The sequence below is a fragment of the Selenomonas sp. FC4001 genome (genome assembly GCF_000701565.1).
GTDB classification, from domain to species: Bacteria; Bacillota; Negativicutes; order Selenomonadales; family Selenomonadaceae; genus Selenomonas_A; species Selenomonas_A ruminantium_B.
Map to the genome: position 1 here is coordinate 1 of NZ_JNJF01000011.1, position 57,671 is coordinate 57,671.

Annotated in this window: 50 protein-coding genes and 1 pseudogene (1 of these 51 running past the window's edge); 8 read left to right on the top strand and 43 right to left on the bottom strand. The window is 48.4% G+C overall.

Annotation, left to right across the window (positions count from 1 at the left end; all coding sequences use genetic code 11):
• Both T320_RS05115 and T320_RS05120 read right to left on the bottom strand, forming a co-directional pair.
• Window positions 1-212, bottom strand: a pseudogene (locus T320_RS05115) (IS256 family transposase); the annotation flags it as partial.
• A gap of 159 nt (window positions 213-371) precedes the next feature.
• On the bottom strand, window positions 372-1,358 hold the full coding sequence (locus T320_RS05120; protein WP_037353653.1) for a helix-turn-helix transcriptional regulator: 987 nt from the start codon (window positions 1,356-1,358) through the stop codon (window positions 372-374).
• Between the two features lie 158 nt (window positions 1,359-1,516).
• On the opposite strand from T320_RS05120, the gene T320_RS13890 reads away from it, so the two are divergent.
• Window positions 1,517-3,577: an AAA family ATPase gene (locus T320_RS13890; protein ID WP_051608605.1), complete on the top strand. Its 2,061-nt coding sequence runs from the start codon at window positions 1,517-1,519 to the stop codon at window positions 3,575-3,577.
• 33 nt (window positions 3,578-3,610) lie between these two features.
• Entirely contained in the window at window positions 3,611-4,081 is a 471-nt protein-coding gene (locus tag T320_RS05130) for a hypothetical protein (protein ID WP_037353654.1), read from the top strand.
• A 122-nt stretch (window positions 4,082-4,203) separates the two neighbouring features.
• On the opposite strand, the gene T320_RS05135 is transcribed toward T320_RS05130, so the two are convergent.
• The 4 genes from T320_RS05135 to T320_RS05150 all read right to left on the bottom strand — a co-directional run bounded on the left by T320_RS05135 (window position 4,204) and on the right by T320_RS05150 (window position 7,513).
• Complete coding sequence (locus tag T320_RS05135; protein ID WP_037353655.1) at window positions 4,204-4,881, bottom strand: hypothetical protein; 678 nt, start codon at window positions 4,879-4,881, stop codon at window positions 4,204-4,206.
• A gap of 320 nt (window positions 4,882-5,201) precedes the next feature.
• Entirely contained in the window at window positions 5,202-5,894 is a 693-nt protein-coding gene (locus T320_RS05140) for a hypothetical protein (RefSeq protein WP_037353656.1), read from the bottom strand.
• A gap of 43 nt (window positions 5,895-5,937) precedes the next feature.
• Complete coding sequence (locus T320_RS05145) at window positions 5,938-6,507, bottom strand: HD domain-containing protein (RefSeq protein ID WP_037353657.1); 570 nt, start codon at window positions 6,505-6,507, stop codon at window positions 5,938-5,940.
• A 19-nt stretch (window positions 6,508-6,526) separates the two neighbouring features.
• Window positions 6,527-7,513 carry a cell division protein FtsZ gene (locus T320_RS05150; protein WP_051608606.1) on the bottom strand — a complete coding sequence of 329 codons (987 nt, stop codon included), beginning with the start codon at window positions 7,511-7,513 and terminating at the stop codon, window positions 6,527-6,529.
• Between the two features lie 598 nt (window positions 7,514-8,111).
• On the opposite strand from T320_RS05150, the gene T320_RS05160 reads away from it, so the two are divergent.
• Complete coding sequence (locus T320_RS05160; protein ID WP_037353664.1) at window positions 8,112-9,371, top strand: hypothetical protein; 1,260 nt, start codon at window positions 8,112-8,114, stop codon at window positions 9,369-9,371.
• A gap of 65 nt (window positions 9,372-9,436) precedes the next feature.
• On the opposite strand, the gene T320_RS13895 is transcribed toward T320_RS05160, so the two are convergent.
• The 3 genes from T320_RS13895 to T320_RS05175 all read right to left on the bottom strand — a co-directional run bounded on the left by T320_RS13895 (window position 9,437) and on the right by T320_RS05175 (window position 12,239).
• A complete protein-coding gene (locus tag T320_RS13895; protein WP_051608607.1) occupies window positions 9,437-10,657 on the bottom strand; it encodes an RsiV family protein in 1,221 nt (406 codons plus the stop codon).
• 14 nt (window positions 10,658-10,671) lie between these two features.
• Window positions 10,672-11,862 (bottom strand): phosphotransferase, encoded by a 1,191-nt coding sequence (locus T320_RS05170; protein ID WP_037353666.1) that lies wholly within the window; start codon window positions 11,860-11,862, stop codon window positions 10,672-10,674.
• A gap of 134 nt (window positions 11,863-11,996) precedes the next feature.
• Complete coding sequence (locus tag T320_RS05175; protein ID WP_037353668.1) at window positions 11,997-12,239, bottom strand: hypothetical protein; 243 nt, start codon at window positions 12,237-12,239, stop codon at window positions 11,997-11,999.
• Window positions 12,240-12,417: 178 nt separating this feature from the next.
• Here T320_RS05175 and crcB point away from each other — a divergent pair, with 178 nt between their 5' ends.
• Complete coding sequence (crcB, locus tag T320_RS05180) at window positions 12,418-12,816, top strand: fluoride efflux transporter CrcB (RefSeq protein WP_037353669.1); 399 nt, start codon at window positions 12,418-12,420, stop codon at window positions 12,814-12,816.
• A gap of 48 nt (window positions 12,817-12,864) precedes the next feature.
• Here the strand turns inward: crcB and yjfF are convergent, their stop codons facing one another.
• From yjfF to trkA, 11 genes are all read right to left on the bottom strand, one after another.
• Complete coding sequence (yjfF, locus tag T320_RS05185) at window positions 12,865-13,902, bottom strand: galactofuranose ABC transporter, permease protein YjfF (RefSeq protein WP_037353670.1); 1,038 nt, start codon at window positions 13,900-13,902, stop codon at window positions 12,865-12,867.
• Window positions 13,899-14,972, bottom strand: a complete 1,074-nt coding sequence (locus tag T320_RS05190; RefSeq protein ID WP_037353672.1) for an ABC transporter permease — start codon at window positions 14,970-14,972, stop codon at window positions 13,899-13,901. The genes yjfF and T320_RS05190 overlap by 4 nt, the downstream gene beginning before the upstream one ends.
• Complete coding sequence (locus tag T320_RS05195) at window positions 14,972-16,480, bottom strand: sugar ABC transporter ATP-binding protein (protein ID WP_026759674.1); 1,509 nt, start codon at window positions 16,478-16,480, stop codon at window positions 14,972-14,974. Before T320_RS05195 ends, T320_RS05190 begins: the two co-directional genes overlap by 1 nt.
• 90 nt (window positions 16,481-16,570) lie before the next feature.
• On the bottom strand, window positions 16,571-17,341 hold the full coding sequence (locus T320_RS05200) for an ABC transporter substrate-binding protein (RefSeq protein ID WP_369793430.1): 771 nt from the start codon (window positions 17,339-17,341) through the stop codon (window positions 16,571-16,573).
• Window positions 17,278-17,595, bottom strand: coding sequence for a hypothetical protein (locus T320_RS14930; RefSeq protein WP_231465851.1), 318 nt, complete (start codon window positions 17,593-17,595; stop codon window positions 17,278-17,280). Before T320_RS14930 ends, T320_RS05200 begins: the two co-directional genes overlap by 64 nt.
• A gap of 515 nt (window positions 17,596-18,110) precedes the next feature.
• On the bottom strand, window positions 18,111-18,605 hold the full coding sequence (locus T320_RS05205) for a hypothetical protein (RefSeq protein ID WP_037353673.1): 495 nt from the start codon (window positions 18,603-18,605) through the stop codon (window positions 18,111-18,113).
• Between the two features lie 141 nt (window positions 18,606-18,746).
• On the bottom strand, window positions 18,747-19,280 hold the full coding sequence (locus T320_RS05210; RefSeq protein WP_156032750.1) for a PBECR4 domain-containing protein: 534 nt from the start codon (window positions 19,278-19,280) through the stop codon (window positions 18,747-18,749).
• A gap of 240 nt (window positions 19,281-19,520) precedes the next feature.
• Window positions 19,521-20,462, bottom strand: a complete 942-nt coding sequence (locus tag T320_RS05215) for an AEC family transporter (protein ID WP_026759670.1) — start codon at window positions 20,460-20,462, stop codon at window positions 19,521-19,523.
• 10 nt (window positions 20,463-20,472) lie between these two features.
• Window positions 20,473-21,924: a TrkH family potassium uptake protein gene (locus T320_RS05220; protein ID WP_037353677.1), complete on the bottom strand. Its 1,452-nt coding sequence runs from the start codon at window positions 21,922-21,924 to the stop codon at window positions 20,473-20,475.
• Between the two features lie 3 nt (window positions 21,925-21,927).
• Window positions 21,928-23,400: a TrkH family potassium uptake protein gene (locus tag T320_RS05225; RefSeq protein ID WP_037353679.1), complete on the bottom strand. Its 1,473-nt coding sequence runs from the start codon at window positions 23,398-23,400 to the stop codon at window positions 21,928-21,930.
• Between the two features lie 32 nt (window positions 23,401-23,432).
• Window positions 23,433-24,785, bottom strand: coding sequence for a Trk system potassium transporter TrkA (gene trkA / locus T320_RS05230; RefSeq protein ID WP_026759668.1), 1,353 nt, complete (start codon window positions 24,783-24,785; stop codon window positions 23,433-23,435).
• A 456-nt stretch (window positions 24,786-25,241) separates the two neighbouring features.
• On the opposite strand from trkA, the gene T320_RS05235 reads away from it, so the two are divergent.
• Entirely contained in the window at window positions 25,242-25,478 is a 237-nt protein-coding gene (locus T320_RS05235) for a hypothetical protein (RefSeq protein WP_026759667.1), read from the top strand.
• Window positions 25,479-25,559: 81 nt separating this feature from the next.
• Here the strand turns inward: T320_RS05235 and T320_RS05240 are convergent, their stop codons facing one another.
• From T320_RS05240 to T320_RS14815, 22 genes are all read right to left on the bottom strand, one after another.
• Window positions 25,560-27,005, bottom strand: a complete 1,446-nt coding sequence (locus T320_RS05240) for a glycoside hydrolase family 32 protein (protein WP_037353681.1) — start codon at window positions 27,003-27,005, stop codon at window positions 25,560-25,562.
• A gap of 57 nt (window positions 27,006-27,062) precedes the next feature.
• Window positions 27,063-28,904 carry a glucose PTS transporter subunit IIA gene (locus T320_RS05245; RefSeq protein WP_026759665.1) on the bottom strand — a complete coding sequence of 614 codons (1,842 nt, stop codon included), beginning with the start codon at window positions 28,902-28,904 and terminating at the stop codon, window positions 27,063-27,065.
• A 429-nt stretch (window positions 28,905-29,333) separates the two neighbouring features.
• On the bottom strand, window positions 29,334-30,809 hold the full coding sequence (locus T320_RS05250) for an ATP-binding protein (RefSeq protein ID WP_230578429.1): 1,476 nt from the start codon (window positions 30,807-30,809) through the stop codon (window positions 29,334-29,336).
• A 141-nt stretch (window positions 30,810-30,950) separates the two neighbouring features.
• The gene (locus T320_RS05255) at window positions 30,951-31,634 is read right to left on the bottom strand and encodes a hypothetical protein (RefSeq protein WP_143142237.1); all 684 of its coding nucleotides are present in this window, start codon (window positions 31,632-31,634) and stop codon (window positions 30,951-30,953) included.
• 12 nt (window positions 31,635-31,646) lie between these two features.
• Window positions 31,647-34,175, bottom strand: a complete 2,529-nt coding sequence (locus tag T320_RS05260; RefSeq protein ID WP_081824778.1) for a DEAD/DEAH box helicase family protein — start codon at window positions 34,173-34,175, stop codon at window positions 31,647-31,649.
• A 317-nt stretch (window positions 34,176-34,492) separates the two neighbouring features.
• Window positions 34,493-35,821: a replicative DNA helicase gene (dnaB, locus tag T320_RS05265; protein ID WP_197019378.1), complete on the bottom strand. Its 1,329-nt coding sequence runs from the start codon at window positions 35,819-35,821 to the stop codon at window positions 34,493-34,495.
• Between the two features lie 4 nt (window positions 35,822-35,825).
• Window positions 35,826-37,814 carry a Lon family ATP-dependent protease gene (lonC, locus tag T320_RS05270; protein ID WP_037353688.1) on the bottom strand — a complete coding sequence of 663 codons (1,989 nt, stop codon included), beginning with the start codon at window positions 37,812-37,814 and terminating at the stop codon, window positions 35,826-35,828.
• Between the two features lies 1 nt (window position 37,815).
• Window positions 37,816-38,259: a 50S ribosomal protein L9 gene (gene rplI, locus T320_RS05275; RefSeq protein ID WP_026759660.1), complete on the bottom strand. Its 444-nt coding sequence runs from the start codon at window positions 38,257-38,259 to the stop codon at window positions 37,816-37,818.
• Window positions 38,231-40,240 (bottom strand): DHH family phosphoesterase, encoded by a 2,010-nt coding sequence (locus T320_RS05280; protein ID WP_037353691.1) that lies wholly within the window; start codon window positions 40,238-40,240, stop codon window positions 38,231-38,233. Before T320_RS05280 ends, rplI begins: the two co-directional genes overlap by 29 nt.
• Window positions 40,241-40,250: 10 nt before the next feature.
• Complete coding sequence (locus T320_RS05285) at window positions 40,251-41,213, bottom strand: YybS family protein (RefSeq protein WP_037353693.1); 963 nt, start codon at window positions 41,211-41,213, stop codon at window positions 40,251-40,253.
• A gap of 167 nt (window positions 41,214-41,380) precedes the next feature.
• A complete protein-coding gene (locus T320_RS05290; RefSeq protein ID WP_037353695.1) occupies window positions 41,381-41,899 on the bottom strand; it encodes a tetratricopeptide repeat protein in 519 nt (172 codons plus the stop codon).
• 8 nt (window positions 41,900-41,907) lie between these two features.
• The gene (locus T320_RS05295) at window positions 41,908-43,626 is read right to left on the bottom strand and encodes a M48 family metallopeptidase (RefSeq protein ID WP_037353697.1); all 1,719 of its coding nucleotides are present in this window, start codon (window positions 43,624-43,626) and stop codon (window positions 41,908-41,910) included.
• A gap of 192 nt (window positions 43,627-43,818) precedes the next feature.
• On the bottom strand, window positions 43,819-45,999 hold the full coding sequence (gene ldhH, locus T320_RS05300; RefSeq protein WP_037353699.1) for an L-lactate dehydrogenase (quinone) large subunit LdhH: 2,181 nt from the start codon (window positions 45,997-45,999) through the stop codon (window positions 43,819-43,821).
• A 2-nt stretch (window positions 46,000-46,001) separates the two neighbouring features.
• Window positions 46,002-46,619, bottom strand: a complete 618-nt coding sequence (locus T320_RS05305; RefSeq protein WP_037353701.1) for a LutC/YkgG family protein — start codon at window positions 46,617-46,619, stop codon at window positions 46,002-46,004.
• A gap of 159 nt (window positions 46,620-46,778) precedes the next feature.
• Window positions 46,779-47,456: a FadR/GntR family transcriptional regulator gene (locus tag T320_RS05310; protein WP_026759653.1), complete on the bottom strand. Its 678-nt coding sequence runs from the start codon at window positions 47,454-47,456 to the stop codon at window positions 46,779-46,781.
• Window positions 47,456-48,964, bottom strand: coding sequence for a phosphohexomutase domain-containing protein (locus tag T320_RS05315; protein ID WP_037353704.1), 1,509 nt, complete (start codon window positions 48,962-48,964; stop codon window positions 47,456-47,458). The genes T320_RS05310 and T320_RS05315 overlap by 1 nt, the downstream gene beginning before the upstream one ends.
• 249 nt (window positions 48,965-49,213) lie before the next feature.
• Window positions 49,214-49,870 (bottom strand): D-sedoheptulose-7-phosphate isomerase, encoded by a 657-nt coding sequence (locus T320_RS05320; RefSeq protein ID WP_037353707.1) that lies wholly within the window; start codon window positions 49,868-49,870, stop codon window positions 49,214-49,216.
• A gap of 70 nt (window positions 49,871-49,940) precedes the next feature.
• Window positions 49,941-50,609, bottom strand: a complete 669-nt coding sequence (locus T320_RS05325) for a hypothetical protein (protein WP_037353709.1) — start codon at window positions 50,607-50,609, stop codon at window positions 49,941-49,943.
• Window positions 50,610-50,635: 26 nt separating this feature from the next.
• Window positions 50,636-50,911: a hypothetical protein gene (locus T320_RS05330; RefSeq protein ID WP_026759649.1), complete on the bottom strand. Its 276-nt coding sequence runs from the start codon at window positions 50,909-50,911 to the stop codon at window positions 50,636-50,638.
• A gap of 75 nt (window positions 50,912-50,986) precedes the next feature.
• Window positions 50,987-51,154: a hypothetical protein gene (locus T320_RS05335; RefSeq protein WP_037353711.1), complete on the bottom strand. Its 168-nt coding sequence runs from the start codon at window positions 51,152-51,154 to the stop codon at window positions 50,987-50,989.
• A gap of 85 nt (window positions 51,155-51,239) precedes the next feature.
• Window positions 51,240-53,438, bottom strand: a complete 2,199-nt coding sequence (locus T320_RS13900) for a SpoIIE family protein phosphatase (protein WP_051608610.1) — start codon at window positions 53,436-53,438, stop codon at window positions 51,240-51,242.
• On the bottom strand, window positions 53,432-53,587 hold the full coding sequence (locus tag T320_RS14815) for a hypothetical protein (protein WP_197019379.1): 156 nt from the start codon (window positions 53,585-53,587) through the stop codon (window positions 53,432-53,434). Before T320_RS14815 ends, T320_RS13900 begins: the two co-directional genes overlap by 7 nt.
• On the opposite strand from T320_RS14815, the gene T320_RS05345 reads away from it, so the two are divergent.
• Both T320_RS05345 and T320_RS05350 read left to right on the top strand, forming a co-directional pair.
• A complete protein-coding gene (locus tag T320_RS05345; RefSeq protein ID WP_037353713.1) occupies window positions 53,586-55,355 on the top strand; it encodes a MutS-related protein in 1,770 nt (589 codons plus the stop codon). The genes T320_RS14815 and T320_RS05345 overlap by 2 nt on opposite strands.
• A gap of 110 nt (window positions 55,356-55,465) precedes the next feature.
• Window positions 55,466-56,848 carry an alanine/glycine:cation symporter family protein gene (locus T320_RS05350; RefSeq protein WP_037353715.1) on the top strand — a complete coding sequence of 461 codons (1,383 nt, stop codon included), beginning with the start codon at window positions 55,466-55,468 and terminating at the stop codon, window positions 56,846-56,848.
• Window positions 56,849-56,912: 64 nt separating this feature from the next.
• On the opposite strand, the gene T320_RS05355 is transcribed toward T320_RS05350, so the two are convergent.
• On the bottom strand, window positions 56,913-57,326 hold the full coding sequence (locus T320_RS05355; protein ID WP_037353717.1) for a peptide deformylase: 414 nt from the start codon (window positions 57,324-57,326) through the stop codon (window positions 56,913-56,915).
• 150 nt (window positions 57,327-57,476) lie between these two features.
• Between T320_RS05355 and T320_RS05360 the strand changes: the two genes are divergently transcribed.
• Window positions 57,477-57,671, top strand: partial view of a threonine/serine exporter family protein gene (locus T320_RS05360; RefSeq protein ID WP_037353719.1) — the beginning only. It continues 1,134 nt past the right edge of the window; the window shows 195 of its 1,329 coding nt (coding positions 1-195); it begins with the start codon at window positions 57,477-57,479; its stop codon lies off the right edge, out of view.

Sequence of the window (57,671 nt, forward strand, 5' to 3'; positions counted from 1 at the left end):
TCACTATCGGAGCGTTCAGACTTACTGTAGCCCAGATGCTCATCCATTTCCGTTTCCATCATTTGCTTGATGGTGCCGCCCAGCAAGTCTTTCAAGGCATCTTGGATATCAGTAGCGCTCTCGATGTTGTACTCTTGGAACAGTTGCTGGATGATGGCTCGCTTGCCATCGGTCATTTCTACTTTGTGAATCTCTTTTTTCTGTCTTGCCATGATAAAAGGCCTCCTATGATTTGATTATAGTTTATCATAGAAGACCTTATATTTTCGGGGAAAGTTAATTTACAGAGATTTTTTCATACTCTCTGTATACCTGCAAAAACATAAAAAATCCGGAAGTTTTACGGTTATATCCACAAAACTTCCGGATTTTTACTTTTCATATGACTGCAAACTATCTTTTAATACTTTGGCTATCTCCTGTCTCAACCCTGCCGGTGCTAAAATTTCAACATGCTCCATATACTGTAATGCCCAATATTTTATCGCATATTCATTGCATTTGACCGTCACCAGTATCTCCCCATTACTCAACGGCTTTACCGAAAAATCCTTGCCAAACCAGTCAACCAGCTGATCCATAAGATATTTTCCCGTCTGAAATTGTACCTCGATGGTGTCACCGCCAAACATATAGATATGCTCCGCCATGTGTCTGGGCAGGTTATAACCATGGGCAAACTCCGCCACCAATGACTTATCCTTAGCTGGCTTATCTACTATAGTCACCTTTTTCATCTTATCAATGCGGTAATGAGATACATTGTCGTAAGGCTCCGTATTGCCAATCAGATAATACCAGCCATTACATACCACCATTTGATAAGGATTGACAACATATGGCTCATCCCGCTTAGGCACCAGCTTAAACGAAGTGTTGTAACGGTTGTAGATAAATTTCACCTGCCGCTTTTTTTCAATAGCATCATTTAATACTTCGACATTCTTCATAACCACGGTATTATCTGAATGCCGCATTTCCGGCAGATTCGCAATGTGTTTGACTTTTGCCTGAAAATAACGGTTTCCCTGCTTAACCAGTTTTTTGATTAACCGCTTCGCCTGACTCTGCGATACTCCCTTCGCAGATAATACACTGTCAATCAGCAAACGTAATTCTGCATCGTCAAAATCCCGTTCCAGCAAATAATAGCCCTTATCCGCAGCAATTTCATAGCCCAATTCCTTCAAAGAGTCAATATTCGCTCGCACGGACCGCCTGTCACAAGTCATGCCATAATTCTTTTCCAGTAACTGAATCATCTCCATTTGCGTCAAACGATGATTCTCATCCGTATATTCTTTCAGAATCTCCAATATCAGCATATTGAGCATTTTCTTATTGCCTGTCGCGTACATCATATCACTTCCTCTTTGCCTTTGTTCTAGGCAAAATCCTCCAATCCTTCATGTTTTCTGATTTTATTTTAGCACGGACAATGTACAAAAAAATGTACCTTGTGCCTGCTAAAATAAGCATAAGATGAATCACCACAACAGAAAAGGAGGCGTTTGCCATGTTATTTTATCAGGTAAAAGTTGCTTGTTCACTCGTTGATAATGGCAAAATGCAAAAAACCTATGAAGAATCACAGAACTCTTGGCATCGGCTAATAGAAGATATAAATGATACGCTCGAAACGGACGCCACCGAATCAAAAACATTTATGACCGTTTACAAGGCTTCTCTGGAGGAACTGTTCTTTATTGCCGTTATTGATTCGCTTGAATCCCCCTCATCTAAAACTCTACTTACATTTTTGGCTGACTGTGTCAGTGAAAAATATGGACTTTCCCTGCAAAGAAAAGCACAGATGAAGGAAATCTCACCGAAAGAAGCAAGAAAGCTTTTGGAAAACAGTTCTCATTTTATTAGCCGCAATCGCTATTGGGATAACGACAATTATAGTCTTGATTATTATAACAACAGAGATTTTCAAATCGCAGAACAGATTTTTGATAAATTTCCCACCAACTTAAACGCTGCCCTTGAAGATGCCCATACATTTATACCGGATAAAACCTTGTTGGAGGAAATCAAGCGTATCTATACCCCCACTCATCCACACAAGTATCAAGGTCATCCTGTACACTATAAACTCTCTGCTGATAATAAAAATTCCGCCTTGCAGCTTGCCACCTGCTTATGCCGCAACCTTTACGCCAATCAACGTCTTGTAAGCCGTTGCATCAGTTATATTTCCGATATTACTGAAGGCTGTTTTAACGATTCAGATATCGAGTCTATTTTCCGACAAAGTGCAGGCGGTACTATTGTCATAGAACTTACGGGAAGCAAAGAAGAACATCAAAACTACACAACTTGTTATGAGGAAGTCGTAAATTTTTTCACCAAACAAATCCGTAAGTATCAACGGAATACCCTCTTTATTCTTGTGGAAAACACACATAATCCCGGCTTTACACACAATTTAATCAGCTCACTACAAGAGGAAATGTTCTTTATTGAAATAAAAGAAGGAACGGGTAATCGGAAAACAGCAGCAAAATATCTGCAAAAATTATTAACTGATGGCAAGATTTCCTATAACACCGAGCAGATAGAATACGTTTTAGGTGATAAGACTGTATTTCGCCCCTCCGATATTTATCAGATGTATGACCGGCTCTATCGAAATAACTTACGTAACAACGCATACACAGCATATAAAGAAGTCAGCCGGGTTACACTTGCCGTCAAAAAGCATGCTGAAAAAGACGCATACAGCCGCCTGCAATCCATGATTGGCCTGCAGGAAGTCAAAAAAGTTATCGAAAATATACTGGACACCTTCCGCGCGCAAAAAATACGTTCTACTATGGGATTAAAACAGTTCCGCCCCAATATGCACATGGTCTTTACCGGCAATCCGGGGAGTGCTAAAACCACGGTAGCCAGATTACTGTCAGAAATTCTTAACAGTGAAGGTATCCTATCATCCGGTGAATTTGTGGAATGTGGCCGTGCCGATTTGGTTGGCAAATATGTAGGCTGGACAGCCCCAACGATAAAGAAAAAATTCCGACACGCCGAAGGCGGGATTTTGTTTATTGACGAAGCCTATTCGCTTGTTGATGACTGTGATGGCTCTTACGGAGACGAAGCCATCAATACCATCGTGCAGGAAATGGAAAATAACCGCGATGATACCATTGTTATATTCGCCGGCTATCCCGATAAAATGGAAAGATTTCTTGAAAAGAATGAAGGTCTGCGCAGCCGCATTGCCTTCCATATAGATTTCCCCGATTACACCCCTCAGGAACTATTGGATATCCTTCACTTGATGGCCAGTGAACAAGAATTGACGCTCGCTGCAGGGATAAATGAAAAATGCCACGAAATATTTAACAAAGCCAGCCAAACAGACAACTTCGGCAACGGCCGCTTTGTACGCAACCTGCTGGAACAAGCACAAATAAAACAGGCCAGCAGAGTTATGCAGGAATACAATGGAAAGGAAATTGACCGCCATATCCTGCTGGAACTGAAAAAAGAAGATTTTGATGTAAATGCAGTAAAGCAGTACCGCCCCCAAAGCCAGCGCATGGGCTTTATGCCCACTGATTCAATGTAATGTATGATATTCTCAAAAAAGCGAGGTAAGAACATGATTGACATGAAACTATGGGAAGAACGTATGACCGATGACATCATAGATGCAAACAGACAAAAAATTTTAGCCAATAAATTTGCTGATGAAGCAGCCCAAAAACTTAACATTTCACCCATAAAAGTTTTCATAGAAAGCCGCCCTTACATAACCATGGAACGCAAGGGAGATAATTGTCTGATACCTTGGAAAAAAGACCAAGATCTTAAAGGAAAGTATCTATGCTCTTTATGGTGGAATATGTTCGATGGCGGGACTGCATATCTCAATTATGATGGCTCGGTTAGCTATCAGGAATCCCATACCGTTTTTGAAACAGGTGCCACTACTAGTATCGATGCCTATCTATCCTATAACCATGAGGATAACACCTTCAAACTTTCAGATATTCCCGATTATGAAACCGGCGAACATTTACCATTCCGCTCGCCGGAGGAATATGATAAATGGCAAGAGGAAAATGACTAACAGAAAAGCACAGGCTCCAATGGGGGGCCTGTGCTTTTCTAGCAGGAGCTCATTGCCACAAAACGTACACATATCACAAAGGTCTCTCATCTACTTCCACAAGTAAAAATATATCTATTATCTTAAATAAACCAATATATTCTATCACGTCCAATATCCGGAAATTTTTGTAATATATCTTCCATCCTATATCCGGGATTTTGGATCATCCATTGCTTAATGGTTTTAATCAGCGTAGTTACGTTTTCTGCTGACCGTAATTTACCTGCATCAATATCCATTTCCACAACAGCATCGTATTTGGTCAAAATGTTATTTTCGCGCCCATGCCCCAGCAATAATTTCCCCTTAAAATTTGTCATGCAATTAAACATAATATTTGCGTAGTGCATTATCACTGGACTATCATGTACCTTTTTGGGTTTTACCCCCATGTAATTCGGGTAAAGCCACTCATTATCGCCTGTATGAATAAATACATCTTTCAAGCAACAGCCAATTTCATTTAACAAAAAGACTTCTGTAAGACCTTGCCAATTCCATTGGCTGATTCTCTTTGGCTGCAACGGCGTGCTATCTGCGGGGAACCAAGTGGTCAAATAGCCTTCCAGTGAATCATTCCGTGGAGTATTCTTCCAAACACTCCACGGAGTAGTAGCTCTTTTCCCCGTACAGCTATTCTGATAAAAAATTAAGTCGTACGGCTCTCCCTTTAGCAATATCACAGTTCTAAGCGGAAAATCAGGAATTTTCGCATTTCCGTCAATTCGTACATATTCGCCACTATCGATAAAGTTCATGATTTCAACCTCCTTATCATGTATATCTTCAATATACCATTAACAATGTGCAAAAAAATACACATTGTATTCCCTATAATAAAAACTTAAAATAAGGATTAAGGAGTCGATTCCATGTTCTTATTCATCATTTACATAGTTACCAAAAAAGAATTCTACGCAGCCACATTTCCTTCCATGTCGATTTTTTCAATCACCGGAGAAATATAAAAAAATAGAAACGAATAATTGCTGAATAATACCTGATAAAAATACATATATAAGAGGGTTGTAATATAGCAATCCCCCCTATATGTACCGCCATATTATTTATGTTCTTTTTATGACGTTGTCAATATCCAATCAGAAACTGCATCTACATAATCCACCTTTTTCTTTCTCTCAGGGTGCCATACTCGTAAAACATTTAACCAGGTATCACCAATTTTCACTTCAGCCTCACGCCATGGCATATCTTTTTTTCCAACTCTTTTAATAGTATTGTTTTTTTCATTAAAACAATCGAATACTTTTTCAATATAATCATCATAATATCTTCCCGTATAAAAAATAATATGTGTTGGATTGATAACCATAATCTCATTTCGCAAAATCTTCAAATTTGCTATACAATGGTCTTTCATAGATTTTGTAGTTGTATCTATATCATGTGAATTATTACATTTAATCATATTAGTAAAAGCTATATACTCAGGCGAATCTACACAAAAAACTTTTTTTACAATTGCACGGGTATAATCCCAATATGCCCACTTTTTTTCATTCCATAATTCTCGACTGTCATCGAAAACCTTTTCTCCAGTAGGTCCATCACTATAGCCACGAGCATTTTTACCTACAAACATTATCCGCTTATCTTGTTGTTGAAACTCATTGCCAACTAGCCAGCAACCCACCGGATTAGACAGCCCTTTATTTTCGTCTTTGCATTTTGAACATTCCGTGCAATTTCCCAAGTGCATCTTCTTATACATCGTAAGTAAATTTTTCTCTATATTGTTGTGTACCGCCATAAGAATTCTCCTCCTTTAATGACTTCAATTATATAAAAATATCTCATCTTTCATTCACAAAGCAACTCCAACTATCAGCATACTGAAGCAGCAATGTTAATTTTTCCTCACGAGTTGCCACGCTCCTGTTATCTTCCACATACTGCCCATCATGATAGGCAATGGCCTGCACTTCTTCCTCTGTGAGCGGGAAACGTGGCGTAATGAGATATAGACTTCTAATGGGCACGCTAAGATAGGTCAGTTCATTATTAAAACGATAAGGCGGGTTGGCTGCATAACCATAAGCCTTTTGCTTTGCTGTAGGCTCATTCTTTATATACTGCGGATTCCCCGGCATCCCGACTTTCCCCAAATCGTGCAGTAGCGCCACAATGACGCAACTCTCGTCACTTATCTCCGGAGCCAGCGTGCTTTTTAGTTTCAACAAGGTTTCAGCAACATTTACACTATGTTCTAAAAGCCCCTGTTCATGGCACAGATGAAACCTCGTCGAAGCTGGCGCTGTCAAATATTCTGTTTCGTTTTCGATATACGACATCAACGCCTGAAATTCCTCCTTCCTGTCCATAACTTTATCCTTCAATTTCTGATAGCGCTTCATCAAGACCATAAGAATGCCCCCATTCAATTTAACAGTCAATAAAATCCGTGGCAATCAGCATGACCTCCACCGTACCAGCCTTATCCGGAGTTCCCATATATCCCCAGATAATATTCGCTGCATCTGTCATTTCAGCCTTTAATTTCATAATTGCGGTATTTATATCATACATGCTCATATCATCGGCACCGATAATATACAAGATTGCCCCCTGTGCCCCTTTGACACTGCGCTTAAGTAACGGACTATTGCAGGCTTTTTCCAGAGCTTCCGCTACATCGCCTTTTTCGCTCGCGCCTACTGCAAACACCGCATCACTGGACTGGCTTTGTCTAAGTATTGTGCTTATATCGGCAAAGTCAATGTTTACATCACCAGTAGTCATGATAATTTTCGTTATCAAAGTAACCGCTCGCTCTAATACAGAATCCGTCAGCTTAAAGGCATTGCTGATTGTTAATTTCTTTGCCTCCGGCAATGTCATAAGTTTGTCATTCTGAATTACAATCAAGGCATCCACTTCTTTTTCCAATTCACGTAATGAATCCATGGCTGTACGGTTACGTTTGCCCCCCTCGAAGGAAAACGGCATGGTAACTATAGCCACCGTCAAGATAGCTTGCTCTTTAGCCAGTTTTGCTATAACCGGCGCAATCCCAGAACCTGCACCACCACCTAAGCCAGCCGTAATGAATAGCATATTCGTATCATTCAACATTTCCCGCAGAAATTTTTCGTCCTGTATCGCCGCCAATTCTCCCTTTTTTCTATCACCACCAGTACCATATCCATTAGTAATACTATTCCCCACTTGAATGCTTGAGATTCCCCATCTGCTCAATCCACATAAAGACCGTGCATCCGTGTTGACAGCTACCATTTCAATATTATCAAACATCTCATTAGCAGCCAGACTTTCCAACACGCTAGTTCCGCCACCACCTGCTCCAACAATTTTAATATTGACAATAGCTTTGCCATATTCATTTGCAATATTTTCATTTTTTATTGTCATATGTCATTCCTCCACATTCAACACACGCTTTTCCTAAAATATATGGATATTATCAGCATAACAGGAAAAATGTACAAAATAATGCACCTCTCTCCTGTTATGCTGATTGCAGAATTTTAACGGACAAAAAAGTTTTCCAATTGCAGAGAAAAAACGCTGCAATTGCAGAAAAATAACATCCACAGTTACAACATCCTTGATTTTATTGCCGTCAAACAACTTTTCCCCAGAAAATCAACAAGTTATCCACAATTTTATCCACAGCACCTCCCTATTCGCTGTTATTTTTCTGCAATAGACGTTAAAAATCTGCAATAACGCCGTTATTATTCCGCAAATACTCCGTCAAAATACTGCAAATACGTTATTCTTCTGCAAACCTGCCCCTGTTTTCACAGGATGATCAGGTTTGATTCACGCCCCTTATTTATAGATTTAGATTTTATTAAACCAAATAAAGAAATTACTCATCATTAGAAGTAAAGCACCAACACTATGAGCAGCCCCTTTGCCAGTATCATGGTGTTGATTTGCAGAGATTTAACGCGCTTGCTATCACCGTTAGATTTTGATATTGTGTTAAACACGAGGTGAAAACATGACCACTCCCCAACAGTTAGAACTGCCATTTTTCTCGTCCATACAATACGCTGCGGCCTATCCGCTCAGAGCGACCTCCAAGCTGGAGAATAATGTCTACTCCGCTGTCCGCTATACCATTCAACAGATGGTCTACTCCGGCACCGAGTTTGAGGTGGACAAAAACATCCATATCCCCATTGATGTCCGCAGTGAAGCCAAACTGCGCAATATTGACGATTGGTTCACGCTCTACCGCAATATCGAACGGGCCATGAACAAGGTTTCCAAGAACGCTTACAAGGAGCGTATTATTCTGGATAATGCAGAAGACAAGGAAAAATACATTGAAGCCGCCATTGTCACCACTACGCATTACAACGCGGAAAGCGGTGTTATCACCGTGACCGTCAATGCCGATTTCGTCAAATACTATGTCGCCATGCTGCTTTCCCGCCCGGAAATTCAGGTACCGCGGGAGTTTGATGCCTTTGCCCGTTCCAGCTACACCTATCCATTTTCCCGCTGGCTTTTCGGTCAGATTGCCATATTGCAGAAAAATAACGAGAATCCTCCCTATAAAATCTCGATTTCCCTTGAAGATTTAATGGCCTTTGTGCCGCCGTCCTCTGCATCTATCCGACCATCTTCCTATAGCCGGGATATTATATCCTCCGTCATTGAAGATATGAATGAAAACGAGTTCTGTCCCGTGACGATTATCAATCCGCACAGTATCGTGTCGCGCCGCACAGGACGCCGCATTGCTGAATTTACCTTTGAAGTGGAAATGCGGCCTTTGGGCGCCAACAAATATCCCCTGCTTACAGCTATTTCCGATAGCGGCCTGATAAACGAGAGTAGTGTGCCTTCGCTGGAATATCTGCACGAACAGTTAAAAAGGTTGGGATTTGCCCAATCCTCGTGGAGCAAGCTGGACAACCAACCTGCCATCTGTTGGAAAGTAATCCTCTACACGCTTGTAAAAATGAAAGAGCACGCCCATGATGCCACGCCGTTTAATCCCGGTGCCTACATTCAGGGCATGTTGAAGCGCCGCTCGGAACAGGCATTGTTGAAGGACAAAAACATAAAGAGCCTTGCACTGGATGTTCTCCGCAAAGCTCCGGAATACGTTGATGAAGTTATTATTGCGACAGCCGGTGTACGCACTGCCGCTGACCAGTTTCTTGCTATGGCTATTCAAAACCGCCCTGTGCCGAAGCAGACTGCGGCCAACAACCAATTCTTACGGGAATTCTTGAAAAAACATTCCTAATCTCTACGTACAAAAAGTCCGATTAAATCAGCATCGCAATGTTGATTTAATCGGACTTTTTTATTTTATCCGAAGGTCAATTCTCCTTTTTCCCCAACCGCACAGATATCCGTCTTAGTGGTCGAGGTAAATGCTCCTTTACGGTCAATATAGAAGCCGTTGGGGTTGGTCAGGAAATGCCAATACTCCTGCACCGCCGGCGCTACGGCGATGGTATGGCGGAAGGAATAGGGCAGAGTGTTGATATAGCGGGCCGATTTTGCGCCCAGATGTACCACCAGCGTCTGACGCACACTGTCCTTGCCGTTGCCGTCAATATAGAGATAGTTCCGTCCATCTTCCATATGGATTAGCACGGGCTCCAAATCCGTCAAATTAGCAGCTATTACCGTATCCTGTCCATTAAGCCGTACACGCACTGCCCCATCCATTTGCACCACTTCAATGACATCCCGCTTGCCATTGTCCTTTAGGGATGTCGTCAGGGGATAATAAGCCGAAAAGGGCTGGGCATAGGCCGCCGCTGTCTGCTGATAAGCTATGTTGAAAAGCTCCGGCTGTTCCCGGAACAGAATCGTAGCCATCAGCAGACCTTCTGCATAGGAAGCAATCTCATAGGGATTGAAGTAGAAGGTAATCCCCCGCGGGTCTAATGTCCAGTTGAGCGTATCGGTTGCGGCTTCTTTTTGCAGTTTGGCCTCCAAGCCGTCAAAACTGCTATGGGGATAATCCTGCCGCAGCTGCTTGCAGATAGCCTTGACCAAGGCTTCCTTATCCTTCACCACCGCTGACAAAGGAATCTTCGCACCGGTCAGCGGGTCGAGATTCACACCCTCCCAGGCATACATGCCGTGCACACCGCTGCTGCCTGTGTATTCCTGCTGCAAAAAACTTACCGCTACGGTATCCGCCCGCCGCATCTGTACATCAAATTCATACGACAGGGGATGATAGTACTTCAAATCATTTTGCCGGAACGCGATGGCCTCACCTTTTAGCTTTTCCTGCACCTGCTGAATTCGCCGCCATTCCCGTTGATTGATTTTTTCAATGGCCTTTGCCAGCTGCGGATAATCGCGGCGAAATTCCGCATTCACCGCCAGCCCTGCCCACTTGGAAAGCAACAGTTCATGCTCCCCGCGGGCGTCACGGCCTGTCTCACACTTTTGATGCACCTGCTTGGAAAAGCCACCCAACGCACGAGTTGCGGCATTGGCTGTGACGGACAGGGACAGCAGACCCACCAGCAAGGCCAGCAGCAAGCTGAAACGAAATGTTTTCTTCACCAATCTCCCTCCATTCACCTTAACTTCAAGGAATCCACCCGCAGCAACAGTTCCTGCAAATGCTCCCGGGTATGCTTTACGCGCAGTTCCGTAAGAGGATGTTCTTTCAGCGCGGTTGTCGTCAACAGACTTAAAAACCGAATGCTGGCCACAACTTTTATTTTGTCCTCCAAGGCGCTGAGCACCGCCTCATCCTGCGTGCCAAAGTACAGCTCCATAATCTGCTGCCAGATATAATCCGTGGTTTCCTTGTGGATGCCCAAAAATTCCATGGCATTATTCGGGTCATCCTCGGTAAAGGCCTTATAGGTCACATAAAGCCCCTGCAAATCGAAGATGGGCTGGCCTGTACACATGGTTTCCATATCAATCAGCATGGGTTCCCCATCGCAGAGCAGCACATTTTTCATCTGAAAATCACCATGAACCACATGGTTATCATCCGGCAGAGCTGTCAACAATTTCCGCAGTCGCTCAATCATTTCCGCTGGCAGATAGTCCTGTAACGCAGACAAAGATTCCAGCATATTGTCTCTGGCCATAGGCAGCACGCCGCGTTCCATTTCCGTAGCATGAACCTGCTTCAGGCAGTCCACATAGAGCTGCATAAGCTCATCGAGCTGCGCTCTATCCGTTTCATATTCCTGCGCCCAATCATTGAAACTTCTGGCCTGCAGCAGCTCAAACACCGAGCCGTACTGATTGCCTACCCGCACAATATCATAGGCTATCGCCGTGGGAATCCCTTTGACAAAGGCCTGCTTGGCCCGTGAATGCTCCCGCTTAATCAGGGGGATGCTGGCTTCGCCCTCCCCATATACCTTGACAATCGTCTCCTCGTCCAGCCGGTAAACCTTGCCAAAAAAGCCCTCCGCAATAAGCTCGCTGCCTTCCAGACTGATTTCCCGATAGGCCTTCTGTACCTCCATAAACTCCGTAAAGCCCGTCATTTCCAGAATATTGTACACTTCCTTGGAAACCTCTATCATGGAAACCGGCTCATGTTTTTGAACTTTTTCCTCCTTGACCACCTGCATGATAACCCGCAGTCCTGCCGACGAAATAAACGTCAGCTTCTTTGCATCAAAGATTACCGCCTGATGCTCCTGTGCCACCCGTTTTTTGGCAATATTACGCCCCACTTCAGCGGCATTGACCGAATCTATTTTTCCTTCCAAGGGAATGACCAATGTAAAATTATCCATGGGAAGCCCCCCTTAACGCCTGCTTTTTTGAGTAAATTCTATTTTTCCCCGAATAATTCCTGCCATTCCTTATAAATCAAAAAAGCAGGAAGTCCCAGCCCTGCTGTAAGACTTCCTGCTCTCCTTATCATCCATTACTGCATACTTACAATATGTCCGTCCTGAGCAATCGTCACCTTGCCTTGATCCAGACTGGCGGTCACATACGCCACCCGGAAATCACTGCCCTGCCGCTCCACCTCGCAGAACTCCGTGTCCGGATGCGCAGCTACTACTGCTTCTTCGGCAATCTCCTCCGTAATGGCAGGTGTGCCCTGCAAAAAGAGCAAACCGCCCCAAACCATAATACCAGCTAACATTCCCAAATAACTTTTCATACAGAACCATCCTTTCTTATCCGTAACCCAAGGTTAGTATACAACTTTACAACCGTAATGTGGATAGTTTTGCAGGAAGTATTCTGTATTCATCTTATGACTTATCCCCTCTTGTCCGTCTTATGTCTTCGTGGTAACATGAAGTCCTAAAGACTTGAATGACAAAGGAGCTTTCCACATGCAATATCTCTACGTTTTTCTGGGTGGCGGCCTAGGCGCGGTCTGCCGTTATCTGGCCACCACAGCCATTGGTGTCCGCTTCGGTATGACGTTTCCTTTTGGCACCTTGTTTGTCAACACCCTAGGCAGTTTCCTCATCGCTCTGATTATGGGCTTCCTGCTGACCATGGCCAAAGCCAATAACCTGCTAACCGAACCACTGCGCCTGCTCTTAACCGTCGGCTTCCTCGGCGGCTTCACTACGTTCTCCTCCTTCAGCATGGAAACCCTGACGCTGCTGCGCAGCGGGAGCATTGTTCTAGCTATCAGCAATATCACCGCAAATGTTGTGCTGGGCTTAATCGCCGCCATCCTTGGCCTTTACCTTGCCGCCATGATTCAAGGTGTAAAACCATGAATGAAAAAGCCACCCTTTTGGAGGGTGGCTTTTTTCGTGCTTATTTTCCTATTGTGCCGCAGGCGCTGCCTGGGGTGGATTGTTGTTGTCTTCCATGGAGCTCTTGGAGGAGAGTTTGCTCTTTTGCTCCGTGATGAAGGCCTGCATGATGATGAAGACGCAGAGCAGTGCGCCGACCACAATCTTGGTCCACCATGCGGACAGCGTTCCCTGGAAGCTGATAAAGGTCAGGATTACGCCCTGAATCAGCACACCGATAAGGGCACCGGGGATAAAGCCCACACCGCCAGTCAGCAGCGTACCGCCGATAACGGAGGAAGCAATGGCATCCATTTCCATGCCCAGACCGTGGAGGTTGTAGCCCGTCAGCATGATGAGGCTGTAGGCCAGGCCGCCCATGGAAGCGCAGAAGCCGGAAATAGCATAAACCATAACCTTGGTGCGGAACACGGGCAAGCCCATGAGGGCTGCCGAGGATTCACTGCCGCCGATAGCGAACACTGCCCGGCCAAATTTCGTAAAGCCCAGCACGATGGCCGCAATGGCAATCATAATGAGCGCCACCACCGCGCCGATGGAGATAAAGCCCACGCCCAAATCAATGCGATAGCTGGCAAGTGCCACCCAGTCAGGATTCACAATCTGAATCGTATCCTGGGAGATAACTGCCGTGAGACCGCGGCAGAAGAACATGCCTGCCAGGGTGATGATGAAGGGCTGCAAATCAAACTTCGTGATGATATAGCCCTGCACCGCGCCAAACACCGTGCCCATGACCAGCACCAGCAGCACAGCCAAGCCAAGGGGGATGCCCGTGTTGGCCAGCAGCCATGCCAGCACCATGCAGACCAGAGCCAGCACCGCACCAACAGAGAGGTCGATGCCTGCAATAATCAGCGTAAAGGTAATTCCAATGGTGACAATAATCAGCGCCGCATTATCGATAAAGAGGTTCAGGAAAACCTGGGGCCGCATAAAGCCCTTATACATGGCCATGCCAGCGCCATAGAGGATGGCAAAGAGGGCCAGAGTTACAAAGAAGGAGAAATACTTGGAAGCAATCATCTGATTGAGTTTACTGGTCATAATTGCTTCACCGCCTTTCCGAATACTGCTTTGGTATCATTTTTCTGCTGGGAATGACGGGAAGCCTTCCACTTGTCAAACATCTCCTGTGCCTTCTTGGACTGAATCAGGCAGATGATGATAACAGCAGCGGCCTTTACCACCGGCAGCTGGTCAGCCGAAACACCCAAAGCGTACATGGTCGTGGTCAACGTCTGAATGGTGATGGCACCGATTACGGAACCACCCACATAGAACTTGCCGCCCGAGAGCAGTGTACCGCCCAAAGCGACCGCAAGAATGGCATCCATTTCCATATTGAGGCCCGCATTATTGGCATCTGCGGCCCGAATCAGGGAGCTTTCAATCAAGCCGGAAACGCCAGCGCAAAGACCGGAAAAAGCATATACCAAAAAGATTACCATGGTAACATTGATGCCTGCGTATCTTGCCGCCGTCGGATTGATACCGACCGACTGCACAAAGAGGCCGATACTGGTTTTTTTCATCAGAATGGCTACGAGCAGCACCATGGCCAGCGCAATAAAGATATTCGTCGGCAGCGGCATATTGGGCAGGAAGCCGGCGATATACTCGAAGGGTTTGTAGTAAACCGTGATAATCTGTCCTTCGGTCATGAGCTGGGCCACACCACGGCCAGCGGTCATTAGAATCAGTGTTGCCACAACGGCCTGAATCTTAAACTTCGCGACCAGAAGGCCGTTCCACATACCGCAGAGAACACCGACACCTACAGCTGCCAGCATGGCAACGCTCATGGGCATTTCAGCCACGCCGTCGCCACGGCCGCCAATCATGGTGCAAACCACAGCGGCGGAAATAGCCACCACGGCACCAACGGAGATATCAATGCCGCTGGTGGCGATGACAAAGGTCATGCCCAAAGCCAGGATAATCAACGAGCAGGAACGGTTCAGAATATCTACCAAGCGGCCATATAAATGACCGTCCTCGGTCATTTGAATGGTCAAAAATCCATCAACAAACAGGGTGTTGAATATGAGCAGTACCGTCAATGCCACCACGGGCAGGAAAAGGGAACTGCCACTAAATTTTTTCAGCATTTCCATCAGGCTGCACCTCCTGCAATGGCCTTCATCACGCCATCGGAACTAATGTCAGAACCGGTAAGCTCTGCCACCTTGCGGCGGTCGCGCATAACCACCAGCTTCGTGCAGGTACGCACCATCTCATCCATTTCCGAGGAAATGAACACCACCGCCATGCCCTTCTTCTTGGCCAGCGAAATGGCCATCTTCTGAATCTCGGTCTTGGTCCCCACATCGATACCGCGGGTCGGTTCGTCCAGAATCAGCAGGTCGGGCTGGGTAGCCAGCCAGCGGGCGATAATCACCTTCTGCTGATTGCCGCCAGAGAGATTTTTCACGAGCTGTTCACGGCTCGACACCTTGATGCGTAGGAGCTTAATGCAGTCATCGGCAATCTTGACCTGTTCCTCATAGGGAATGTGGCGCAGGATGCCGTCTTTGGCCTGCATAGCGAGGATGATATTTTCCCGTACGGACAAATCACCGATAATACCGGAGAGCTTGCGGTCTTCGGGGCAGAAACCGATTTTCTGTTCCATGGCATTCATGGGGTTCTTCAAATGCAGCTTCTTGCCGTTAATGGACAGCGAGCCCTTGTTGATTTCATTGATGCCGAACAGGAGTTCTGCCGTTTCCGTACGCCCGGAACCCAAGAGTCCGGCAAAACCGATAACCTCGCCCTTGTGAATCTGTACATCCACTTCGTTGAGCTTGCCGACTGCGCCAATGCCCTTAGCTTCCAGGAACACCTCGTCACTGGGCACACTCTTTTCAGCAAAATTGTCCATATCCTTAACTTCGTTGAGGTCTTTGCCAACCATTTTGGCGATGAGTTCAAGGCGGGGCAGTTTGGCCGTTTCATAGGCGCCCACCAGTTCGCCGTTGCGCAGGACCGTGATATGGTCGCAAATTTCATAAATCTGGTCGAGGAAATGAGAGATAAAAATAATACCTAAGCCTTGCTTCTGCAGCTGCCGCATAATCTTAAAAAGATGGGCAGTTTCTTCTTCGTTCAGAGAAGATGTCGGCTCGTCCAGAATCAAAATCTTAGCATCCACATCTACAGCCCGGGCAATGGCAATCATCTGCTGCAACGCCACGGAATAGTTGTCGAGTGTCTTGGTTACATCGATATGCACATCGAGTTTGGCCAGAAGTTCCGCAGCCCTCCGGTTGATGGTCTTCCAGTCAATCATGCCGAACTTGCGCGGTTCCCGGCCGATAAAGATATTTTCCGCTACGGTGAGGTTGGAGCAGAGATTGACTTCCTGATAAACGGTGGAAATACCGCAGTCCTGTGCATCCTTCGGGGTCTTGGGATTGATGGCCTTGCCATTCAGGAACACCGTTCCTCCATCCCGAGGATATACGCCAGTCAGCACCTTTACCAAGGTGGATTTACCGGCACCATTTTCCCCCATCAGGGAGTGGATTTCGCCAGCATGCAGGGTAAAGTCCACATTGGACAGCGCCCGCACCCCGGGAAATTCCTTGGTGATATGCCGCATTTCCAGTAGTGCCTGTGCCATAGATGTCACTCCTTATGCGTGAATTAACGATAATAAAGCCGTGTCCGCACACATACGCTGTACGGGCACGGCTTGCATTAGTTTTTCATCTTAGTATTTGCGTTCCGGCAGGGTCTTAGCTGCTACATCAGCAGGGAATACACCTTCGTCAACGTAAACCAGTTTTTCAACTTTTTCACCGGCCAAAATCTTCTTAGCCGTTTCCATCAGGAGTTTGCCCTGAAGCGGGTTGCATTCTACGGTGCAGTTTGCTTTGCCATCAATCATAGCCTGGAACATACCTTTTACGCCATCGATGGAGATGATGGTGATGTCCTTGCCGGGTTTGAGGCCAGCTTTTTCGATTGCCTGAATAGCACCGAGAGCCATATCGTCGTTATGAGCAAAGAGGATGTCGATTTTCGGACCATAGGATTTCAGGAAAGATTCCATAACTTCCTGGCCTTTCTGACGGGTGAATTCACCAGTCTGGGAAGCGAGGATGTTATACTTGCCTGCATTCGGAGATTTTGCCATAGCATCTTTGAAGCCTTCCTGACGGCGGATAGCAACAGAGGAACCAACGGTACCTTCAAGAACAACTACATTGTACTGGCTGCCACCATCACGCGGGGTCTTCTTTTCTTTAGCCATGTATTCGTCAATCCATTTGAAAACGTTGTTGCCTTCTTTTACGGAGTCAGTACCGATTTTAGCAACATAGAGGCTATCATCAGCCAGCTTCACATCGCGGTCAACAACAACGACCGGGATTTTGGCATCTTTAGCTTCTTTGAGAACCGTATCCCAACCCGTTTCTACGATAGGAACGAAGGCGATAATGTCAACGCCCTGAGCGATAAAGGAACGAATAGCTTTAATCTGATTTTCCTGTTTCTGCTGAGCATCCGAGAACTGAACTGGAGGTTGATACCAGCTTCTTCAGCTGCTTTCTTAATGGATTCCGTGTTGGCCGTTCTCCATTCGGATTCCGCACCGATCTGGGAGAAGCCCATGGTAATCTTCTTGTCACCGCCACCGGACTTGCCGTTGTCCTTGGCCTGTTCACCACCGCCGCAGCCGGCAGCTACAATCATCATAACGCTTGCTAGTAATAATGCTATGAGCTTTTTCATCTCATCGTCTCCTTTGCTACATCATGATTCCGTTTGTGATTTCCGCGCCAATCTTCTGCTCCTCCCCCCTTGTGACGCTTTCAGCGCAGTTCGCTTGGTAATGTTGCATCTGTTCTCGTGCACACTTTAAGTTGCACACAATATAGTCTTTTGGCAAAAGTCAGACTATTGATGATGGATAACAACATTTCCGTGCTCAATCACAACCATCTCTGTCTTATACGATACTCTTTCGCACGGCATTTGTCAATAGATTTTTATTCTTTATTTTTGTTCGGACACAAATCTTTATTACTTTTCTTTAGTGTAAAGAAAAGTAACCAAAAGAAAACTGCGGACTGAAATCCCATCACGGGATTTACGTCCGCTGGCGCTCATCCTTGAGCGCCAAGAGCCACCACTAATTCGATGCAAAAGAAAAACCGTCCCCTTGGGGGGGGCGGCGAAGCCGCGGGAGTCCAGTGGACTCCCCGGTGGTGGCAGCCGTTAGGCTGACGGATGAGGTGTTCTTTTACTCAGGTATTCTTCGCAATCACAGCGCCAACGATGGCACCGATAGCAGCCGCCGCGATTTTTTCGTTGCGGTTTACCTTTTCATCATGCTTGCGCTGTTCTTCCAGTTCTTTTTCCCGGCGCTCAAGCGCATCCTCGCGCTCTCTGGCTTCACGATAGCGCTCATAAGCAGTCTTCTTGCGGTGTTCCCGTTCCCAATCTTCACGGCGTTCTTTTTCGTACTGCTCCCGCTCGTGTTTTTCCTTCTCGTATTTAAGCTGACGGACTTTTTCTTCATGGCGGGCCTGTTCCTCGCGGCGTTCCTGCTCAATCTTATCCCGCTTCTCCATATGACGGCGATGTTCCTTACCAACATCCTCCCGATATTCACGCTCATTCCAGGAGGATTCATAACTTGCCGCATAAGCTGGGGCGGCCAACGTACTCCCCAGAACGCTAAATGTCATTAAGCCAGCCATCACGCCGCCTACTAACTTTTGCCACCTCAAACTTTTCATCACTATCGCTCCCATCCTGTCCAAAATTCTTCTCTAATTGAATAAAGGTTGACTATGCTTATAGTATACACAGTCAACCTTTGAATGTCTTTAGAAAGCGATTAAATTTTGATTAAAAATCCGCAAGCACCTGTCATCACTTTATCTTCTTGCCGTTACGGAAAATGACTTCACACGATACTTTTTGTTATTGCGAATATATCGCTCATCACTGCGACAGAAAAAGGAACATGGCACGTAGCCATACTTCTCATCCCTGCGCAGGAAAAGATGTGCATATGACTCATCCACCAAATCATACAACAAGAAATCCGCCCTTATCCGGCTTCGATTTTTCTGCGAAAACTCTATGATGATATCCCCCGACTTCATCCGTTCAATCATCCCGTTAAGACGATGAAACATTTGCATCCGCTCATACATTTCATCAAGGAACTTACTTTCCTCTATCGAGGAATATGTTAATTTTCTGGACATCACCCGGGTATAGAGATACCTTGGACGAGCAATATGTTTTACATCCAGCAATTTATGGAAACCAATCAAATGATAAAAATGCTCCGGCAAAAAATAAAAAGACAGTTCTATGACCTCGTCCTTATAAACTGCCGTAATATGATAATCCTTATCCAACAGTTCACTATAATCTTTAGCTGCTTCGTACAATAAATCCATATCTTCCCCCACAAACACAAAGGGCAACGCCTTAACGGCGCTGCCCCCTGCAATGTGCTTTTCTCTTTAGAAGAAACATTCTCCCTATCCGTGACATGGCTCAACACTAACCTGCCGAAACCTCGCTGACTACATCCACGGCGATGAACCTCAAGCTCAAACGGTTAGAAACGGATTGGCTACCGCCTCTGTACATATAAAGTATATCATGAGCGGGCCTTAAATACAAGAATTTCCCGCTCAAAACAGCCCCAATGTTTTCAGCACAAACACCCAGCAGAATATGGTAAAGCACGACAACCCTGTGGTATACACGACGCAGTTCCCGGCCAAATCCGCATCACTTCCCATTTGCTGTGCCATGGCGAAGCTGGCCACGGCGCAGGGGGAGGCAAAGATAGCCAAAAGTGTCACGAGTTCAATATCCCGAAAACCCAAATAAATCGCCAGACTCAGTGCCACTGCCGGCACGATAACGAGCCTTGCCGTCACGCAACTGATGAGCTGGGGCAGATGATTGTGAAAACTCCCACCCTTGAAGGATGCGCCCAGGATAATCAGCGCCACTGGTGTTGTGGCCGCCGCCACCTGCCCAATCCCTTTGAGCACCGGCTTGGGCACGGGGAAGTCAATAAGCCGCAGGATAACAGCCACAATCGCCCCCATAATCATGGGATTTTTGAGAATGCCCAGCAGAATCGGCCACAGGGCAAAACGCCCCCCGCGGAAGGTTTCCAGCACGAACACTGCCAGCACGTTATAGATGGGCACAATCACCGCAATCATCATGGACGGAATGGCCAGTGCCGAATCACCGAAGATATTGCCGACAATCGGAATGCCGAACAGCACGAAATTGCTGCGGAAGATGGCCTGAATCATGGCTCCCCGATGGCGATTGTCCTTGTCAAAAAAGCAGGTCAGCATGCCCGCCAGCAGGCATACCAGCAAGACCCCCGCGCCGCCGAACAGCATCAGGTAAGGCCGCACCGTATGGGCCAAATCCGTGGTGTAGATGTTATAAAACATCATGCAGAAGAAAAACAGAGTAAAGACCATGCGGTTGGTATGAGCCAGTTCCGAGTCCGTCATAAGCTTCAGCTTTTTAATGACCAGCCCCATAAAGAGCAGGGTAAAGAGCGGCACTACGGCCCCTACCGCTACCCAAAAATTATTCATCATATCCATTGACTTACCACCGATTTCCTTTCTGCCAAAAATCCGGCGTCAGCATAACCAGCAGGGTAAACATTTCCAAACGGCCAAGCAGCATAGAAATGCACAGAATGCTTTTGCTGAACACCGATAAGCCTGCATATGTGCAAGTTGCCCCGGCAATGCCGAAAGCCGGGCCAATATTGCCCATGGTGCTGACGCTGAGGCCCAGGGCATCAAAAACTTCAATACCATCCAAGGTCAACAGCAGAGCCCAAAAAGCGATAAAGAAGATGTATAAAAAGAAGAACTGTCCTACCCGCCGCAGGGTTTCCTCACTGACCCGGCTGCCGTTCAGACGCACTTCCACCACCCGGCGAGGCGAAAGTTTCTGATGCACCACAGCCCAGGCATTTTTCAGGAGCACCAGCACCCGCACCACCTTTATACCGCTGGCGGTGGAACCGGCACAGCCCCCGCACATCATCAAAAGCAAAATGATGCCCTTGGAAAAAGGCGGCCACTGCTCAAAGTCCGCCGACACAAAGCCCGTAGTGGACAGCGAGCCCACCTGAAAGGCCGCATAGCGCAGAGCATCCCCCAAGGCGAGCGGCATCGTCGCCGCAAGGTTCAGAAACACCAGCAAAATGGCCAGCCCCTGAATCCATAAATAGGCCTTGAACTCCGAATTGCGCTTGATAACCCCGGGGCCCTTCTGCCAGATACGATAATAGAGGCCAAAGTTGCCCCCCGCCAGTATCATAAAGAAGGTCATCCACCACTCAAAAGCCGGACTGTCAAAATGCATGGCACTATCGTCGTAAGTCGAAAAGCCGCCGGCCCCAATGGTACTCATGGCATGCGTCAGTGCCTCATAGGGTGTCAGCCCGCAGAGCATATAAACCGACGCCGCCACAAATGTAAACATCAGATACATGCGGAAGAGTACCTTGGTCATATCCTTCAGCCGGGGCAGTACGCGTTCTTCTGTCGGCCCGGTGGTTTCTGCGTTGTACATATAAACAGAACTCTGCCCGGTCTGGGGCAGCAGGGCGATAAATATCACGATAATGCCCAACCCGCCAAACCAATGAGTCATCATACGCCAGAAAAGAATGCTGGCAGGCAGCCCCGACAGACTGTTAAACACTGTAGCCCCAGTGCCGGAAAAGCCGGAAATGCTTTCAAACACCGCATCCAACGCATTGAGATAGCCGCCGCAGACATAGGGAAGCATGCCCAAGCCGGTTGCCAAAGCCCAGCCAAAGCCCGTAATAGCAATGCCCTCGCGCATGGATAAATCCGTTTCCCTCTTGCGGCCATTGGCTTGCAGAACCAAACCGACCGAAGCACTAAGCCCCAGCGCCACCGCAAAACCGGAAACACTGCTCTCAAGATTCCACAAAGCCATGGCAAAGGGGATAAACATGGTGATGGTTTCCGCCATGACCAGACGGCCCAGCACATAGTAAATAATGCGTATATCCATCCCTTACCACCTCTTTTGGAAACTGCGCCGGCCCATGTCCAACAGCACCAGGAAGGAAAATATTTCCACCCGGCCCATGACCATCAGCAGACTGCAAAAGATTTTGGCCCAATCCGGCAGAATATGCAGATTCTCCAGCCCAAACAGTGCACTGGATGCACCGGTACTGGTCAGGCACCCGGCCGCCAGCCCCAAAGCCTGTATAATGCTGATGCCCGACAGGGAAAGAATCATGGCAAAGACGAAAAACGCCGTCATGTAGAGATAGAAAAAGGCCAAAATTCGTCCCACGATTTTATCCGGCACCGGCAGCTTATCCACCTTGATGGAAAGAACCATGCGAGGATGCAAAGTACGGCGCATCTCCGCCCAGGTCAGACGGAAGAGCACCAATAGACGCATGATTTTCAGCCCTCCGGTTGCCGAACCGATACAGCCGCCCACGAACACCAGCAGGAAGAGCACATAGCGGTCAAAGGATGGCCAGAGCCAAAAAGGTGCCGCTACAAAGCCATTGGTGGAAATAAAGGACATGGTTTGGAAAAAGCCATAGCGCAGGCTCTCCACCCAATCATAGGTTCCCGTAACATAAAGATGTCCTGCCAGAACCGCCCCGGTTATCAAAACCACCCGCAGGAAATTGCGGATTTCCGTATCCTTTAAGAGCCACAAGATACTCTTGATTTTCCAGGCCTTCCAGACGAGCAGCAGACTTAAACTGGACATGAGCATAACCGCCATGGCCGCCAGTTCCAGAGCAGGATTATTGTAATAAATGAAGGCATACACGGAAGAACCACCGCTGGAGGATATGGTCACCATGGCCCGCAGCAGCGACTCAAAGGGATTCAGTCCAGCCAGATAGAAAACCCCCGCCGCCAGCACCGTCAAAACGGCATAAACAGTCGTCCCCTGCCGGGCCGACTGGGCCATTTTATTCCAGACAGGACTGAAAAATATGGACTGGCGGGCCGATAAAGTCAGGCCAAAACAACCGCTGACCTGCGGCAGTACCGTAACCATCACCACCACAAAGGTCAGGCCTCCAAGCCAGCTCATGACGCTGTGCCAAAGTATCAGCCCCCGCGGAAGCTCCATGCGGTCATAGGGCAGACAGGAAAGCCCTGTGGTCGTCAGCGAGGACATGGCCTCGAAAAAGGCAGACGGAAAACTGGGAAATATCCCGGAAATGGCATAGGGCATCAAACCGATAATGCACATCAAAAACCAGACAAAGGACATGAAGTACACGCCCTCCCGAATGGTAAGCTGCCGTCCCCGGTGCTCGCTGGAACCCATTTTTATCATCACGCGCCCCAGTCCATAAGCAAAGGCCGCTGGCAGCACAAAAAGCCACGCTTCTGTATCGCCCCAGATAAGCGTGACCAAAAAGGGCACGATAAGTGCCCCTGCCATAAGTATAGACATCTGCCCCATCAGGAGCCAGAAGAGTTCCAAGCCGTTTTCCTTTTCCATGCGCATACTCTTGCGACCTTAGGCACAAGCGCCTATTCCTTTCCCTTGAAATACTTGATAACCTGCTGTGAAAACCGGGTCTGGATAAAGAGGATGGTTCTGTCTCCAGGCTGCAAAACCGTATGACCATTCGGGATGCTGGCTTCGCCGTTCCGCACATAAGCACAGACCAGACATTCCCGCGGAAGGTTTACCTCCATCAGCTTCTTGCCGGCCACCGGCGCACCTTCCTGTACGATAACTTCCACGGCTTCCGCCTTGGCCCCTTCGAGCAGGGATACGGATACTACCCCGCCGCGGCGAGCAAAGGCCAGCACCTCACTGGCCGACAGCAATCGTGCCGACAAAACGATATTGACGCCAACTTTCTCCATCAGTTCCACATACTCATTGCGGGACACACGCACGACCGTCTTGGTCTTATTGCCGGACAGATGACGGGCCAGCAGTGCCAGCATGAGATTCAGCTTGTCATCCTCCGTCAGGCACACCACCACATCAGCATGGGCCACATCCTCTTCCACGAGCAGGTCAATATCCGTGCCATCCCCGCAGATGGCAATGCCGTTGGTGAGCATTCCCGCCATGAGCTGACAGCGTTCCCTATCCTGGTCAATGACCTTCACATGAACGCCCTGCTCATCCAGCTGCTGGGCCAGCGCCCGTCCTGCACGGCCGGCACCAATAATCAGCACCCTATGCAGCTTGCGGGCATCCCGCTGCACAAATTTCTGGCTGAACTTCTCGATTTCCTCGGGTATCCCGATAAAATAGGCATTGTCATGGGGCTGGAAGCAATCATCACCATGAGGGATAATCATGCGATGGTCGCGGAAAATCATTCCGGCCAGCACCCCTTTTGGCAACTGAATATCCTTCAGCGGAATCCCTGCCAAAGAGGATTTGCGCTGGATTTTCGTTTCAAAGAGCCGGATTTTCCCGTGCGCAAAGTCTTCCACGTCCAATGCTGCCGGGGTCATGAGAATCCGGTTGATTTCGTTGGCAGTGATAAGCTCGGGATTGAGCATCACATCAATATCAAAATTTTTCTTGAGATAATCCTTGGCCTCCGACATGAACTTCATATCACGGATGCGGGCAATGGTATGCTTGATGCCATGTTTCTTGGCCAGTACACAGGCCACCATGTTCACTTCGTCACTGGCCGTCACCGCAATGAGAATATCCGCATCCCTCACATCCGGGTCGTCCATGGTAATGGGGCTGGCGCCATTGGCCGCAATCGTCAGCACATCCAGCGTATTCTTGGCCGCCTCCAGCTGGCTTTCGTCCTTGTCGATAACCACCACATCAAATTGTTCCTTGGACAAAAGCTCGGCAATACTGTACCCCAGCTTCCCGGCTCCCACAACAATAATACGCAAATTACACCCTCCCCGCTGGCAGTCAATCTTTCATACTTTTTTCAGTTTATTATAACGCCATTCTTCAGCCTTTGTCGATAGACAAAATTCATCCATAAAAAACCCGCTATGCTCATAACAAAAATAAATATTGCTAAGTTTGCCTTATTATAAACATTTATATGACCAGATTACAAAAAAACCGTCAAAAATCGCTAAAATCCGTCAAAAACAGGCGAGATTTTTATATAAAGCTCCTTCACTGGGAATAATTCCATGTGAATTAGGACTTTTGGGCAATATCGGTAACTTTTACTACTTCACAAGGAGAGTTTCATAGTGTATACTGTATATCGAGTTGTTAAGGATTTACTCTATTCCTTTGCTTCGCTAACAACAAGGAAACATAAGTTACCGTCCCTGATAATCCCCAATAGGTAGCTTATGCGGTGTTTTATTTGTTGGAGGTGTTTCCCCATGATAGTCGATAACGTCCGCGTTATTATCGAGAACGGAACATTTTCAGCGGAAGATGCGCAGTATTATATCAATCGCATTAAAAAGACCTCAAAATTTTCCCTGAAGAAGGTTATTTTTAATCGATCTGATGCGTATTTAGATATTCGTTATTCGTTTGAGTCAATCCCCTTCGACCGAATTAGACGAATTCCTCTGAAAAAAGAGTCCTTCGAAAATCGCGCAGTAAACAACTGACGTGCGGCTTCCCCAGCCGTTTTCTGACAGGAATAAGCCCCTGAAACCATTGGTTTCAGGGGCTTATTCCTTTTTATATGCTCAACAGTTGAATTTGAAACCGTCCAGCTGCCAGATTTTTCCGCTTAGGGACTTAAGTCTTCCATTGGATTCCACGGTGAGTTCCGGCTGAATGTTTTTCTCCGGGAACACCAGGAGGCTGGCGGCTCCTTCGCCATGCTGGAAGAAGGCTTCCACCGCTGTCTTGTCCACGAAAATCTGCAGCGAGAGATTTTCATCGGCAAACAGGCGGAAGCGGCGCACGCCCCGGCCGCCATTGCGCATTTCATTGCGGTCAATGGACATAACCTGCGCCTTGAGGTCATAGATAAAGCGCAGCTTCTCCGCACCAAAGGCAATGGTGATGACGATTTCCTTGCTTTCTCCGAGTTCCATATCCAGAAGAATTTCCGAACCGTCAAAGAGCGTGCGGCTGATTGCTGTCGTATTCTCAGCTTCCAGTTCCACTGCCGTTTCCGCAATGCGCAAATCCTTCATTTCCCGCGCCGGACGGGAGTAAATATGGCCCTGACGCAGACGCAGCTCACGCGGCATGGTCAGGCTGTACTGCCAGCCCTTTTCCGCCGTGGGATATTCGTTATCCTTGTCAGGCATCCCCATCCAGCCAATCAGAATCTGGCGTCCTTCATGCGTCAGCACCTGCGGTGCGTAAAAATCAAAGCCCTTGTCCAGTTCCTGGAACTTGGTATGCTGCATCATATCCATGCTGTCCAGAGATAAATGCCCTGCGATATAACCGGCCTGATAGAGGTTCTGCCGGTCAAAGGCTCGTTCATCCAATCCCTGCGGACAGAAAATCAGCACATCATAACTGCCAAACTGCACGAGGTTGGGGCATTCCCACATATAGCCGAACTCCCCTAAGCGGGTCTGTACCTCGCCCAGATTCTTCCAGCCTTCCGCAGTTTCTTCGTAAACCAGCACCGTACCTGTTTCGTCCGCTTCCCGCTGGGCACCAATCACAAAGTACCGCTTGCCCCGGCGCGTAAAGAGATAGGGGTCACGGAAATGGCCGGTAATACCTTCCGGATGGTCCGGCACGATGATGTCTTCCTTCTTAATCTGACCGCCCTTCAAGCTGCCAAAACGCTGCGCAGGAATCCGCACGCCATCTTCCTTGCGGTTGCAGGTATAAAGCACCCGCAGCTGTCCGTCCTCCACGGTGCCGCAGCCGGAGTAACAGCCATCCTTATCGTGGACATCATCCGGCCACAGGGCCAGTTCCGGTGTGCTGTAATGTATGAAATCCCGGGTTGCCGTATGCGCCCAGCACTTGTTCTTATGCTCACAGCCCAGCGGATTCCACTGATAGAAAACATGGAACTTGCCATCGCAAAAAGCCAGTCCATTGGGGTCATTAATCAGACCAAAGGGCATTTCCAAATGGAACCGGTTATGCCAGCGGTGTTCCATGGGGAAACCAGCTTTTAACTTTTCATCTATTTCCTGCTTGTTGAATTTTTCCATATGAGTCACCTTCCTTATTACAAAAGGCTGCCACCCGAAAGCGACAGCCTCAACTCTTTATTCTTCCGGCTTAAATAACGTAAAGGTCAGCGCAAAGGCAACCCCAAAGCCGATGAGATTTACAATCACATATTCCAGCAGATGGTCAAGATACAAGAGCGTACCCGGCAGAACCGTGATACCCATGCCCGTACCTGCCAGATGCAGGAAGCTGGCCACGCCGCCAGCGCAGGCACCGCCAACGAGTGCATAGAGGAACGGCTTCATGAAACGCAGGTTGATACCGAAGATAGCCGGTTCCGTAATGCCCAGGAATGCAGGTACAGCAGAGGAAATGTAGAGCGCGCGTTTCTTCGGGTCCTGCGTCTTCATGGCAACAGCCACAGCCGCACCGCCCTGCGCTACGATAGCACCGGTGATGATGGCATTGAAGGGGTCAACGCCCGTAGTAGCCAGGAGCTGTACTTCCAGAGCGTTAAACACATGATGCACACCAAATACTACGATAACCTGCTGCAGACCACCGACGATGAAACCGCCGATCCCCATAGGCATCTGCAAGAATGCGGAAACCGCACCGAAAATCGTCGTTTCCAGAGAATGCATGATGGGGCCGATGATGAGGATACCCAGAATCATGGAGATGAACAGGGTAACAAACGGCGTAACAATCAGGTCAATAATATCGGGGACTACCGTCTTGAGGGCTTTCTGCAGTTTCGCAGCAAAGATACCGAGAACGAGAGCCGGCAGAACAGAACCCTGATAGCCAACGATACCAATGGTCATACCGAAGATTTCCATCGGAATGGGCTTCACATCGCCACCGGCAACCGCCCAAGCGTTTGGCAGCTGCGGGCCAACGAGCATGAGGCCGAGCACCAGACCGATAACCGGCGTACCGCCGAAGCGTTTCATCGTGGACCAGCAAACGAGTGCCGGCAGGAAGATGAAGGCCGTATCCGTGAGGATCTGGCTCAGGAGCAGTACATTATCGCTGAACTGCACGCCCAGACTCTGTGCTGCACCGCGCAGACCCATGAACAAACCGGTTGCCACCAGTACGGGGATGATGGGTACGAATACGTCACCCAGCGTACGGGAAATCTTCTGCAGCGGCGTCATCTGTGCATAAGCCTCTTCCTTATTGCTGACACCGGAGAAATTCGTGCCCTTGACGAATTCTGCAAAGACCTTGTCCACAAAGCCCGTGCCCAGGATAATCTGATACTGCGCAGCTGCAAAGAACTGGCCCTTTACGCCATCGATGTTTTCAATCGCTTTCTCATCGATTTTGGACTTGTCGTTAATGATGAGGCGCAGGCGCGTAGCGCAGTGTTCTGCATTGCGCACGTTGTCCATGCCGCCTACATATTTTTCAATGAGCTTGGCCACGCGGGCTTCCTGCGGAAGGTCCGCGTATTCGTCGTCAGCCGTCACCGTTTCGGCCTTGGCTTCAGCTTCAGCAGAAACGATTTCCTTATCGCCCAGAGCGATGGTGATTTTGTCAAATTCAGTGGAATTGGTTACAACGAACGGCGTAGTGATGTCATAACCTGCCGCCTTGATGGCCTCGCCGTCAAATTCCAGCAGCAGCTGGCCCTTTTTCACCGTTGCACCCTGCTCCACATGTGCCGTGAAGTGCTCGCCATTCAGTTTCACGGTGTCCAGACCAACATGAATCAGCAGGTCTTCACCGTTCACACCATGAATGCCGATAGCGTGCTTCGTCTCAAAAAGCACCGTAATTTCACCGTCAACGGGAGCGTAAACCTTCCCGTCCGGGTTCTTCACTGCTGCACCAAAGCCCATGGCCCCGCTGGCAAAAGCCGGGTCATTCACCTGGGACAGTTCCACCAGTTCGCCTTTCAGCGGGCTGTCCAAACGAATTTCCTTCATAGGAAATGCCTCCTTCTAAATATTCGCGTCTTCAAAATATAATTCCTGCAAGGGTAAAATATGAAACCAATTTCATATTTACAGTTTACAAGTTCCATATCGCTTTGTCAAGATTGAACTTGCAAAAATCCGTCAAAAACGGTCAAGAGTCTCTCTTTCATCTCAACAATAAGATACTGTGTACAGCCGAAGCGGGGGCAAAAGGCACGACTACGCTAAGCCGCTGTTCCTTTTGCCCCCGCTCCGGCCCTGTTAGTTTTCTTTCATTTTCAAGAACCTCGCAAAACCTCTGCTTAACCTCGCAAATCAAAAATAGTGTCAAACGCCGTAAAAATAAAGGCTTTGCAGGGATCTATCCTATTTCCTTTAATGTCAACCTCGCAAAATCGTCCTATAACCTCGCAAAATCACCACTCTCCTAAAAGGACTTTATTCCACTACTGCCGGACCAGCTTCATAGGTACGATTTGGGTCATATTTATTGCCCTTGGACTTAATCAGCTTTCTCTTCATTAAATTATTCAGTCGTGTTCTTACTGTATTGTCTGACTTTCCAACATAAGCAGCTAATTGCGCACGACTAGCGTTCCCACGATTTAATATATATGCCAATATAGCCTGTTCCATATAGTCAAGCTGTCTCCAGACCGAAATACCTACATTGTTCAGTGCATACAATTCTCGACGCATCCTGCGCATTACAATATTATTCTTCAAGACTAATTTCAATGTTTCACCATTTTCGCTGTACACTGGCTCATCCAAAAAGAACTCTGCCATATCACTGTATATACGGTTCACGCCTTCATTAAGCTCCCTTACCCAACCAAATTCCGTCATAACACGAGAAATCCGCGGATTTCTGGAATACCGAGTTTCCTTGATATTCTCTAGCGTCACAATATTAGGCAAACGGCCAGGGCTTTCCACTTCTAAACGGTCGTCATACATACTTACTTTAATAAAATTGCCACTCATAGCATATTCACGGTGAGTTACTGCATTTACAATTCCCTCCAGCCATGCAAAATCAGGGTACTCTGGCACAACACGAAATTTTCCTTCCCTAACATCCAACATAGTAAATTCTCTTAACTGCGTGGCAATGAACTCCCTTGCTGCATCAATTATCCGTAGCAGCGGAAGCTCTATGCTCTTGTCTCGAATGATATTTATTCTTGTTCCTGTTTTAGCCGAGTCTCCTTCATAACGCAAAAAGCGCACACGGCAATTAGGATAGAACTTAGCTATATTCCTGGCAAAAAGCAATACTGCTGCATTTGTCAGATAGTCTCTATCGTCCACTTTCTTGATAAAACCTCTTGCATTCAGCACTTGCCAATCTGTAGACTCATCTGCATCTAACCTATGACGATATTCCCTAAGCAGCTCCTCATCCAAATCCTCTAAAGTCGCATCCCTATTGATTTCGTCCTCAAAATGACGCGTGCTTTTAGCATATTCGAGATTTATCAAATCTTCGCCACGAAGTTCCTTTGTCTTATCTCCTATACGCAAATACGTACGGTCATCACTTGTACGGATAATTTGATCTATACTCTTTTGTACATGAAGCAATAATAATCTGTCCTGCTGCCCCTCTTCATTTTCTATTTCTAAAAATTCTTCATCGCATTGAGGCATAGGCTTACAACAATCTTTACGTGCAGCTATCAATCCATTCACACGCTCTTCACCTACAGAATTTATTCCCTCTAACCTGCGGCTCTTATCACTAATTCCTATAACAATCGTACCACCATCTGCATTTGCAAAAGCCGATATTAAGGGAGCTAAATCAGCAGGCTTGATTTTTGCAGATTTCCTATCAAAATATTTATTCTCATTTTCATTTTGCATATACTCCAAATTAAGGAAAGGATTAATATGTGATTGGATTGCCAATTTTTTCCCTCTCTTCATCAACTCTTATGTGCGAATAATATACACTGCTCTAAAAATACGCTCAACTTAATCATTATAATCTATTAACATATATTTGTCGATATCATAATAACCATTCATTGCTTAACCATTTTCCATACTCTATTTTTGCCAAAAATACTTCTTTTCCGGTTTTGGTTCTTGGTCTTCATTAAAAACTCTTAACCAATTATTCCCAGCATAGGACTCAATAGACTCAATAATCTTTTTTACCTTCTGTTTATCAAAATCTGACTGTGGATAATATATCATAGATTGCCCAAATCCATAGCCATCATACCTGGATACTGGTATGCTCCAAATCCCCTTATCACGCTCATTTCTCGGTAACAAAACACAATCATCAGCCTTAGCTAACGCATTATAAGGATAGTAATAATCATCAATCATTACTTCTTGTATTGTTCTATAAAAAGTAGAATTTTTATACCATCCAACCACTGCGGGATGATGAGTATCTAACGTAGCACACCATATCACAAGAACATCATCTACATACTCAGCCTCCTTATCAGCCATATTTCCTGTAATATTTTCTAAATGTATAGTATTAGTTACTCCATGATTATGCTTAGGTTCCACAAACCCAAAGCATACTTCCTCTCCATCAGCATCTTTCGTAGGATAGAAATTTGTCACCTCTCCACCTGTACCATTTTCGTCAATATAACTGCCACCTCTAGAAGGTTGATCATAGAAAGTAACCCCTTTGTAATACTTCATGGAAGTAATCTTACAAAAAATAACATTCATTTTACATACCTTCTTATAGTTTAATTTTGCCATTTGATTTCGTAATCAATCATAAATTGCAGGTCTTCCACACTTATTACAAAATTTTGCACTTTCAGGAAGTCTATATCCACAGTTTTGACAGTATTTATATCCTGCTAATACACCAGCTGCCTCTGGATTAAAATGATTGTTACATTTTAATTTATCTTTTTCTTTATGTCCTACGTTATGATACCCCTTCTTTAATTCTCTATAATCAATTTTATACTTGTTTGCCAGGCTATCCAATTCCCCATCCAACTGGTCTGAATTAGGATATTCCCATTCTGTGTCTCGAAATCTCTCATCATGTGCCCATAATCCATTAGCATGTAAAAGCTCATGATAAATCACATATTTAATTGCCTCCCGGCTTACATCCGGCGAAGATAACAGCTTATTAATACGTATTCTATAAGTATCCGAGCTTAATTTATGACATATCCCTAACCAGCTTTTAACGACTCGTTCGCTCCAACTAATTGCTATCACATTTGCCGTTTTTAATGAAGGATACGCACTATAAATCTCATTGGATAATTCTTCAATATCATAATAGTCATCTACTAAATGATATTCTTTCCTTTCATCCTCATTATATATTTCTGCTTTTTTATATGCTGATAATATATTTTCGACTGCACGTCTGTAAGAAACAAATTGTGGATACAAGGATTGTATTCTTGATGATGATTCATACTTTTCTTGTAGCCAATATATCGCTCTTCCACTTAAATCATATACACAATCAGGATACTTTTCTAAAACCATCTGCGCCATAAAATGCGGATCAGCAATATCTGTTTCTGCCAATTCATAGTACGACGGCAACTCTCTTTTCTCTTGTGCATAAATAAGTAAATTATCTACATCTTCACTAGAGGGCTGAGTACATTCTGCAAAATAATTGTCTTTAATAAATTCAGCAGAACGATTCTCATCCAAAAGAACATCAAGATACTTCTGCATATCTTGATATGCTTCCAACTGATCATTTAATACTATTACAGCAGACTTATTTGGAATCGCATACCAACCAACAGGCCATCGTGGAAGATCTTCAATTACTTCCCAATTAGTTTTAATATTTTTGCTTATATTCCGATATATTTCAACAAATTCATCCAGTGGAATGATAGTATTCTCATCATCAGTATTTTCATCATCTTCTAATTCAATATTTTCATCATAATTTTCATCTTCAACAATATCATTTATTTCATTATATCCTTTATCATTCGCTATAATATCATGTACATCCACATCTTTGAATACATCCAAGTCTTTCGGTTTGAACCAAAAATGTAACATTTCCCATTTATCGTGAAAATCGACAATGTAAGCTTCTTTCGTTCCTCCTGCATAAGGGCCTCTTAATGCTCGGCCAATCATTTGCATAAAAAGTGAATCACTATTTGTTTCTCTAGTCATAAAAGCAGTTTGTATATCTGGTACATCAGCTCCTTCCGTTAAAATTTGAACATTAATTAACACGTCAAATGCATTTTCACGAAAAGCTTGAATAACATCATGGTTATCAGTTTTTCCCGAAACTACATAATCACAGGCAATTCCTGCTGTAGAAAAAATATCATATAGTTCTTCCGCATGATTCTTATTGATTGCAAAGATTATAGTTTTCCCATATTTTTTACGATTATCCAAATAATGATTTACTATACATTTATTCCTAGCTACATTACAAGCTATTCTATCAAAAACAGCTTCAGGCAATTCACCGAATTGCTCGAAAAACTTGATATTTTTTTCATCAATATTATATACTTTATCACCATGAATCTCTGTATTGACTGGTATATAACGTGGTGTAGCTAAATATTCGTATTGTATTAAGTGTTGTAAGGAAACCTCGTAAATAAACCCCTTTCCATATTTCTCCCGATTTTCCTCTACATTAAACATCTTCATAAGCACCTGATTATCTTGTAAGCGTTTTGGCGTAGCAGTTAGCCCCAGCAATATCATGGCAGGATTAATATGACGAATTTTCTCTAGCACATTCTGATATGACTGCATTGGAGCATGGTGAGCCTCATCAATGACAACAACTACTTTTCTAGCTCCTGGCGTCCCCAGCATCCTCCGAATGAATCGCATACCGTTTCTGGTAGCTACGGACATTATAGAACAAACATTTATATCATAGCCTGATGATTGCGACATTCCAGCATGTTGACTAGATATTGGCAGGATCTTTATTTTCTTTATTCCATGTTCTGAAAGTATTGGAGCTACACGGCAAAATTCCTTCAATGCCTGTCCCACCAATTCCTGCCGATGTGCAAACCAGATAACACGATACCCTGCAGGGATAACACTTTCCATAAGCCATGTAATTGTCGTAAATGTTTTCCCACTTCCTGTTGGCATTATGAGTAAACCACTTTGTTCTTTCGTACAGTTACCTGACAAATCATAATACGCATTTAGCGCATTTACAGCCTCCTGTTGATGAGGCATCATCAGCTTTCTTCCATCTGACTTTGACTTAGTTGTATTGATTGTATAGTCCCATTTTCCCGCATAACTCATATACGCCGCCCACTTTCTAATAGAATCTCATATTCGAATACTTCGACATTGATAAAAATTTTTCCTCTATCATTGCTTATATGCAATAGCTTCTGACGAGGCGGTTAGTGGTTGTTCTAAGCGCAGCGTTTGACAGTTGGCGTAAAGAAAATAATTTTTGCCCACATACAAAAAAACTCAAAGCACTTTTGTCTGAACGCAGTGAGTTTAAGTGCTTTGAGTTTTATAAAAGGCAAAAATTATTTTTAGCCAACTGGCTTAGCAGCGCGTGAACAACCCCCAGCCGCCCCGCCAGCCACGAACCAGGATAGCGGTAATCACTGCACCAGCAGGTCGCGGAATTTGGTGAACTCTTTTTGGAAGAACAGCTGCACGCTATCGACCGGGCCGTTACGGTGTTTCGCCACGATGATTTCGGTGATGTTCTTGTTCTCCGTATCCTTATCGTAGTAATCTTCGCGATAGAGGAACATAACAATATCCGCATCCTGCTCCAAAGACCCGGATTCACGCAGGTCGGAGAGCATCGGCTTTTTAATCTGGCGACTTTCTACGGAACGGGAGAGCTGGGAAAGGGCGATAACCGGCACATCCAGTTCACGCGCTAATGCTTTGAGCGAACGGGAAATCTCGGAGATTTCCTGCTGACGGTTGTCGCTGTTCTTGCTGGCGCGGCCCTGCATGAGCTGCAGATAGTCGATGATGATGAGGTCAAGGCCATGCTCCGCCTTGAGGCGCCGGGCCTTGGAACGCAGTTCCATAACCGTGATGCCTGCCGTATCATCAATATAGATAGGGGCCCGGCTCATACGGTCGGCCACGCCGACGAGCTTGTTCCATTCCACCTCGTCGAGCTGGCCGGTGCGGAGTCTTGACGCATCAATGCCGCCTTCGGAGCAGAGCATACGCTGCATGAGCTGCTCCTTGCTCATTTCGAGCGAGAAAAAGGCCACATTGCCGCCATGCAGACCAACATAGCTCGCAATATTCAGCGTGAAGGCCGTCTTACCCATTGAAGGACGAGCCGCCACTAAGATGAGGTCCGACTTCTGCAGGCCCGCCGTCAGCTTGTCCAAATCCTTAAACCCAGAACTCAGGCCCGTAAGCCCGCCCTTGGATTCATAGAGCACATTGATGCGTTCAAAGGTGCGCATGACGATATTCTTCATGGACTCAAAAGCCCCGCCCCCCCGGCGGCTGGCCACGGCGAGAATCTTCTTCTCCGCCTCGTCCATGATGTTTTCGACTTCATCGCTGTCCTCATAGGCCTTGCCCGCAATTTCCGTGGCCACGTTGATAAGGTTTCTGAGCTCTGCCTTTTCCTTGACGATTTTAGCGTGGTAGCTGACATTGGCCGCAGTGGCCACGATATTGGCCAGCTGGGTAATAAAGCCAAGGCCGCCCACCTTGTCGAGCATATCGGTTTTCCGCAGTTCCTCCGTCAAGGTTACCAAATCCACTGCTTCATCATTATTCTGCAGACGCACCATGGCCTCGTAGATAATACGGTGGGTTTCCCGGTAAAAGTCATCCGGGCGCAGGATTTCCTGCACCTCAATGATGGCTTCTTTCTTTATGAGCATGGCCCCCAAAACCGCCTGTTCGGCTTCAATGTTCTGGGGTGGTACACGTTCTGGCAATGCCATTTTCTTACTCCTCTTCCTTCTCCATTTCCGGCGCAAAGATATACTTAAAGGCTTCTTCCGCAGTGTCCACAGGATGAATATCCAGTCCCAGATGCTCCTGCGGAATATCCTTGCTGTTTTCCTTGGGGATTACCAAAGTTCTGATACCCGCCTGTTTGGCCCCATAGGCCTTTTCAAAGACGCCGCCAACCGGGCGCACCCGGCCTGCCAAAGAAATTTCGCCGGTTACCGCCACATCCTGACGGATTTTGCGGCCAGTTACGGCACTGGTGATAACCGCCAGTATTGCCGTACCTGCGCTCGGTCCGTCAATATTGCCGCCGCCAATCACATTGATATGCACATCATAATCATGCAAATCCTTGCCGGTGAGCTGACGCATCACCGAAGCTGCATTGAACACGGAATCCTTGGCCATGGAACCGGCGGTTTCATTGAAGCGCACCGTGCCCTTGCCCTTTTCCTTGGCCGGAAAAGCCACTGCTTCAATCTCGATGGCCGAGCCTAAGAAGCCTGCTACCCCAAGTCCGAAGATATGGCCCTGGAGGGCATTATCCGAAGCCTTCTTGGTGACGTAAGGTGTCAGACGGCTGACCTGCGTCACCTCGTAGATATCTGCCTTGGTGATTTCCACCTGCGGGCCATTTTCCGTGCCCAAATCCTCCACCTTGAACTCGTCCCCAACACCGCAGCGTTCCAAGGCCAGACTGTAAGCGTCGGCCAGGATATTGATGGCCTTGCGGCCCTCGATGGTGTACTCGCTGATTAAGGCCGTCACTTCATCGCTGACCGTAACCTTGAGCTTTTCTGCCGCATTGCGCACAATCTGCTGAATGTGCTTCGGCGTCAGCGGTTCGAAGTAAATCTCCGCACAGCGGGAGCGCAGCGCCGGATTGATATGGCCTGCATCCCGGGTGGTAGCGCCAATCAGCACGAAATCTGCCGGTGCGCCTTCCTCAAAGAGCTTCTTGATATAGGGTGGCACCTTCTTATCCGTAGGGTCATAGTAAGCCGACTCGAAATAGGCCCTCTTGTCTTCGAGCACCTTTAGCAATTTGTTCTGCAGCATTTCATCCATTTCACCGATTTCATCGATAAACAGGATGCCGCCGTGGGCGTCCGTAACAAGGCCCGGTTTCGGTTCGGGAATACCGCTGTCCGCCAGCGTCTTCTGCGCGCCTTGATAGATTGGGTCATGAACGGAACCTAATAGAGGATTGGTAATATCCCGCGGGTCCCAACGCAAGGTTGTGCCGTCCGTCTCCACAAAGGGCGCTTCCTCACCGAAAGGTGATACGGCCTTTTTCTTAGCCGCTTCCAGCACCAATCTGGCTGCCGTGGTCTTGCCCACGCCGGGAGGGCCGTAAAGCAGCAGGTGCTGGGGATAAGGGGAGCTGAGTTTAGCCATCAGCGACTTAACCGCCCGCTCCTGACCGACAATTTCCGAGAAGTCCTGCGGGCGCAGAAGTTCCATAATGGACTGGGTCAGCTTAATCGTTTCCAGCTTTTCCAGTTTCTCCCGCTTTTCCTTGTCCTGCGGACTTTCATTGCCGCCTTTTTCGTCCTTTATGACCTGCTGGCGGATATCGTTCACATAATCTGCGTGATCTTTTTCGAGTTTTTCATTGACCTTCTTCTCAATGCTGTCTTCCACATTGCGGCGGGCCACAATGTCCGCCACCCGCTCGGACAGGGCATCCATAATGGCGGGCACCTGTTCCGGCTTGGGCGCAGGATTGATCAGCGGGTCTTCCCCTAAGATGCGCTGCAGGGCCAGTACCCGTTCACAGGGGTCTGCGGAGCGCATGAGGTCCAGTGCCTTCATCTTCCCGGCCTGAATCACCAGTTTTTCCGTGCCCATAACGTCTACCAAAATGGCGTAGAGGGCCTCAATCTGCCTATCCAGCGGGGTAGCACTGCGTGAAGCAGGAGCAGGCAATGCCTGCTCCTGTTTTTTCGTAAATAGATTGCGAATATAATCCAGAAATTTCATATCAACCTGCCACTACATTGACCTTGATGGTGCTGGTAATCGAAGGATGCACCTTGATGACGGCTTCGTATTCACCAACGCCCGTTACATCACCCTTGATGGTGATTTTCCGGCGGTCAATATCAATCTTTTCCTTCTTCAAAGCATCGGCTACATCCTTGCCCGTAACAGAGCCGAACAGCTTGCCGTTTTCGCCGATTTTCACGGGGATGGTCACAGAAACCTTTTCGAGCTGGGCTGCCATCAGTTTTGCTTCATCCGTAGCCATGGCTTCCTTGCGGGCCTTGGAACCAGCCTGCGCCTTGGCCACATTCATATTCTCAGCGTTGGCGAGCACGGCTGCCTTGCGGGGCAGGAGAAAGTTGCGGCCGTAGCCTTCCGATACTTCCACGATTTCGCCTTTCTTGCCTAATTTTTTAACGTCCTGCTGCAGAATCACTTTCATCTTTATCATTCTCCTCGATATATTTTTCGCTTATCTCAATAACCTTGGCCTTGATTGCCTCAATGTCGCCGTCTTTCACCTGCGCACCGGCCACATTCTGATGGCCGCCGCCGCCGAAGGCTTCCATGATGACCTGCACATTGAGTTCACCAGTGGAGCGGGCACTGAGGCCGACGGTATCCTCCGTCAGCTGGAAGATGAGGATGCTCATGCGCACATTTTCAATGCGCAGCAAGCTGTCCGCCGCCTGCGCTGCGATAACCTGAATGTTGGGGATACGCTCGGAAATGGTGGACACAATGAGTCCGCCGGGGAAGAGTTCCGCCCGCGCCTTGGTCTTAGCCAAAGCCACCGTAGTATCAAAATCGGAGCGGAAGAGATGGCGCACCATGACCGGGTCAGCCCCGCTGCGCCGCAGGAAGGCCGCCGCATCAAAGGTTCGCACGCCGGTCTGTACCGCAAAGTTCTTGGTATCCACCACAATGCCGGAATAAAGGGCGGTAGCATCCATTCGTCCCAAGCGGATATCCTCGCCAAAGTACATCAGAAGCTCCGTTATCAGCTCACTCGTGGAGCTGGCACCAGGCTCGATGTAAACCAGCAGCGGGCTCTTGATGAAGTTCTCGCTGCGGCGATGATGGTCGATAACCACCACCTGATGAACCCGCTCCAGCAAAGTGGGGTCGGCCACCAGGTGGGGAATATGCGTATCCACCACGATGAGCACCGGGTTAAGAGCCGTGCTGCCCTTAATATCCTCGGCGTGAACGAACACGCCTTCGTATTCCTCTTTATCTTTAAGCAAATCATGGAATTTGTCAATACCATCGTTCATATCCGACAGCACGATATGGTAAGGCTTTTCCAGCTGACGGGCCATCTTGGCCACGCCCATAGCTGCGCCGAAGCAGTCAAAGTCCTCATTATGGTGCCCCATAATGTAGATTTCGTCGGCACCTTCCATGATTTCCCGAATGGCATGAGCCACCACCCGCGCCTTGACACGGGTATGCTTCTCCACGGCCTTAGCCCGGCCGCCAAAGAACTGGGTCTTGCCGTTCATCTGCACGGCCACTTGGTCGCCGCCGCGGCCCAAAGCCAAATCCAGTCCTGCCTGCGCCTGCGCCCCCAGCTCGGCCATGGTCTGATTTTCCGCCACAGCTACGCCCATGGACAGTGTTACCGGCAAACGGTTGGTGCTCTGCAACTGACGCGCCTTATCCAGCACATCGAACTTCTCGTTCATGGCCTGATCCAGCCCCTCACGGGTCAGAATCACCACATACAAGTCCTCGCTGACACGGCGCATAAAGCCGCCGAGATTCTTCATCCATTTATCAATGGTCTGATTGACGGCCAGCAGCAGCGATGTGCGCTCAGCTTCCGTCTGCCCCTGCATGACCTCGTCATAGTTATCAATCTGAATGTAAACCAATACTGTACGGCTCTGCTGATAGGTACTCTTGAGCTGTTCATGGCTGGTCACATCCTGAATGTAAAGAGTCATCAGCGGTTCCTGACGCGGAGCCATCTTCACCGGATGATAGAACACATGATAATACCTGTCCTCATGGGCAAAGACGTATTCGCCTTCCTGCCCCCAGACCGGCGCAATGATGATACCCGGCCAGATATCCTTCACATCCGTATCCTGTTCGGGCTTTTCCCCTAAGTATGCGGTAATGCGGTCATTGCACCACTGCAGGCGCCCTTCCTCATTGACAATCATAATGGCCTGTGGCAGCTCATCCACCGCATAATTGAGCATTTCATTGATATTGCGCACTACATTGCGGCAATACCGCTCGAAGCGCCTGGACCTGTCCGCGCACCGTTCCCGGGCGAAAGAAGCCAGCGCCAGCCATACCACACCGGCAATGGCGGCAATGTAAAAATTGTAATAGGATAGCACGCCGATAAGCACCAGCATGATAAGCAAATGTATCGATAAATCTATCCACGCCGAAAGATTTCGTGGCATTTAGCGCACCTCATTTCTGATTGCGGGCAGAAAAACGCTGCCGGTAGTCAAAAATCATATCGATAAGCCCCGTCATGGCCACCACCTGGGCCAAAAAGGGATTCATCACAATAAACACGTAAAAGACAATCCTCAAAAAAAGACTCACCCTGAAATGACGGAACAGGCAGTGCATCAGCACCAGCCCCTGCAAAAGTCCGGCCATAATGGCCAGTGCATTGGCATTCAGGGAAATCTGATAGAGCCACATAATCTGCCTGGTGCCGCCCCAGTAGAGCCCCACCAGCGCAAAGCCAAAGAGATACAGGAAAGCCTGCGGCAAACGCCACTCATGTACAGGCGGGAACTGCGGCACATTATGGCCCAGCCGTTTCAGGATTTTTCCGCCCGTCACATAGGCCACGCCGCCATACAACAGCCCTATAATAATAAATACCAGAGGGAAAAGATACGTCAGCATCTGTAGTCCCTGCTCAATTTCCGCCCGGGTCTTGGCCAGAGTATCCTCACTCATGCCCATCCCCTCGTAGAGCTGCAAAGATGTGTCAAAGGAAGACTGCAAAAGTTCCACCTGCATAGTCAGCGGATTCACATCCGTAACCAAAAGCAGCAATCCAACAGACGCTGCCTGCCCAGCAATCGCTGCTGCAATCGTCAGCAGAAAAGCCTTCACACCGGACAAGCCTTTGGCAAATGCCCAGCCAAGAAGCAGTCCTGCCGGAGCATACGCAATCACCAGCCGCAGGGACAGTAACGGTTCCAAAAGAAGCCCCATCAATACACCCGCCGCCGCTGCCGCCATCAGCCCCCAGCGCAGTCCATGACGCGCCACCAGAACAATCAGCGGCAGCGGCCAGAACAGTACCAGCAAAAAGCCAATAAAGGGCAGATAAACCGCCATTAACGCCAGCACCACACTAAGTGCCGTCAAGAGCCCGCTCTCCGTCAACGGTGTCATTCTATGTTGATTCATGTTGTCATCCTTTCTGAAAATCACATTTCATTATAGCAGAAAAGGATAGGCATGTCTTGAGGGCAGGTACTAAAACCATCAACGGCGTACTAGTATATAGCATTATATATTGTTTAATGCTCACAAAAACGCCCTCAGCCAATGCCTGAGAGCGTTTTGAGGTATCGTTATTTCTGCACCGCCGCAGCTTTTTCTTTACAAGTCTGATACAGCTGTTTAACCTCGTCTGTACCATAGCGGCTGTTGGCTGCTATGCGCAGGTCTTTTTCAGCTTCGGCATATTTACCCTGCTGGTAACGGCAGATGCCGCGCACGTATTCAGCCATGCCCATCATGCCGGGGAGAAGTAAATCTCTGGCACTGCGATTATGGATGGAAGTGTTGGCATCCCGTTCGGCCTGCTCATAGTCGTGGAGCATGAATCGGCAATAAGCTCTGCCCGCATAACCACCCAACCGCTCATTGATGTGAATGGCCTTGGTATAAAGTGGGATTGCTTCTTCATATTTTTTGCTGCTCCGCAGGCTATTGGCCTGTTCTAACAGCTGCAGCGCCCGCTGATTATCGGCCGGCGTCACCTTGCGAAAAACCTTCTGATTTGCCATGACAAAGGACGGTTGCAACGTGGACAGCGGCAGGGATATCAGCACCCCTGCTAAAAACAGACAAAGAATTTTTTTCATCATAAAAGGCCTCAGTTCAGACGTGCCACATAAGCTGCTGGAATATCTTTGGCTGCCGGTCTGGAATCATGGTAAGCCTGATATTCCATCAGCGCACTGTCTTCAGCACCCTGCAGATGGAATATATCACCGGCCAGCTTGTAGGCATAAGTATTGGATTGCGGCGACTGCAAAGCCGTATTGCAATCATTTAAGGCACTGTCCAACTTGCCCATGTCCTTGTAGATAATTGCCCGGGCAACGTAGCTGGAACCTAGTTCCGGATTCATCGCAATGGCTTCATTGGCCATCTTTAAGGCCTCGTCAAATTTCCCCTGCTTACCCAGCACCGTTGCCATACCGCTCTTTGCAGACGGATTGGTATTATCCAGCTTGGAGGAACGCTTAAATTCCTGCTCGGCCAAATTGGTCAGGCCCATTTTCAGATACGTCTGACCGTTTATGGCCTTATCGTTGGAATCATGCTTGCGGGCGGCCTGCTCCTGACGCAGTTCACGGTTCCGCTGTTTGCGATCCATTTCGTCCTGCAGATATTCTTCGCGTGCATTATTCTTTACATCATTGTTATAGGCACGTTCTACTAATGCCTGGAAGCGCTGCCCCAGACCTTTTTCAACCTTCAGTGCATTCTTGAGCGGCTGATAGGCGGGGTCATTGTTGAGGAAATCCACGGTGCCATCTGCATTGGTCTTAAAATTCCACGAAGCATAGAAGCGGTTATCATGGAAGCCCTTGGCAATGCCGCCGGAAATCAGATAAGCCATTTCCTCAGCATCCTGCAACCCTTCCGGTTCAGCAGTCAGCAACAATTCCTTGTCAAAGTATACATCGTTGACATTCTTGACTTCCGTATGGCCGATACCATATTTGTGCAGCAGTTCAGCCATGTCCTTCAGTCGCTTGCGTGTATCCGGATGGTCGCTGGGATTGAAGAAATCTGCCACCTGACTGCGGTGTTCCGTATAATAGCTCATACGGGCCATGGCTGCTGCCGCACCGCCCGGGTTGAAACCAGCCGATGCCATGACATAGAAGCCATTGCGGTCGGCATCTTTTTCATCGGCGACATTGATGTTTTTCACCGTCAGAAAGCGAAGGGTCGCATCCGACAAGCCCGTAAGACCCACGCCTACACCGAAGTTCGATGCACTCAGGGCACTGTTGGCCATGCCGGAGAGCGCATTCGCCCAAGTGCTTTTTGCGGCGCTATTGGCAATATGCTGATTGAAGCCATGGGTCATTTCATGGCCTAACACAGCGGCAACCATATCCCGGTTATAGCCGCATTTTTCTACGAAACCATCATGCACGATGATAAAATTGGAAAAATAACAGGAGGCGTTAAACGTGTTGTTGGGCACAACCTGCCAACGAAACGGCAGGGAATTGTTGCGCAGCACATAATCGCCACGTTCAATCATCTGCTTCATGATTTCATCCGTCATCTTCACAGCCCGTGCATCAACCGGACGATTGGCCGTGGCATGGCGCGTCGCTAAATCATGATGGGCATTCTGTACCGTTGGGTTATCGCCAGCGCTAAGGAAATTTGAGCGCAGCGCATCTGCCTGTATCGAGGCACCGATTATACTGCCGACCACATTCCCCCAGCCAAAAGCCTGCGCCGTCGGCAGACCAGCCGGCAAGAAGCTGAACATCCCTGCTGCCAGCAAGGCTGCCGCAACTTTCTTCTGCCATTTTTTCTGTCTGATTTTCTTTCCCTGAATCATACTTCCTCCTAAAATAAAAGCCGAAAAACACGCTTTCAAAAACACCTGTACTTTAGCAGATATTTTCTAAGGGAATTATAATCTTCCTCTAATAAATTTGCAATAATTACAGCGAAAAAATTCCGATGACATATTTTATATCATCGGAATTTTTTCGCTGTAAGAGTTACATTTCGCAACCCTTTTATTTTTTTACCGTTCCGCAATACACTCCGCCAGAATATCGGCCACATGTTTTACCTTAACCCGCGGATTTTGCTGGTTGAGGCCGCCGCCTATCTGCATCATGCAGGCCGGGCAGGCTACGGCTACAGTATCGGCTCCAGTATTTGCGATATTCTCCAGTTTATCATGGAGGATGGGCTTGGAGATTTCACTGTACTTGACGCCGAAGGCACCGGCCATGCCGCAGCAACGGTCGCTGTCCTTCATCTCCACGAAGTCTGCGCCGGTCATTTTGATGAGTTCCCGGGGCTGTTCCCAAACGCCTAAGCCGCGGCGCATATGGCAGGAATCGTGGTAGGTGATACGGCTGCCTCTTTCGTTCTGGGGAAGGGTACGGCCCCGCGCCTTATACTGCTCGGCCACAAAGCTGGTGAACTCCCGCACCTTTCTAGCCAAAGCTGCGGCTCTATCCCGCCACTCGGGGTCATCCTTAAAGAGTTCCTTGTAGGTGCGCTCCAAGGTTTCGGCGCAGGTGGGACAGGCGCTGATAATCACATCGGCTCCCGTGGCTTCCAGGGCTTCAATATTCTGCTTGGCAATGACCTTGCCCGTCTCCCGGTCGCCCATGCCCAAGACCGGCTTGCCGCAGCAGGTCTGCTCCTGCGGATAGGTCACGGCTATGTTCAAATCCTGCAATACCTTTACCACAGATTCGCCGGTATCGGGGAATACAAAGTCCATATTGCAGCCGCTGAAGAAGGCCGCCGTCATAACGGGATTCTTAGGATTATGCTTGCACAAATCCTCCGTGCGGTCACGCAAGGGCTTGGCCGCAATAGCAGGCAGGCTTCTGCCATCGGTCATGCCGGAGAAGAACAACGGCAGATGGCGGATAAACTTGCCGGACTGCACCGGTTTCTGTGCCACGGAACCAATGCGCAGAAGCGAATGGAATACCTTGCGGTGTGTAAGTATATGTTGGAAGGCGGTTTTTTCCGGCATGGAAAGACCGTATTTCTTCACATAGCGGGCCCGCAGTTCGTCAATGAGGTCAGGGATGGGGATTTCACCCGGACAGATGGTGGTGCACTGACGGCAGCCAATGCAGAGGTCGCTGAACTTGGAGAAAGCCTCCATATTGCCCAACAGGCCCGTCAGGATAGCGCCAATGCCGCCGGAATAGATATGGCCGTAGACATGGCCGCCCACCATGCGCCAGATGGGGCAGACATTAAGGCAGGAAGCACAGCGCACGCACTGATAAACCTGTTTCATCTTGGGATCTTTGGCCGCAGCCAGACGACCGTTATCCAGAAGGATTACATACTGTTTGCGGTTTTCCTCCACCCATTTGCCGTCCTTCTTGTAGATGATGGGGGTAGGCCCAGAAACCATAGTCATGTAGCTGGTCATACGCTGGCAGGTGCCGTTGCGGGGCAGCAGGCGCAGGATTTTGGCAGCATCCTTGATTTTAGGAATCAGTTTTTCATAACCGATAAGCACCACGTGAATCTTCGGCGTGGTCGTAACCAGACGTGCGTTACCTTCATTGGTCACAAGGCCAATCGCACCATTTTCTGCAATGCCGAAGTTCGCACCCGTGATACCCAAATCTGCATTCAAAAATTCTTCCCGCAGAACACGGCGAGCCGTATGAATCATATAGGAAATATCGCTGGGCACTTCCTCGTGCAATTCCTGTTCAAAGAAACCAGCGCACTGTTCCTTGTTGAGGTGAATCGCCGGCATAACCATATGGGACGGCTTCTGGCCAGCTACCGAGAGCATCCACTCGCCCAAATCCGTTTCTCTTACATGCAGGCCAGCTTCTTCCAAAGCGCCATTAAGTTTGATTTCCTCCGTAGCCATGGACTTGGATTTAACGATGCGCTGCACGCCATTTTCCTCACAAATCTGCAGGAGAATCTTCTTCACATCATCACCAGTGGCAGCCCGGAACACCTTGCCGCCCCGCTCCTCTACGGAATGCTGGAATTCATCAGCCAGAGCATCGATATGGTCAACAGCCCAGCGCTTCATGGTGCGCAAATCATCCCGCAAATCGTCAATGCTGTCCACATTGGCGTAGGCTTTGAGACGGGCCAGCGGATACTCAGAGGTAAACTTGGCCAGCGCCCCCTGCATGACATTATCATCAAGTTTCGTGTGGATTTCCTTGCGGATATTGCGTTTTTCCTTTACGGCCATGGTCAAGCCCTCCCTTGTGCTGGTTCATCAACGGCAATTACGATAAAGCGGCCGGGGCCGTGAACCCCGAGACTCAATACACGTTCAATGTCAGCTGTACGGCTCGGGCCGGTGATAAAGCCCATATAGCCCTTCTTGTATACCTTGGAAATCACGCGAAAAGCCGTGTCGATATTCTTGACCATGTGGTCAGCCTGCAGAAAAACAATATGTGTCGGGGGAAGCATGCCAGTAACGCGGGACTCGTAGGAGGCTGTATCCACACAGACGCTGCCGCTCTCTCCTACGCCGAATTCTGCCGTGGAAATGCCCAAATCCGCCTGTGGTGCATGTTCGGCTATCGCGAACTTATCCGTATAAACCACCCGGCCATGACCTTCCAAGTGTTTATACATCATACCTAAGCGCGGATTTTCCTCGCCACCAACGGCCAAAATCTCCTTGGCTTCCATGTCATCCACCAATTCCTGCAGCAACTGCTCCGCTTCCTGCCAGGTGCCAGCATGAACGAGCTCCGTAGCCGCCGCTTTTGTGTTTTCGGCGAATTCGTCCCAGTATTTACCGCTGACCAGCTGCTCATCAAATGCTTTTGACGGCCAATCTGCACATACTTTTTCCATAAAGGCTCCCCCTTTTTAGATAAAACCACTCTCCTATAATACCTATAAATTCATCATATGAATAGTATAACTTTATTTTCTGAAAATGTCAACTTTTCATTCATGTAATACATAAAAAAAGAGATTCACAGACTGTGCTTTCTGTGAATCTCTCCCTATTTAACTCATCTTTTCTCTGACGAATTCCCGCAGCAGCTGCAAATGCATATTCATGTAGCTGGCCGCATCATCAGGCTGCTTATCCATGATTGCCTGCGCAATTTTGCGGTGATAGCGGATGGTATTGCTGTCCCGCTGAGCATCCTTGGTAATGGCGATATTCTGCGCAATGGAAGTATTGAGGATGTAAGTCAGATTACCAAAAACCTTATTGCCGCTGGCTTCGGCAATCAAACGATGGAAGCGGGCGTCGGCGGCCACATAGGACTCACCGGCCTCAATGCAGCGTTCCACTTCTTCCGCCTGCGCCATTATCTCAGCTTTTTCTTCTTCGCCGGCTCGCGCTGCGGCCAGTCTGGCCACGTGTGGCTCGAATAACAGGCGCACATCCAGCATATCGACAATCAGCTCGCTGTCCTCTTCGATAAAGGTCAGCCCCAACGGGTCATCAGGAATGCCCCGCTGATGGGACACATAGGAACCAGCCCCCTGACGGATGTCCAGAATATTTCTGGCTGCCAGGAGCTTTATTCCTTCCCGCAGGGTTCCTCTGCCCACGCCCAGCTTCTCCATGAAAACCGGTTCTGTGGGCAATTTGTCCCCGGGTTTCAAATGATTATCCAAAATGTACTGGATTATGGACTGGGCCGTATCTTCGGCTAATGTTGCTTTTGCCATTATTTTTCAAACACGCTCATATCGAGGCTCGTAAAGCCCGTGAGCAACTCCTTTACTTTATCTGCGATAATCTCTACACCGCCAGCCTTGCGGCTTTCCACATTCAGCGGCATATTGGGGTCATGGAGGGACATTCTGAGGAGTGCCCAACCATCCGGGAATACCAAACGCACACCTTCATAGGACGGTTTGGCAATTTTAATGCCTGCGGCCTGAGCACGTTCCTCGAATTTTTGCAGCACATCATTGCCATAGCCGCGGAAATCTTCTTCGCCCTTGATTTTCAGGCGGAATTCACGGCCTTCCACCGGCTCGCCCAGCTTGGCCACCAAATCAGAGAGTTTCTTGCCTTTGGCGCGGGCTTTGGCAGCGGCAATCAAGAGTTTGACTGCCAGATAGGCACCGTCATCGAGATAGTAGTTTTCCGACAGGGCACCGTGACCGGAAGTCTCGATAGCCAGCGGAGAAACCGTACCGGCCTTATTCTGGCGGATGCACTCGTCAATGACGTTCTTGTAGCCACGCATGTAACGCAGATGCTTGAGGCCCAGTTCCTTTTCGAGGAAGATGGTCAGTTCATCACTGGTAACAGAGTCCGTAATAATCGTGCTGCCAGGATAATCCGGTGCAAGAATGGCGGCCATCATGGCAATCAGCGCATTACGGCTGATTTCCTTGCCGTTTTTGAGTACGGCACTCATGCGGTCAACGTCCGTATCGAAAATCAAGCCCAAATCTGCACGGCTGTCCAGCACGGCTTTTTTGATGGCTGCCATAGCCTGCTTGTTTTCGGGGTTGGGGATGTGATTGGGGAAGTGCCCATCCGGTTCCAAAAAGACGCTGCCGGAAGTATTGGCACCCAGACGGCTCAAGACTTGCGTAGCAAAGAAGCCGCCTGCACCATTGCCGGCATCCACCACAATGTGCATGCCTTTCAATGGTTCATTCTCCCCGCCCAGAGCCTGACGGATTTTCTTGCGCAGGTGATGACCATAGCGTTCAATCAAATCGTATTTCTGAACCTTAGCCAAGTCCCCTTCGACCACAGGGTTGCGGGAGGCATTTTTGAGGATAGCGATAACATCATCATGTTCCACGCCGCCGTCCTTCGTGAAGAACTTGAGGCCATTGCGGTTGTAGGGCAGGTGACTTGCCGTAATCATAATGGAGCCGTCCATCTTAGTTTCCGGGAAAACGATGGACATAAACATAGCCGGCGTAGAAGCCAGGCCGCAATCCACTGCTACTACTCCTGCCGCCGTCAGAGCGTTCAAGACTGCCTTTTTGAGGTCGCCAGCCGACAGGCGGGAATCATGGCCGACAGCAATGCGCAGATCTTTTTTCTTCTTGCCGGTCTTGTCAGCCAGAAAATCAAGGAACCCGCTGGCAATGACATTCGCTGCATCAGTGCTCAAGGTCACAGGCTCGTCTGCCACGCCTTCAATGGCCACACCACGCACATCACTGCCGTTAGCCAGCTTCATCAGATTCTTTTCCGGAATAATCATAGATAATGCCTCCCCTGTTGTTGTCATATAATATATAGATTCGTCATATACTTGCTGATTTCCTGCAAGGAATGATTTCTCATGGCGACCGAACCAATCCACCATAAAGGCATAAGAAAAGCCGCCTCTTGACCTGCAAAATCGGGGGCGGCGATTCTTAATCGTTGTTCACATCTGTAGGGCTGACCGTCACCGGTAGCCTTTCTTGTGTTCTATATTACCATGTTTTGTCCAAAAAATCAATTCTACTCAAGCGCCAAAGAACTCATTTTCCACCGCAATGCACAGCATATGATACACCGGCAGATGCAATTCCTGAATCTTGAAGGTTTCGTCCTCCGGCACGCAGATATTGATATCCGCAAGGCTGCGGGCTTTGATTTTGCCGCCGCTATGTCCCAACAGGCCGATGGATTTTACACCCTTGACCTTAGCCATTTCCAACGCATAAATTACGTTGGTGCTATTGCCAGAAGTAGAGATAGCAAGCAATACATCCCCTTCATCCCCCATGCCCAAAAGCTGTTGGGCAAAGGATAAATCCGGCGCCTGGTCATTGGCAAAGGCCGTGTTGAGCGCCACCTGATTGACCATGGACAGCGCAGGCAGAGCTCCCTGCAAATTGTCAATGAGATACTGCGCATCTTCGCCGCAGTTTGCACGAATTTTCTCGGCCAGTTCCCCCTTGATTTCCCGCTTGAGCAGGAAACCTTTCATCAACTCGCCTACGATATGTTCGCTGTCCGAAGCACTGCCGCCATTGCCGCAGGCAATCAGCTTATGCCCGCCGCGGTAGCTCTCACAGATAGCCTCGACAGCCGCCTGCAAATCAGCCCGGCACTCCGCCATCTGCGGATAGCGGGCAATTAAGTCTTCGACACATTTCAGGGTTGTTTCTTTAACCAAAATAGATACTCCTTATAAACCTCATCCGCCCCTACGGGGCACCTTCCCCAGAGGGGAAGGCTGTATATCGTTACTTGTTCCTATATTTATTCGCCGTGCTGCGGGCATCATAGCCATCCTGCGGGCCACGGATATCCTGAATCGGCTGGTTGTTGCGCGGCGTAATATCAATCGGCTCGTTCGGACGATTGTAGTTATTCATCTGCGATGCGTATACATTTTCCTTGCCGCGGTTGCGGAACTTATTCCAAGCCCAGCGAATCAGCATAAACACGGCCAGGAACATCACCACATTGGCAATGACGCCAAAGATATCCCCCAGCATCGAGCTGCCAAAGAGATTGCCCAGCATGGAACCGAGCAGCATACCACCAGCCAGCAGGCCTACGGTACGCAGGGCATTGCCCCAACGGCTGCCGCTCTGGGTATTAGCGGCCGTATTGGCAGCAGCGTTGCTCTTGCTGCCCGCCGCCGGAGCATTCTTATCGAGGCTCTTGGCATCCTTGGAGGGCTTATAGGTATCGCCGCTGCCGGATACGGACTTATGGGTATCGGCATTGCTCTTAGGCGCAGCTGCCTTAGGAGCTGCAGCCTTTGGTGCGCTCTTGGCACCGCCGCCAAGTTTTGCCCCGCCTTTGGCGGCGTAGGCCGTAGCCGTATAGCTCATATTTACCACAGGAACTGTAGTCATTACCATTGCTCCCACCATCAGGGACGCGAGAATTTTCTTCATCTTCATGTCAAATCTCCTTTTGACTCTGTCCATTATTCTTTATAGGATTTGATATCTTCAGGGAACGCATAGATTTCCCCCACCGTGTCCAGCTCGCCGGACAGATAGCGGTCGATATCGTCCACATCAATGTAGAGTTTGCAATCGAGATCGAGATAGCCCTGCTCCGTGCCATTTGACAGGTCACGAATGGCCATCAGCTTTTCCCGGAGCTTCAAGAGCTCACTGCGGGTAGCATGAATATCCAGTTTAATCTGGGGCACACCATACTCTTTCAAGACTTCGTCCATGGTCATACGCTGCGACATAGTGTTCATCCTTTCATCTTTGACTTTTTGATGTTTATTATTCTAGCAGGATATGCTGAAAATAACATGATAATCTCACTTTTGGGACATTTTTTCCTTCATGCGGTCTAAAATCTGCTGCAGCTGCCGCTTTTGACGCAAATGCGTCTCATAATCCAAATCATTAGAATCAATGACCAGACGCTTGTTAATCGCGTCGATACTGGCCTGCAGCCGCGCCATAGCCGCCGTTTTGTCATCCATAAATCTTATCCTCCAACGGCTATAAGTATAACAAAATCAGCCCGTTTCTACAACTAAGGCAGCGCCTAACCCGCGCTGCCTTTCCTCATTTTTCCGGCTGGCCATCATAACGCAGACCAACCATGGTGATATCGTCAGACTGCTCTTCTCCCCCTGCATACTGCCGTATAGCCGCCAGCATTTGCGGCAGAAGTTTTTCCGGCTGCCGTTCTGCAGACAGATTGTTCAACGTATCCCGAATCCGTGGTTCCGTAAAGAGATTGCCATCCACATCCATGGCTTCCGATACCCCATCGGTATACAGGAAAATCATATCCCCTGGGGATAACTCCATACTTTTCTGTGTATAAGGTCTTTCCCAAAGCCCCAGCACATAACTCTTGGGCAGCGGCAAAAACTCATAATGGCCTTCATGCTGCAGCAACGGTGGGCAGTGGCCGCAATGCGCATACGTAAAATGACCATTGCGCAGGTCCAATACCCCCACCAGCACGGTAACGAACATGGCGGCTTCATTATTCTGGCAAAGTTCCCGATTGGCCTTTTCCAAAATAGCCCCCAAATTTTCCGGACTCTTGGCGCCCATGATGCAGCTCTTCAATACCGACTGACATTTCGCCATAAACAAAGCTGCAGGAACCCCCTTACCGGACACATCCGCAATGGTGACCACCAAATAATTGTCCTGTACGATATAGAAGTCGTAAAAATCGCCCCCTACATCTCTGGCCGGCTGCATCAGGGCATAAATGGAAAACTCCTGCCGCTCGGGGAAGGGCTGGCGGGTGCCCGGCAGCATATCCTGCTGAATCTGGGCTGCCACTTCCAGCTCTGTGCGGCTGCGTTCCTTCTCCGCTGCCACCTGCGCCAAATTTTCTGTATAGAGCTTCAAGTCATCCGACATGGAATTGACACTCTCGGCTAGATTTTCAATCTCATCACCGGTAGAAATCTGCAGTTTCTTGTCAAAATTCCCTGCCGCAATCTCCCGGACGCCGCCCTCCAACTGCCGGATTGGCCGGGTCAGGCGGCCAGCCATAAGACCGCTGCTGTATATCAGCAGGAGCAATATGGGAATCAACAGTATTGCAGACCGACAGATAAACTTGTTAATGGTGCTCTGCCCGGTGGTCTGCAGTTCTGTCATCTTCTCCAGAACGGCATCTTTCACCCGCTCCACGGGTGTCATAACCGTCTGGGCTTCAAGCATCGTGCCGAAACTCCACTTCGTCCCCTCCAGCGGGGCAAATGCCAAATAATACTTTTTACCGTTCATGATTACGGACATGACATCATTTCCCCCAGCTACCATTCGCTGGGCTGCTGCCGCAATATCCGGTTCAGCTTCCGACAACTGGCGGATATCCGTGCCATCCAGCCGGGCCGCCAAAATCCCCTCATCCTCTGAAGAAAATACCACCCTTCCATGACAGTCCATGACAAAACTGATACCGTCCTGTTTTATAGCATCCGCCAGAAAAGTACGGTACAGGTCCTCGACACTGTAGCTGATGCCTACCACGCCGGCAAAACCATTCCCATCATAATAAGGCATGGCGCAGGTCACATCCAGCTTACCTTCCGCTCCGCGGTAAATATCGGAAAAAGCTGGCGTGTCCGTCTGTTCCCCCAGTTTATACCAAAACCTTTCCCGATGGTCATAGGTCTGAATGAAATCCTGCCGCACCTCCGGCGAAGGATAAATGCTGGCCCTTCCCTGCTCACTGGGGACAATATCCAGACAGATAAAATAGCCATCACGAGAACCGGCATAAAGAGACGTGCGATACCCACGATAGTATTTACTCAGAGGCTCCAGCACATCAGCAAAATTTCCCGCCAAGGCAATTTGACGCTGCAAATTCCCATCTATCCCGCGGGACTGTAGCTCCGGACTGTAATGAATATACACCGTTTCCGATAAAATATCCGGCTCCTGCTGGGTATCCGGCAATTTTCGGGGACGATACTGGGCAGGAGATGTCATGATGAGCTGCAGGGAATCGGCCATATAGGCCACATCCTTCTTCACCATCATCAGTTCCCGGCTAAGATGCTGGGCCTTTACGCGGGTCATCTCCTGCAAATCATTCTTGGCATCACTGGCAGCTTTTCTCCCCATGGATTCAGCCAGAAACTGGCCTACTGCCTCACTTTGCGCCAACATGGTGATTTTGGTGGTGTTAAGGGCATAAAAAGCCAGACCGCCCACTGCCATCAGCGTAATTAATACACTGGCCAGCAGCAGCAGCAATACCCGCCCACGAATCGATAACTTCACCATGTATTCCAGCCGCCCTCTTTCATTAAAAATTTCTTAGTTTCCTTATATTTTACAATATTTACCCAGCCAAAGGCAACTTCCCTCCATTTATCTTTTTTCCAATGGTATAATGTAGAAAAGCAAAAACAACCGTAAGGAGTGACCTCCATGAAACAGGATTTTTATAAAAACCTGCAGGCAGAAGCGCAGACGCAGCTGGCCGCTGATGAAAAACTATCCGGCCGATATACCATCTATCGCACCGCCTGCTTCTTTGCCCTGATTTTTGCCTTTGCGGCAGGTTATGACGGCGTAAGGGGCGCAACTGTCATCGGCGTGCTGTTGCTTCTGTTCTTTAGTCGCCTTATCCACCAGCATAATCGCTTGAAAAAGCGCATCCATTTTATCCAAAATTCTCTAGACGTAACGGAAGAATATCTCTCGCGCTTCAATGGAAAGTGGCAAAAGCTGACCGACAAAGGGGATGAATTCATTCATCCCGAGTGTCCCCAGGACATTGACCTGCATATCTATGGCCCAGCCTCCCTTTATCAATACATGTGCTGCGCCCGCACCGCCCTCGGCCGGCAAAAACTTGCCCAAGCGCTGACAGTAACACCGCCACCCACAGATGTCATCGCCCAACGTCAGGCAGCGGTCAACGAGCTCATTGACCACCAGCGTCTCTGCGTGGAACTGCTGGCCCTGAGCCGTTTTCTCCCCACAGGGCACGACACTGCGCCTTTGATAAAGGAAGTAACTGCAGACCAGCCTCATCATATCAGCCCTGTCCTGCAGCAAACGGCCCGGCTGCTCCCGCTGCTAACCATGACGAGTATTGTACTGGCACTCGGCGGCCTTATGGAATGGCATATTCCCGGTCTCCTCATACTGCTGCAATTTGCCATTGCCATGGTCTTTCACCGGCAGAATCAGACCATCCTCGCCCCGCTGCGCACACTCAATCATGAGTTACACGCCTATCGTGCCTTGTTTATCCGCATGGGAAAGACAAACTTTACAAGCCCGCAGCTTAACAAGCTGTCTGCTGACCTGTCAACGGAGGGCGCTCCTGCCCTGCAGAAACTTGCCCGCCTCACGGACCATGTAAACCTCTGCCGCAATCTCTTTTTCTTCGTGCTGGGCAATGCCCTGCTGCTTTGGGACTGCCACTGCGCCTCCCGCTTTAACCGCTGGCAGGACAACGCCGCACAAAACCTAAAAAATTGGCTGGATGCCTGGGCAGAGATGGAACTCTATATCTCCCTGGCCATGACAGCCCATACCCGGGAACAATTCAGCTTCCCGCAGATACTAAAAGGCGCACCCCAACTGAACACGACAGGCCTTTCCTCCCTGCTAATCACTGAAGAAAAGGCCGTGCCCAACGATACTGCCATGACCGCCGAAACACGCATTATCACAGGCTCCAATATGTCCGGCAAAACCACTTATATGCGCACTTTGGCCAGTTCTCTGGTGCTGGCCTATGCGGGAGCTCCCATCTGCGCCAAAAGTTTTGCCTGCACACCCATGGCTATCTTTACTTCTATTCAGGTTCATGATGACCAATCGCAGGGGATTTCCACTTTTTATGCCGAACTTCTGCGCATCAAGCAGATGGTGGATTTCAGCCAGAAACAGACGCCGATGTTTATCTGCATTGACGAGATTTTCAAGGGAACCAACTCGGCCGACCGGATTATCGGCGCCCGCGAGGCCATCAAGCGTCTGACCCGTCCTTATGCCATCACTTTGGTTTCTACTCATGATTTCGAACTCTGTGATTTGCAGTCTGGTAATGATATTCCCGTGACCAATTATCACTTTGCCGAATACTACGAGAATAACAAGATAAAATTTGACTATAAAATAAAGAATGGCCGCTGCCAGACGACCAATGCTCAATATTTGCTAAAAATGGCAGGAATCCTGTAGACAAATGTCTTTTTGTATGATAATATAGGGACTATCTTATTTTAGAAGTACCTGTGTTTTTTCTCAGTAGACACAGACCTGTTTATATCATACGAGGAGGACATCAATTTATGGAATCATTTATCCCTATGCTCAATGCCATCGACTCCTTCATGTGGGGGCCGCCGCTGATTACCCTGCTGGTGGGCACAGGCATCTACCTGACCCTGCGCCTGAAACTTTTGCAGGTTGTACGCCTGCCCAAGGCTCTCTCCCTGATTTTCAAAGCCAAGAATCACGGCGAAGGAGACGTTTCCAGCTTCAAGGCCCTCTGCGTGGCACTGGCTGCTACGGTCGGCACGGGTAATATTGTCGGCGTAGCAACTGCTGTGAAAATCGGCGGCCCCGGCGCTATCTTCTGGATGTGGATGGCCGCCTTCTTCGGCATGGCTACCAAGTATGCCGAAGGCCTGCTGGCCGTTAAGTACCGCAGCACGGATGCCAAGGGCAATATCGCCGGTGGCCCCATGTACTACATCCGTCAGGGCATGGGCGAAAAGTATAAGCCGCTGGCTACGTTCTTCGCCGCTGCCACCATCCTCGTAGCATATTTCGGTATCGGCACCTTCCCGCAGGTCAACGCCATTGTGGATAGTGCAGAAATTTCCTTTGGCCTGTCCAAGGTGCTCACGGGCGCTGTACTCACAATTCTGATTGCCGCTATCACCATCGGCGGCCTGCAGAGCATTGCCAAAGTCGCCGCCAAGGTCATTCCCTTTATGGCGGTCATGTACATCGCCATCAGCGTGGGGCTTATCGCCATGAATTTTGATGGCGTTCCCGCCGCTGTCGCTTTAATTTTTGAATCCGCTTTCACCGGCACGGCAGCAGCCGGCGGTTTTGCCGGTTCCACCATTATGATGGCCATGCAGAATGGTATCGCCCGCGGCGTGTTCTCCAATGAATCCGGCCTCGGTTCTGCGCCCATTGCCGCCGCTGCCGCCAAGACCAAGGAACCTGCTGAACAGGGCCTTATCTCCATGACGGGTACCTTTATCGACACTTTGATTATCTGCACCATGACAGGCCTGGCCCTCGTCCTCACTGGCGTATGGCAGGGTGATGCCGCCGGTGCCGCCATGACGAGCGCCGCCTTTGCTTCTGCTTACGGTGCTGTGGGCAGCAGCCTCCTGACTATCGCACTCGTGCTCTTCGCCTTCACCACTATCTTGGGTTGGAACTACTACGGCGAGCGCGCCTGCATCTATCTCTTCGGTACCAAAGGTGTAATGCCCTACCGCGTAATCTTCATTGCACTGATTGCCAGCGGCGGTTTCCTCAAACTCGAAGCCATCTGGATTCTGGCTGATATCGTAAACGGCCTTATGGCTATCCCGAACCTGATTGCCCTGATTGCCCTGTCCGGCGTCGTTGTGGCAGAAACCGAAAGCTACTTGTCCCGCAAAGGGGAACTTGATGAGGACGACATTCCTCATGCAACGATAACAGAATAAATGACATGTCAAAAGGCAGATTCGCTTTTCACTGGCGAATCTGCCTTTATTTTCTCCTGATGAGTTAAATTATGATGCCATTGCAATGGTCAATCTCATGCTGGATGACCTCTGCGGTGAAGCCGGAGAAGCGCTGCTTCTGCGGTTTGAATTTTATATCCTTATACTCCACTTCAATCCATGTATAGCGTTTGGCCGGACGTTCTCCCAGCAGTGACAGGCAGCCTTCCATAACCTCGCTGCATTCATCGGAATGTTTGACAATCTGCGGGTTCAACATGGCGATATTCTGCTTGCCCACCTGCACAGCGATGATGCTCTTGGCCACGCCAATCATATTGGCTGCCAGCCCTACGCAGATAGCCTTGTTGGCTTTGAGGGTATCCAACAAATCCTCTGCCACAGCCTTATCCTTGCGGGTAGCAGGCTCCGCCACTTTCTGCAGGAATTCCGTATCTTTGATGATGTTCTTTACCATATCTGTCTTCCTCATTTCGACTATATTTTCTTATTTATTTTACCACAATTTTTCCCGCCAAAAAACTTTACATCTATCTCCTACTGTCCTACAATAGTTTACATACATTTACAATGTTATTTACATATTATAAGAAAGGATAGGGATATTTTGAGTGACGACAAGGATGAAATTCTGAATAAACCCTTTGCTGAAATCGGCGAGAAACTGCATCTGCTGCTGCAGACCGGGGCCCTCTTGATGGAAAACGGTGCTGACAGTGACCGCACCGTGCGGGATATGCGGCGGGCTGCGGCCTTTATGGGCATTGACCAGGAACATATGCATCAGCATGTGCTCTATACC

Coding starts and splice junctions, on each gene's coding strand:
- T320_RS05120 (WP_037353653.1), bottom strand. CDS start 1,358: ATGTACGCGACAGGCAATAAGAAAATGCTCAATATGCTGATATTGGAG.
- T320_RS13890 (WP_051608605.1), top strand. CDS start 1,517: ATGTTATTTTATCAGGTAAAAGTTGCTTGTTCACTCGTTGATAATGGC.
- T320_RS05130 (WP_037353654.1), top strand. CDS start 3,611: ATGATTGACATGAAACTATGGGAAGAACGTATGACCGATGACATCATA.
- T320_RS05135 (WP_037353655.1), bottom strand. CDS start 4,881: ATGAACTTTATCGATAGTGGCGAATATGTACGAATTGACGGAAATGCG.
- T320_RS05140 (WP_037353656.1), bottom strand. CDS start 5,894: ATGGCGGTACACAACAATATAGAGAAAAATTTACTTACGATGTATAAG.
- T320_RS05145 (WP_037353657.1), bottom strand. CDS start 6,507: ATGGTCTTGATGAAGCGCTATCAGAAATTGAAGGATAAAGTTATGGAC.
- T320_RS05150 (WP_051608606.1), bottom strand. CDS start 7,513: ATGACAATAAAAAATGAAAATATTGCAAATGAATATGGCAAAGCTATT.
- T320_RS05160 (WP_037353664.1), top strand. CDS start 8,112: ATGACCACTCCCCAACAGTTAGAACTGCCATTTTTCTCGTCCATACAA.
- T320_RS05170 (WP_037353666.1), bottom strand. CDS start 11,862: ATGGATAATTTTACATTGGTCATTCCCTTGGAAGGAAAAATAGATTCG.
- T320_RS05175 (WP_037353668.1), bottom strand. CDS start 12,239: ATGAAAAGTTATTTGGGAATGTTAGCTGGTATTATGGTTTGGGGCGGT.
- crcB (WP_037353669.1), top strand. CDS start 12,418: ATGCAATATCTCTACGTTTTTCTGGGTGGCGGCCTAGGCGCGGTCTGC.
- yjfF (WP_037353670.1), bottom strand. CDS start 13,902: ATGACCAGTAAACTCAATCAGATGATTGCTTCCAAGTATTTCTCCTTC.
- T320_RS05190 (WP_037353672.1), bottom strand. CDS start 14,972: ATGGAAATGCTGAAAAAATTTAGTGGCAGTTCCCTTTTCCTGCCCGTG.
- T320_RS05195 (WP_026759674.1), bottom strand. CDS start 16,480: ATGGCACAGGCACTACTGGAAATGCGGCATATCACCAAGGAATTTCCC.
- T320_RS14930 (WP_231465851.1), bottom strand. CDS start 17,595: ATGAAAAAGCTCATAGCATTATTACTAGCAAGCGTTATGATGATTGTA.
- T320_RS05205 (WP_037353673.1), bottom strand. CDS start 18,605: ATGAAAAGTTTGAGGTGGCAAAAGTTAGTAGGCGGCGTGATGGCTGGC.
- T320_RS05210 (WP_156032750.1), bottom strand. CDS start 19,280: ATGGATTTATTGTACGAAGCAGCTAAAGATTATAGTGAACTGTTGGAT.
- T320_RS05215 (WP_026759670.1), bottom strand. CDS start 20,462: ATGATGAATAATTTTTGGGTAGCGGTAGGGGCCGTAGTGCCGCTCTTT.
- T320_RS05220 (WP_037353677.1), bottom strand. CDS start 21,924: ATGGATATACGCATTATTTACTATGTGCTGGGCCGTCTGGTCATGGCG.
- T320_RS05225 (WP_037353679.1), bottom strand. CDS start 23,400: ATGGAAAAGGAAAACGGCTTGGAACTCTTCTGGCTCCTGATGGGGCAG.
- T320_RS05235 (WP_026759667.1), top strand. CDS start 25,242: ATGATAGTCGATAACGTCCGCGTTATTATCGAGAACGGAACATTTTCA.
- T320_RS05240 (WP_037353681.1), bottom strand. CDS start 27,005: ATGGAAAAATTCAACAAGCAGGAAATAGATGAAAAGTTAAAAGCTGGT.
- T320_RS05245 (WP_026759665.1), bottom strand. CDS start 28,904: ATGAAGGAAATTCGTTTGGACAGCCCGCTGAAAGGCGAACTGGTGGAA.
- T320_RS05255 (WP_143142237.1), bottom strand. CDS start 31,634: ATGGCAAAATTAAACTATAAGAAGGTATGTAAAATGAATGTTATTTTT.
- T320_RS05260 (WP_081824778.1), bottom strand. CDS start 34,175: ATGAGTTATGCGGGAAAATGGGACTATACAATCAATACAACTAAGTCA.
- dnaB (WP_197019378.1), bottom strand. CDS start 35,821: ATGGCATTGCCAGAACGTGTACCACCCCAGAACATTGAAGCCGAACAG.
- lonC (WP_037353688.1), bottom strand. CDS start 37,814: ATGAAATTTCTGGATTATATTCGCAATCTATTTACGAAAAAACAGGAG.
- rplI (WP_026759660.1), bottom strand. CDS start 38,259: ATGAAAGTGATTCTGCAGCAGGACGTTAAAAAATTAGGCAAGAAAGGC.
- T320_RS05280 (WP_037353691.1), bottom strand. CDS start 40,240: ATGCCACGAAATCTTTCGGCGTGGATAGATTTATCGATACATTTGCTT.
- T320_RS05285 (WP_037353693.1), bottom strand. CDS start 41,213: ATGAATCAACATAGAATGACACCGTTGACGGAGAGCGGGCTCTTGACG.
- T320_RS05290 (WP_037353695.1), bottom strand. CDS start 41,899: ATGATGAAAAAAATTCTTTGTCTGTTTTTAGCAGGGGTGCTGATATCC.
- T320_RS05295 (WP_037353697.1), bottom strand. CDS start 43,626: ATGATTCAGGGAAAGAAAATCAGACAGAAAAAATGGCAGAAGAAAGTT.
- ldhH (WP_037353699.1), bottom strand. CDS start 45,999: ATGGCCGTAAAGGAAAAACGCAATATCCGCAAGGAAATCCACACGAAA.
- T320_RS05305 (WP_037353701.1), bottom strand. CDS start 46,619: ATGGAAAAAGTATGTGCAGATTGGCCGTCAAAAGCATTTGATGAGCAG.
- T320_RS05310 (WP_026759653.1), bottom strand. CDS start 47,456: ATGGCAAAAGCAACATTAGCCGAAGATACGGCCCAGTCCATAATCCAG.
- T320_RS05315 (WP_037353704.1), bottom strand. CDS start 48,964: ATGATTATTCCGGAAAAGAATCTGATGAAGCTGGCTAACGGCAGTGAT.
- T320_RS05325 (WP_037353709.1), bottom strand. CDS start 50,609: ATGAAGATGAAGAAAATTCTCGCGTCCCTGATGGTGGGAGCAATGGTA.
- T320_RS05330 (WP_026759649.1), bottom strand. CDS start 50,911: ATGTCGCAGCGTATGACCATGGACGAAGTCTTGAAAGAGTATGGTGTG.
- T320_RS05335 (WP_037353711.1), bottom strand. CDS start 51,154: ATGGATGACAAAACGGCGGCTATGGCGCGGCTGCAGGCCAGTATCGAC.
- T320_RS13900 (WP_051608610.1), bottom strand. CDS start 53,438: ATGGTGAAGTTATCGATTCGTGGGCGGGTATTGCTGCTGCTGCTGGCC.
- T320_RS05345 (WP_037353713.1), top strand. CDS start 53,586: ATGAAACAGGATTTTTATAAAAACCTGCAGGCAGAAGCGCAGACGCAG.
- T320_RS14815 (WP_197019379.1), bottom strand. CDS start 53,587: ATGGAGGTCACTCCTTACGGTTGTTTTTGCTTTTCTACATTATACCAT.
- T320_RS05350 (WP_037353715.1), top strand. CDS start 55,466: ATGGAATCATTTATCCCTATGCTCAATGCCATCGACTCCTTCATGTGG.
- T320_RS05355 (WP_037353717.1), bottom strand. CDS start 57,326: ATGGTAAAGAACATCATCAAAGATACGGAATTCCTGCAGAAAGTGGCG.